The organism is Allomuricauda sp. R78024 (assembly GCF_044596045.1).
Lineage (GTDB): Bacteria > Bacteroidota > Bacteroidia > Flavobacteriales > Flavobacteriaceae > Flagellimonas.
In genome coordinates, this window is sequence record NZ_CP138995.1 from 3641200 (window position 1) to 3698870 (window position 57671).

At 36.9% G+C, this 57671-nt stretch carries 49 protein-coding genes and 2 riboswitches (2 of these 51 only partly in view); of the genes, 8 read left to right on the forward strand and 41 right to left on the reverse strand.

The features are described from left to right. The 4 genes from SJY44_RS16490 to rsgA all read right to left on the reverse strand — a co-directional run. Positions 1–123, reverse strand: partial view of a transglutaminase domain-containing protein gene (locus tag SJY44_RS16490; protein WP_396590545.1) — the start only. The gene continues 1890 nt to the left of window position 1, outside the view; only the first 123 of its 2013 coding nucleotides appear in the window; it begins with the start codon at positions 121–123; the stop codon falls past the left edge of the window. 2 nt (positions 124–125) lie between these two features. Next, positions 126–2021: a DUF3857 domain-containing transglutaminase family protein gene (locus SJY44_RS16495; RefSeq protein WP_396590546.1), complete on the reverse strand. Its 1896-nt coding sequence runs from the start codon at positions 2019–2021 to the stop codon at positions 126–128. Between the two features lie 80 nt (positions 2022–2101). Beyond that, entirely contained in the window at positions 2102–2554 is a 453-nt protein-coding gene (gene dtd, locus SJY44_RS16500; protein WP_396590547.1) for a D-aminoacyl-tRNA deacylase, read from the reverse strand. 6 nt (positions 2555–2560) lie between these two features. Next, positions 2561–3505: a ribosome small subunit-dependent GTPase A gene (gene rsgA, locus SJY44_RS16505; protein ID WP_298930369.1), complete on the reverse strand. Its 945-nt coding sequence runs from the start codon at positions 3503–3505 to the stop codon at positions 2561–2563. A 95-nt stretch (positions 3506–3600) separates the two neighbouring features. On the opposite strand from rsgA, the gene SJY44_RS16510 reads away from it, so the two are divergent. Continuing rightward, positions 3601–4041: a hypothetical protein gene (locus SJY44_RS16510; RefSeq protein ID WP_298930373.1), complete on the forward strand. Its 441-nt coding sequence runs from the start codon at positions 3601–3603 to the stop codon at positions 4039–4041. A 114-nt stretch (positions 4042–4155) separates the two neighbouring features. Next, positions 4156–4596 (forward strand): hypothetical protein, encoded by a 441-nt coding sequence (locus SJY44_RS16515; RefSeq protein WP_396590548.1) that lies wholly within the window; start codon positions 4156–4158, stop codon positions 4594–4596. 75 nt (positions 4597–4671) lie between these two features. Here SJY44_RS16515 and SJY44_RS16520 read toward each other — a convergent pair whose 3' ends face one another. The 5 genes from SJY44_RS16520 to SJY44_RS16540 all read right to left on the reverse strand — a co-directional run bounded on the left by SJY44_RS16520 (position 4672) and on the right by SJY44_RS16540 (position 9408). Next, positions 4672–5346: a head GIN domain-containing protein gene (locus tag SJY44_RS16520; RefSeq protein ID WP_396590549.1), complete on the reverse strand. Its 675-nt coding sequence runs from the start codon at positions 5344–5346 to the stop codon at positions 4672–4674. A gap of 137 nt (positions 5347–5483) precedes the next feature. Beyond that, positions 5484–6566, reverse strand: coding sequence for a chorismate mutase (locus tag SJY44_RS16525; protein WP_396590550.1), 1083 nt, complete (start codon positions 6564–6566; stop codon positions 5484–5486). Positions 6567–6574: 8 nt separating this feature from the next. Next, complete coding sequence (locus SJY44_RS16530; RefSeq protein ID WP_396590551.1) at positions 6575–7435, reverse strand: prephenate dehydrogenase; 861 nt, start codon at positions 7433–7435, stop codon at positions 6575–6577. A 3-nt stretch (positions 7436–7438) separates the two neighbouring features. Beyond that, positions 7439–8581, reverse strand: a complete 1143-nt coding sequence (locus tag SJY44_RS16535) for a pyridoxal phosphate-dependent aminotransferase (protein ID WP_396590552.1) — start codon at positions 8579–8581, stop codon at positions 7439–7441. Further along, positions 8578–9408: a prephenate dehydratase gene (locus SJY44_RS16540; protein WP_299169289.1), complete on the reverse strand. Its 831-nt coding sequence runs from the start codon at positions 9406–9408 to the stop codon at positions 8578–8580. Before SJY44_RS16540 ends, SJY44_RS16535 begins: the two co-directional genes overlap by 4 nt. Positions 9409–9802: 394 nt before the next feature. On the opposite strand from SJY44_RS16540, the gene gldA reads away from it, so the two are divergent. Continuing rightward, entirely contained in the window at positions 9803–10696 is an 894-nt protein-coding gene (gene gldA / locus SJY44_RS16545; protein ID WP_396590553.1) for a gliding motility-associated ABC transporter ATP-binding subunit GldA, read from the forward strand. 4 nt (positions 10697–10700) lie between these two features. On the opposite strand, the gene SJY44_RS16550 is transcribed toward gldA, so the two are convergent. Both SJY44_RS16550 and SJY44_RS16555 read right to left on the reverse strand, forming a co-directional pair. After that, positions 10701–13943, reverse strand: coding sequence for a DUF2723 domain-containing protein (locus SJY44_RS16550; RefSeq protein ID WP_396590554.1), 3243 nt, complete (start codon positions 13941–13943; stop codon positions 10701–10703). A 76-nt stretch (positions 13944–14019) separates the two neighbouring features. Further along, entirely contained in the window at positions 14020–15003 is a 984-nt protein-coding gene (locus SJY44_RS16555) for a response regulator transcription factor (protein ID WP_396590555.1), read from the reverse strand. A 171-nt stretch (positions 15004–15174) separates the two neighbouring features. Here SJY44_RS16555 and SJY44_RS16560 point away from each other — a divergent pair, with 171 nt between their 5' ends. Next, positions 15175–16605, forward strand: coding sequence for a pyridoxal phosphate-dependent decarboxylase family protein (locus SJY44_RS16560; protein ID WP_396590556.1), 1431 nt, complete (start codon positions 15175–15177; stop codon positions 16603–16605). Between the two features lie 9 nt (positions 16606–16614). Here SJY44_RS16560 and SJY44_RS16565 read toward each other — a convergent pair whose 3' ends face one another. The 8 genes from SJY44_RS16565 to SJY44_RS16600 all read right to left on the reverse strand — a co-directional run bounded on the left by SJY44_RS16565 (position 16615) and on the right by SJY44_RS16600 (position 21077). Then, positions 16615–17016, reverse strand: coding sequence for a group III truncated hemoglobin (locus tag SJY44_RS16565; RefSeq protein ID WP_396590557.1), 402 nt, complete (start codon positions 17014–17016; stop codon positions 16615–16617). Position 17017: 1 nt separating this feature from the next. Continuing rightward, positions 17018–17299 carry a hypothetical protein gene (locus tag SJY44_RS16570; RefSeq protein ID WP_396590558.1) on the reverse strand — a complete coding sequence of 94 codons (282 nt, stop codon included), beginning with the start codon at positions 17297–17299 and terminating at the stop codon, positions 17018–17020. A 99-nt stretch (positions 17300–17398) separates the two neighbouring features. Further along, complete coding sequence (locus SJY44_RS16575; RefSeq protein ID WP_396590559.1) at positions 17399–17995, reverse strand: Crp/Fnr family transcriptional regulator; 597 nt, start codon at positions 17993–17995, stop codon at positions 17399–17401. Next, on the reverse strand, positions 17992–18600 hold the full coding sequence (locus SJY44_RS16580) for a MarR family winged helix-turn-helix transcriptional regulator (RefSeq protein WP_396590560.1): 609 nt from the start codon (positions 18598–18600) through the stop codon (positions 17992–17994). Before SJY44_RS16580 ends, SJY44_RS16575 begins: the two co-directional genes overlap by 4 nt. A gap of 55 nt (positions 18601–18655) precedes the next feature. After that, positions 18656–18919 (reverse strand): DUF2024 family protein, encoded by a 264-nt coding sequence (locus SJY44_RS16585; protein ID WP_396590561.1) that lies wholly within the window; start codon positions 18917–18919, stop codon positions 18656–18658. A gap of 4 nt (positions 18920–18923) precedes the next feature. After that, positions 18924–19646 (reverse strand): hypothetical protein, encoded by a 723-nt coding sequence (locus tag SJY44_RS16590; protein WP_396590562.1) that lies wholly within the window; start codon positions 19644–19646, stop codon positions 18924–18926. A 54-nt stretch (positions 19647–19700) separates the two neighbouring features. Further along, a complete protein-coding gene (locus SJY44_RS16595) occupies positions 19701–19934 on the reverse strand; it encodes a thioredoxin family protein (protein ID WP_396590563.1) in 234 nt (77 codons plus the stop codon). 81 nt (positions 19935–20015) lie between these two features. After that, complete coding sequence (locus SJY44_RS16600) at positions 20016–21077, reverse strand: serine hydrolase domain-containing protein (RefSeq protein ID WP_396590564.1); 1062 nt, start codon at positions 21075–21077, stop codon at positions 20016–20018. 165 nt (positions 21078–21242) lie between these two features. On the opposite strand from SJY44_RS16600, the gene SJY44_RS16605 reads away from it, so the two are divergent. Further along, positions 21243–22106, forward strand: coding sequence for a GyrI-like domain-containing protein (locus SJY44_RS16605; RefSeq protein WP_396590565.1), 864 nt, complete (start codon positions 21243–21245; stop codon positions 22104–22106). A 14-nt stretch (positions 22107–22120) separates the two neighbouring features. On the opposite strand, the gene SJY44_RS16610 is transcribed toward SJY44_RS16605, so the two are convergent. The 19 genes from SJY44_RS16610 to metK form a co-directional block, all read right to left on the reverse strand. Next, the gene (locus SJY44_RS16610; RefSeq protein ID WP_396590566.1) at positions 22121–22873 is read right to left on the reverse strand and encodes a head GIN domain-containing protein; all 753 of its coding nucleotides are present in this window, start codon (positions 22871–22873) and stop codon (positions 22121–22123) included. Next, positions 22870–23970: an acyloxyacyl hydrolase gene (locus SJY44_RS16615; protein WP_396590567.1), complete on the reverse strand. Its 1101-nt coding sequence runs from the start codon at positions 23968–23970 to the stop codon at positions 22870–22872. The genes SJY44_RS16610 and SJY44_RS16615 overlap by 4 nt, the downstream gene beginning before the upstream one ends. Before the next feature lie 19 nt (positions 23971–23989). Next, the gene (gene metF / locus SJY44_RS16620; RefSeq protein WP_147740791.1) at positions 23990–24943 is read right to left on the reverse strand and encodes a methylenetetrahydrofolate reductase [NAD(P)H]; all 954 of its coding nucleotides are present in this window, start codon (positions 24941–24943) and stop codon (positions 23990–23992) included. A gap of 3 nt (positions 24944–24946) precedes the next feature. Continuing rightward, a complete protein-coding gene (metH, locus tag SJY44_RS16625; protein ID WP_396590568.1) occupies positions 24947–27667 on the reverse strand; it encodes a methionine synthase in 2721 nt (906 codons plus the stop codon). Between the two features lie 14 nt (positions 27668–27681). Continuing rightward, a complete protein-coding gene (locus tag SJY44_RS16630; RefSeq protein ID WP_298930444.1) occupies positions 27682–28683 on the reverse strand; it encodes a homocysteine S-methyltransferase family protein in 1002 nt (333 codons plus the stop codon). 76 nt (positions 28684–28759) lie between these two features. Beyond that, positions 28760–28876: riboswitch (SAM riboswitch) on the reverse strand. A gap of 142 nt (positions 28877–29018) precedes the next feature. Beyond that, on the reverse strand, positions 29019–30080 hold the full coding sequence (locus SJY44_RS16635) for an NAD(P)/FAD-dependent oxidoreductase (protein WP_396590569.1): 1062 nt from the start codon (positions 30078–30080) through the stop codon (positions 29019–29021). 1 nt (position 30081) lies between these two features. Next, positions 30082–30858 carry a uroporphyrinogen-III C-methyltransferase gene (gene cobA, locus SJY44_RS16640; protein ID WP_396590570.1) on the reverse strand — a complete coding sequence of 259 codons (777 nt, stop codon included), beginning with the start codon at positions 30856–30858 and terminating at the stop codon, positions 30082–30084. After that, the gene (locus tag SJY44_RS16645; RefSeq protein WP_396590571.1) at positions 30851–32941 is read right to left on the reverse strand and encodes a HEPN domain-containing protein; all 2091 of its coding nucleotides are present in this window, start codon (positions 32939–32941) and stop codon (positions 30851–30853) included. The genes cobA and SJY44_RS16645 overlap by 8 nt, the downstream gene beginning before the upstream one ends. A gap of 79 nt (positions 32942–33020) precedes the next feature. Next, the gene (locus SJY44_RS16650) at positions 33021–34268 is read right to left on the reverse strand and encodes a sulfate adenylyltransferase subunit 1 (RefSeq protein WP_396590572.1); all 1248 of its coding nucleotides are present in this window, start codon (positions 34266–34268) and stop codon (positions 33021–33023) included. Positions 34269–34287: 19 nt separating this feature from the next. Beyond that, complete coding sequence (gene cysD, locus SJY44_RS16655; protein ID WP_396592099.1) at positions 34288–35187, reverse strand: sulfate adenylyltransferase subunit CysD; 900 nt, start codon at positions 35185–35187, stop codon at positions 34288–34290. A 60-nt stretch (positions 35188–35247) separates the two neighbouring features. Beyond that, on the reverse strand, positions 35248–35871 hold the full coding sequence (locus tag SJY44_RS16660; RefSeq protein ID WP_396590573.1) for a phosphoadenosine phosphosulfate reductase family protein: 624 nt from the start codon (positions 35869–35871) through the stop codon (positions 35248–35250). Between the two features lie 12 nt (positions 35872–35883). Next, positions 35884–36147, reverse strand: coding sequence for a DUF2061 domain-containing protein (locus SJY44_RS16665; RefSeq protein WP_396590574.1), 264 nt, complete (start codon positions 36145–36147; stop codon positions 35884–35886). Between the two features lie 182 nt (positions 36148–36329). Next, positions 36330–36740, reverse strand: coding sequence for an Rrf2 family transcriptional regulator (locus tag SJY44_RS16670; protein WP_147740801.1), 411 nt, complete (start codon positions 36738–36740; stop codon positions 36330–36332). Between the two features lie 48 nt (positions 36741–36788). Further along, positions 36789–37958: a trans-sulfuration enzyme family protein gene (locus SJY44_RS16675; protein WP_396590575.1), complete on the reverse strand. Its 1170-nt coding sequence runs from the start codon at positions 37956–37958 to the stop codon at positions 36789–36791. Continuing rightward, a complete protein-coding gene (thrA, locus tag SJY44_RS16680; RefSeq protein WP_396590576.1) occupies positions 37958–41344 on the reverse strand; it encodes a bifunctional aspartate kinase/homoserine dehydrogenase I in 3387 nt (1128 codons plus the stop codon). Before thrA ends, SJY44_RS16675 begins: the two co-directional genes overlap by 1 nt. A gap of 13 nt (positions 41345–41357) precedes the next feature. Then, complete coding sequence (locus tag SJY44_RS16685) at positions 41358–42650, reverse strand: O-acetylhomoserine aminocarboxypropyltransferase/cysteine synthase family protein (RefSeq protein WP_396590577.1); 1293 nt, start codon at positions 42648–42650, stop codon at positions 41358–41360. 119 nt (positions 42651–42769) lie between these two features. Beyond that, positions 42770–42882: riboswitch (SAM riboswitch) on the reverse strand. 125 nt (positions 42883–43007) lie between these two features. Continuing rightward, a complete protein-coding gene (locus tag SJY44_RS16690) occupies positions 43008–43679 on the reverse strand; it encodes a class I SAM-dependent methyltransferase (protein WP_396590578.1) in 672 nt (223 codons plus the stop codon). Then, the gene (locus tag SJY44_RS16695) at positions 43676–45610 is read right to left on the reverse strand and encodes a CocE/NonD family hydrolase (protein WP_396590579.1); all 1935 of its coding nucleotides are present in this window, start codon (positions 45608–45610) and stop codon (positions 43676–43678) included. The genes SJY44_RS16690 and SJY44_RS16695 overlap by 4 nt, the downstream gene beginning before the upstream one ends. A gap of 103 nt (positions 45611–45713) precedes the next feature. After that, positions 45714–46967, reverse strand: a complete 1254-nt coding sequence (gene metK / locus SJY44_RS16700; RefSeq protein ID WP_396590580.1) for a methionine adenosyltransferase — start codon at positions 46965–46967, stop codon at positions 45714–45716. Between the two features lie 226 nt (positions 46968–47193). On the opposite strand from metK, the gene SJY44_RS16705 reads away from it, so the two are divergent. The 3 genes from SJY44_RS16705 (at position 47194) to SJY44_RS16715 (ending at position 52095) form a co-directional block, all read left to right on the forward strand. Beyond that, complete coding sequence (locus SJY44_RS16705) at positions 47194–50484, forward strand: amidohydrolase family protein (RefSeq protein ID WP_396590581.1); 3291 nt, start codon at positions 47194–47196, stop codon at positions 50482–50484. A gap of 127 nt (positions 50485–50611) precedes the next feature. Further along, positions 50612–51226 carry a deoxynucleoside kinase gene (locus SJY44_RS16710; protein WP_109664232.1) on the forward strand — a complete coding sequence of 205 codons (615 nt, stop codon included), beginning with the start codon at positions 50612–50614 and terminating at the stop codon, positions 51224–51226. A gap of 116 nt (positions 51227–51342) precedes the next feature. Next, positions 51343–52095, forward strand: coding sequence for an energy transducer TonB (locus SJY44_RS16715; RefSeq protein WP_396590582.1), 753 nt, complete (start codon positions 51343–51345; stop codon positions 52093–52095). 162 nt (positions 52096–52257) lie between these two features. Here the strand turns inward: SJY44_RS16715 and SJY44_RS16720 are convergent, their stop codons facing one another. The 3 genes from SJY44_RS16720 to SJY44_RS16730 form a co-directional block, all read right to left on the reverse strand. Beyond that, positions 52258–54645, reverse strand: coding sequence for a sodium-translocating pyrophosphatase (locus SJY44_RS16720; protein ID WP_396590583.1), 2388 nt, complete (start codon positions 54643–54645; stop codon positions 52258–52260). A 115-nt stretch (positions 54646–54760) separates the two neighbouring features. Beyond that, the gene (locus SJY44_RS16725; RefSeq protein WP_298930501.1) at positions 54761–55288 is read right to left on the reverse strand and encodes an inorganic diphosphatase; all 528 of its coding nucleotides are present in this window, start codon (positions 55286–55288) and stop codon (positions 54761–54763) included. A gap of 74 nt (positions 55289–55362) precedes the next feature. After that, positions 55363–57671 carry the 3' portion of a DUF5686 family protein gene (locus SJY44_RS16730; protein ID WP_396590584.1) on the reverse strand. Its footprint extends 187 nt past the window's final position, so the window shows 2309 of its 2496 coding nt (coding positions 188–2496); its start codon lies off the right edge, out of view — the gene reads right to left on this strand; its stop codon occupies positions 55363–55365.

The window sequence follows — 57671 nt, forward strand, 5'->3', positions numbered from 1 at the left end:
ATCAGACTCAGTTGGGTGTTGCTTTTCTGATAGTTCTTCTTTTGAAACTTTTCCAAATTTAAAATCATTGGCATGAACAAAATGAACACCAACTAATATGAGTAAAAAAAGCTTGATTTTCATAATTATATTTTGGTTAGGACAATTCTAGAGTTATCGTATCTGGCAATTTTTTTACGGAAGTTTCTGTATGACTCATAATCCTCCTTTGCATATCTTCCTGATTTAATTAATAGCTTTCTTTTATATTGAAGAACTCCAGGGGCTTTTTCCTTGAGTACAACTTGATAATCACCAAACTTCGTTTCTAAATTGATAGGTTTAATTAATGTTTCGGGTTTAAAGTTTTCTGGAAGGTGTATGGTAAATTCATCTTCATCCAAGTATCCACGAAATATTACAAGATCTCTTTTCCTATTTCTACATCTTTCAGGTATTGCCAAATTCCTATTGGAAATATTTGGCGCAAAAAGAAATTTTTCTTCAGTTCGAGACAAATAATTCTCTGCAGTAATCTCCAGTTCCTCTTCAAATACTATATTTTCTTTGTTATTTTTAAAGTCGATTCTACTTAAGGAAAGATTGTTTACATATCCCCAATATTCCTTATAATACTCTTCTTGTTCTACCTTAGATTTGCTTGGTTGTCTATACTTCTGATTGTATTGGATGCCTTTGGATAAAATACTTATTCTACCATTTATTGCACCGCCAATATCTGTAAAATACTCGGCTTTGGTTAGTTGATAGTTTTCTTCATCTAGATAAGCTTTAGTCTTCACAATTTCGCCTCCGGAAGGAGTTACTTTAAGCACGTTTCTATTATCTGTAAACGTTCCTAGGTGATTAACAGGGGTTATTTGGCTAGTGCACTCTAACCAAATATCATTTTCTTTTTCAAGAGGAATATTTAAAAACGCATGATTTCCTTGCATAATAGGAAAATCCGGATCAAAATCGCGCTTCTGAGAACCTGCATAAACTACAGTATAATAAGAATCAATCCCAACAGATTTTAATAATGCCATTGTATAATTAGTAAGTCCTTTACAATCCCCATATTTAACTCTATCCACCTCAGAAGCACTTATGGGCATCCAGCCACCTATTCCCAATTGCACACTTATATATCTGGTATTATCTTGAACAAAATTGTAAACCCTTTTTATTTTTTCCATAGGATCATCAACACCTTTTACCAAATTTTGCACTTGCTCTATAGTTTGTGGATTTAAAACATCCAGCCCTGTCAACAACTCGTCATAAATCCATTTACCAAATTCTTTCCAAGTTTTTGCAGTTCCATCGACTCCTTCCAAATGAAATTTGTCAAGAGCAATTTTAACAGTCGGTGAAAATTCATTAAAAGATGGAGATAATGGTTCCCTTTTCAATGCTCTTAAATTACTCCCTTCGTAATTTGCTCTGCTAGCAGTAGTATTTATTTCAACGGAATACAACTCTAAATTGGACTCTTTGCGTCTAAAAGCTATCCCTGATTGATTAATAAAAGTAAAAGAACTCTTCTCTACGCTTATTCTATATCCATCTATTATACTCCACGAGGGGACAAATGCCGTGTTGGGTGTAGTATATTCCTTGGTAAACTCAACTGTGTATGGATATTCCGTTGGAGTATATCTCATAAACAACATCCTAGAATCTGAGTAAAGTGTACCTCCACTAACAGCGCTTTGATCAAAAAAATCTTTCTTTTTGAATTTGTTTATTTCTTCACCTTGGTTATTATAAATCTTAGCGGTTAAAATAGAGATTTTGTCACTTTTATCATAAAACGCATAAGCATGAACATACCTATCACCTTTCTCATTTAAAACCGTTATAATTCTTTTAGAAGAAACTACCATCAAATCTCTGGCCTTAACTACAACAGACATTTGATCCAACCTTACAACAGCATTGGCATTTTTGAGAAGTTCTTCAGATATAGTGTTATAGCTGTAATTCTGTGAAGACAAAAAATGAAAACATAATAACAGAAAAAAAGTAAGAAAGCGCATTAAAGTTGGTCGGTTAAATTAGCTAATACTAAAATGCTATATTTCCTACAAAAACAAAAAACAATTTCGTTAAAAAACCATTATTCCCTGTGTTTTGTATCTATCAGTATCGTAACAGGGCCGTCATTCAATAAATCAACTTTCATATCTGCTCCAAAGACTCCTGTTCCTACCTTTTTTGCTAAGTCCCCTTCAATTTTTTGAACAAAGGCTTCATAAAGCGGTATCGCAATTTCCGGCTTTGATGCTTTAATGTATGAAGGTCGATTTCCTTTTTTGGTTAAGGCGTGAAGCGTAAACTGGCTTACCACAATGATATTTCCATCCACATCCAAAATAGATCGGTTCATAATACCTTCATCATCATTAAAAATACGAAGGTTTGTTATCTTTTTAGAAAGCCATTCTATATCTTCTTTGCCATCTGCATCTTCAATTCCAAGCAACACAAGAAGACCATTTTCAATAGCCGAAATCACATTGTTGCCCACCGTTATACTAGCTCTGGAAACCCTTTGTATGACTGCTCTCAATTATTTTTATTTATAAATATCAACTCTATAGTTCTCTTCCTCGTCCGTTATCATTTGTACATAACTGCGATATCTACTCCAAGAGATTTCGTTGTTCTCCAGAGCATTTTTAATGGCACATTTTGGTTCATCTAAATGTAAACAGTTATTGAACTTACATTCAGGTTTTAACTTAAAAAACTCAGGAAAATAATCTCCTATCTCACTTTGTTCCATATCAACAATACCAAATCCTTTGATGCCAGGTGTATCTATGATCCTTGCATTAAAAGAGAGGTCGTACATTTCTGCAAAAGTAGTGGTGTGTTGTCCTTGTAAATGTTGTTCGGAAATCTCAGCAGTTTTTAATTTTAATCCAGATTCCAATGCATTCACCAAAGTAGATTTCCCAACTCCGGAATGTCCAGAGAACATACTTGTCTTGCCTATCATCAGCTCTTTGACCTTATCTACATTCTTTCCTTCCTTGGCAGCAATATCTATACAACTGTACCCTATTTCCGTATAAAGCTTTATTAAATAGTCCACTTCTATCATTTGGTCCTCATCATAAACATCCATCTTATTGAACAATAACACAACCGGAATCTCATACGCCTCGGCTGTTACTAAAAATCGGTCAATAAAACTGGTAAACGTTGGTGGATTGTTTAAAGTAATCAATAAAAAGACCTGATCTAAATTGGCTGCAATGATATGTGTCTGCTTAGATAGATTTACGGATTTACGGATGATATAATTCTTCCTTTCTTTTATTTCATAAATTACAGCAACTGTTTCATCTCCAATCTCCTCTAATTCAAACACAACATTATCCCCAACAGCTACTGGATTAGTGCTCTTTATACCTTTTATACGGAACTTACCTTTTATACGGCATTCATAAAAACCACCTTCTTCCGATTTAACGGTATACCAACTTCCGGTAGATTTATAGACTGTTCCTTGCACTATTTGTTAATATTTTAATTGCAAAGAAACAATAATCCTCTAATTGAAGCGATATATCTATTGATAGTATCATAATCAAAATAATCAATTACAACATGAAAAAACTTTTATTTATCGCAATCATTGCATTAGCTGCAACTTTTGAAATGAATGCCCAACAGTTCAAAGTTATTACCAGTGTCGAATCTATCGTTCCAAATGGTTTAGGCCGTTCAAGAATTGTAAATGCCCTTGAAGAAAAGGATTACAGAGAGTACACTAGTGTGCAAACTGAAGATGACAATACAAGAAACAAGTCTAAACGTGGAGAAATCCGTGTAAAGAATTTTGAAGAAACTAAATTATTGAACTTTTACAATATTGGTGGAATCCGTTTCCAGAATATTGCTGCAAACGATGCCTTACTTTCATCAATGATCAATGATATGGTAGCTAATGGCTGGGAATTGGCCTTTGTGACCAGTGCAGTGGAAAGTGAAGGTGGAAAAGGTGATGGAAAAGGAATCTTTATTACAAGGTATATCTTTAAGAAGTAAATTACATATTTACCCAAATAAAAAAGCCCTTTGAAAAATCAAAGGGCTTTTTTATTTGCCCTAAATGCAACCCTTCAAAAAAAAAATTGTCTTTCCTATATAGAAAAACACATTATGAGAAAATTTTTATTGGTTGCTAGTTTGTTATTAACCACAAGTTTAAGTCTTAGTGCGCAAGAATTCAAGGTCATAACAAGTGTTGAGTCCATTGTTCCCAATGGGTTGGGCAGGTCTAGAATTATTAACGCCTTAGAGGACAAAGATTATCGAGAATACACCAGTGTTCAAACAGAAGATGATAATACAAGGAACAAATCTAAAAGAGGTAACATCAGGGTAAAGAATTTTGAGGAAACCAAATTGTTGAACTTTTACAACATTGGCGGAATCCGTTTTCAGAACATTGCTGCCAATGATGCTTTGTTGACTTCTATGATCAATGACATGGTTGCCAACGGCTGGGAACTGGCTTTTGTAACCAGCGCAGTGGAAAGCGATGGCGGGGAAGAAGATGGCCAAGGAATTTTTATTACAAGGTATATCTTCAAGAAGTAATTATTCTTTAAAAAAACACAAAAGCCTGGTGTGAACAAAATCGTACCGGGCTTTTTTTGCATAATTCTTATATTCTTAATCTACCATATAAACTCTTCCTCCTACGAAAGTATTTTTGTGAACTTTTTTAGGTCTTCCGTATACATGGACATCACCTCCAGCTTTTATGTTGATATCCACTTCTTCTGATGCAAAAATGTCTGCTTCACCTCCAGCAGATACCCTAATATCAGTAGTTGATGTTCTTAAATCCCTTCCATCAAAAATTCCTCCAGTATTTAAAACAATACTTTGATTTTGTGCTAGCCCGGTAGCTTGAACAATACCACCCGTGACTGCCCTTATTTCTGCATATTCGACATCCATGCCAATACGAATTTTTGCGCCTTCTTGTGCTCTCAGTTCAATTTTATCCTTCTTAACCAATTCGTTACAGGTGATTTTAGCTCCTTCATTCCCATCAATAACATCCAAATCGGTGTAGTACACTTCAATCAGGGTATATTCACCTAAGAATTTTTTATCTAATTGCATACGTAGTTTTAACACGCCATCCCTGTTCATCCAAATAATGTCATCCACATTTCTGCCCTTTATCATAATCCTGTTCTCATCTGATTGAATCAGATTTACTTCAATCAAATCAAAAACTTTGATTTTATCAAAATCCCCAACTTCCGTATCTATCATGCGTTGTGAAAAAATAGTTGTGGAAATTAAAAAGAGGCTAAGTGCAAAGAACTTTTTCATGATACTGTGTTTTATCTTTTTAAAAGATGAATAATTTAGAATACTGTTACACTTTTTAAAATAAAAATGTCATTTTGAACAAAATGATTTCTCACTAAGTCCAAAATGACATTGCCCCTACAAACCTTGAAAAAAGGTTAGGCGTTTATAATCTTCTCTTGATGATTAATAGATTCTTGGTGAATTGCCTTGAACATTCTTAGCACAAACTCCTCACTAAGTCCTTGGGATTCCCCTTCTAAAATCATTTTACCCAAAATAGCATTCCATCTATTGGTTTGTAATACCGCTACATTTTTTTGCTTTTTAAGCGTTCCAATACCTCCTGAGACTTTCATTCGCTTCCCAAGGATATCAATGATCTGATTGTCAATTACATCAATCTGCGCTCTTAAGTTGCTCAATTTGCTAGTATACTCCGCTTCTTCATCAGTCTCTTTTCTAATACGAAGGTCATCCATGATCTGCACCAATCGTTTAGGGGTTACTTGCTGAGCCGCATCACTCCAAGCATTATCTGGATCATGGTGGGTTTCAATCATCAATCCATCAAAATTTAAATCCAAAGCTGTTTGTGATACATCAAAAATCATATCACGTTTCCCAGTAATATGGCTAGGGTCATTGATTATGGGCAAATCCGGAAATTTTGATTGTAACTCAATTGCCATTTGCCATTCTGGAATATTTCTGTATTTGGTCTTTTCATATGTGGAAAAACCTCTGTGTATAACCCCCAAATTTTTAATATCAGCTGAATACAAGCGTTCTACAGCTCCCAACCACAAAGATAAGTCGGGGTTTACTGGATTCTTTATCAATACAATTTTATCCGTTCCTTCTAAGGCATCAGCAATTTCTTGAACAATAAAAGGGCTTACGGTTGAACGTGCACCAATCCACAATAAATCCACATCATGCTCCAAGGCTAAATCTACATGGGCTCTATTTGCAACTTCTGTGGCCGTTTTTAGGCCTGTCTCCTCTTTTACTTTCTGTAACCACTTTAATCCTATGGCACCAACACCTTCAAAATTACCTGGACGTGTTCTTGGCTTCCAGATGCCTGCACGGTAATAATTGACATCGGTATCTTTTAAATCATGAGCTATCTTTAATACTTGGTCTTCTGTCTCGGCGCTACAGGGTCCTGCTATAACCAATGGATGTGGCAAGTCCATATCATCCAACCATGTTCTCATTTCCTTCTTGTTTTCCATAATGAATTCTATTTTTTTGTAAGTGGTATTCCTTTTAGTATTTGTTTTATTTTATTGGTATTGTTCATTTCCTTATGCACATTCTCAAAGTCATTATTCAAAAGCAATTGTTTGAAGGTTTCCAAGTTTTGAATGTACTCCTCCAGCGTCTCTATTACGTTCTCTTTGTTTTGCTCAAAGATTGGTGTCCACATATCTGGTGAGCTTTTTGCCAAACGCACTGTGCTTTCAAATCCACTCCCTGCCATGTCAAAAATATCACGCTCATTTTTTTCTTTTTCAATTACTGTCTTTCCCAACATAAATGAACTTATATGTGATAAATGAGATACATAGGCTATATGTTTGTCATGAGCATCAGGGTTCATATAGCGAAGGCGCATTTTTAACTTCTGAAAAATTTCCAATGCTTTTTCTTGAAGTATGAAAGCTGTCTTTTCCACTTCACAAATAATATTGGTTTTTCCTTCGTACAAACCATTAATTGCCGCTGAGGGTCCAGAAAATTCTGTTCCGGCAATCGGGTGGCAAGCCATAAAATTTCTTCGCTTTGGGTGATCGGATATGGATTTACAAATTAACCTTTTCGTGGACCCAGCATCAATTACCACAGTGTCATCACCCACCGCATCCAATATTTTAGGCAACTCAAGAACAAGGGCATTTACCGGAATACTAATCAATACGATATCTGCAGAAGCTAAAGATTCATAATTGCCCTGTTCCTCAATTATTCCAAGTTCCAGAGCCTCCTTTACATGAAGTTCATTTGTATCAATCCCAAGAATATTGGCTTCAGGATATAGTAGTTTTACATCTTTAGCAAAAGAACCTCCAATTAACCCAATACCTATAATGACTACGTTCATATCCTAAAATCTAGCTATGGCCTCTCTAATTTTATCCTCTTCCACACAAAGTGAAAACCGTATGTACCCTTCGCCATTGCTTCCAAAAATAGTCCCAGGAGCTATAAAGATGTTTTTATCGTACAACACCTCATCTATAAAGGTTTCTGAAGACTTAGATCCTTTTGGCAACTTGGCCCAAACGAACATACCTGCCGTATTCGTATCGTAAGCAGCTCCAAGTTTATCCACCAGTTCAAACATAAGTTTCCTGCGTCTTTCATAAACTTCATCTAAATTCTTGAACCAATCCGAACCGCTTTGCAAAGCTGTTATTGCTCCTTTTTGGATTCCGTAAAACATACCTGAATCCATATTGCTCTTTATTTTTAAAACTGCTGTAATATGTTCTTGACTACCTAGCACCATCCCCACTCGCCAACCAGCCATATTAAAGGTTTTGCTCAACGAATTTAATTCCAAGGCAACCTCTTTTGCACCTTCAACTTGTAAAATACTGGTTGGATCATCATTCAGAACAAAACTGTATGGGTTGTCATTGACCACAAGTATATTATTGGCTTTTGCAAACGCAATAAGTTCTTTCATTTTAGCCATGCTTATCCTGGCACCAGTAGGCATGTTAGGGTAGCTTATCCACATCAATTTAACCTTTGATAGGTCTATTCGCTCCAATGCTTTTATATCTGGAAGCCAACCACTTTCTGCGGTCAAATCATACATAATGGGTTTTGCCCCCACTAAGTTTGTCACGGAAGTATATGTAGGGTAGCCAGGGTTTGGTATTAGCACCTCATCCCCAACATTCAAAAAAGCTAAGCTAATATGCATAATACCTTCTTTTGAACCCATAAGAGGCAAAAGTTCAGTATTGGCATTTACCCGCACGTCAAAACGTGACTCATAAAAGTTGGCCATAGCTTCGCGAAGTTCTGGCAAGCCCTGATAACTTTGGTACTGGTGTGCTTTGCTGTCTTCTAAAACATGTTGTAATGTGCTCACAGTTTCTTTTGAAGGAGGTAAATCAGGACTGCCAATGCCCATATTGATTATTGGCCTACCTTCATCAATAAGACTACGGACTTCCCTTAATTTTTTAGAAAAGTAATACTCTTGAACGCTATGTAATCTATCTGCTGTAATCATGACTGCAATGCATTTTTATATTCGCCCAACACTCTAAAATCCTCAGACATAATTTCCAATAATGATTTTGCTTTTATGAAGTAATCATATCTCTCAAAAGTCACATCCACAAAAAAGGCATATTTCCAGGGGGTTTCAATCACTGGTAAGGATTGGATTTTTGTCAAATTCAAATTACAATCGCTCATAACATTCAATACTGTTGCCAAACTTCCACGTTTATGGTCCGTAATAAATCTTAAGGAAGCTTTGTTTATCTCTTCCTCTGGCAGAACTTTGTTCTGTTTTTTTAAAATGATAAAACGCGTTGCATTATTTTTAATCGTCTGGATTTCAGAAGCAATAATATCCAAATTATACAACTCTGCGGCAACTTTGGGAGCAATGGCAGCAATATTGGTTAACTTACCTTCTTTGATGCGTTTAGCCGTCTCAGCAGTATCCACATCCTCAACTAATTTTATCTTTGGGTATTTCTTAAAAAACTCCTTGCATTGCAATAGGGCCATCGGGTGCGAGTGCACTTCTTCAATATCCGCAAATGAACTTCCTTTCAATACCATTAAATTGTGATGGATGCTCAAATAATGCTCCCCAATAATGTGCATATTATTATGGTAAATTAGATTGTAGTTGGGAATTATTGAACCAGCAATTGAATTCTCAATAGCCATAATTCCCTTATCTGCAGAACCATTTAACAAATGTGCTATAACGGCATCAAAAGAAAGGCACTCCAACAAATCTATATCATCACCAAAAAAATCCTTTGCCACTTGATGGTGGTTAGACCCCCTAATTCCCTGTATTGCAACTTTTAAATTCATTGTAAAAAAAAAGTCCCGATATGCATCGGGACCTTATGTGTTTCTTATACTTAGTGCATATTTAGAACAGTCCCGTACCTCTTTTAAAAAAGAAGTAGAAATAAAAACCGTTCCAGAAATACGTTTTTGTCATTTTGTTGTAATTCTTGGGCTAAGATAGGTATTCAATTGAAAAACAAAAGCTAAACCCAAAATTTTTTCGATTTTTAGCAAAATGCCCAGATTTGTTGAATATTACTTTGTAGAAATATCCTTTTTTTAAGAATTCATAATATTTCAGGATTTTTCAAATTCTATAGGAATGACACAATAGATTAGTTTACTATTTCAAAATGAGATAACCAGCGTAGATTGAGAAATCTAAAACCGTATTTTTGAATTCAAATAAATTTGAATGTCCATTACAGTAAAAAACGTCACCAAGACTTTTGGCAAGCAAAAAGCATTGAACAATGTTTCTTTTTCAATTAATAAAGGTGAGATCGTTGGTTTTTTGGGTCCAAATGGTGCTGGAAAATCCACTATGATGCGTGTTTTAACCACCTACTACAAGGCCAATTCTGGAGATGCGGAGGTAAATGGGTTTGATGTTTTAAAGTCTGAGCGTGAGGTTCAAAAAAGTATTGGCTATTTACCAGAGCATAATCCACTCTACTTAGAAATGTATGTAAAGGAATATCTAGCTTTTAACGCCGATGTATATAATGTTTCCAAAGAACGTATTGCAGAAGTGATCGAACAAACGGGGCTTGCGCCTGAGGCGCACAAGAAAATAAGCCAGCTGTCCAAAGGGTACCGCCAGCGTGTTGGGTTGGCAGCAGCCTTATTGCATGATCCAGATGTATTGATTTTAGATGAGCCCACGACTGGGCTTGACCCTAATCAATTGGTTGAAATAAGAAAACTGATTAAAGAGATCGGTAAAGAAAAAACGATACTCCTTTCCACGCACATTATGAAGGAGGTTGAGGCCGTCTGTGATCGTGTTATCATTATTAACAAGGGAGAATTGGTCGCTGATAAAAAATTGGAAGATCTCCGTGAAGCAAAAGAACAAATTATAGAAGTGGAGTTCGACTATAGGGTTGAAGAGGTGTTGTTAAACAAATTGCCCAACGTGTCTCATGTTAAGAACACTGGAGGTTTTATCTATGAAATCACCTTTGCCACTTCAAAAGATATGAGACCTGCCGTTTTTGATTTTGCTCATGATAACAAATTAAAAACGCTACAGCTGAGCAGAAAAAATAAGAACCTTGAGAGTTTATTCACTGAGTTGACGAGTTAAGGTTTTAGTCTGAAATAAAATGGCCAAACTTATCTATATATAAGTTAAACTCTTCTGATTCTTTTTTGGCAAATTCAGTATCCTTATTTTCTAAAAGGATGTCAATATTCCTTTTATAGGCTTGTATATCTGAAATAATATTTTCTATTTGAATATATTGATTTTCTATCGGAGTTGTTGAATGATAATGTAATCTTTCTTGATAAATAGTCCTTAATTCTAGAAACAAGATTCTTGCTTTTTCAGTTTCTCCTACTTTGTAATAGCCATCCAAAAACGGCTCAACAAATACATGATATCCATAATGTTCAAAAGGTATGTTACTCATTGCCATCTCAATTATTTCTTTGGCTTTCCCAACTTTACCTTCTGCTATTAATTTTTCCATCAATCTAGCCAAACTTAGCCTGAAAGTAACCCCAAATTGCTTTCTTGTTTGTGAATCGTGATAAATTTCATCACTACCGGAATTTCCCCAATCCCAGTTTTTTACGATTTCATAAGAAAGTTCAGCGTCCATTCTTCCCATTTCATAGCTCCCGTCGTACTTGGTCTTTATTGGAACCAATTTATACGCCAATCCATCTTGTTGTAGATATTCTTTCATCCATATGTATTCATTATCATCAAAACTACCACCTGAAAAATAAATTGGTCGTTCCCAATCATTATTCGCCATAATATCCAACATCAATACTCTATTCTTATATAATACTGAAGGTAGATCAACATCAATGTAATCCACAATCAACGCAGCATCTTTTTTAGCGACTAGACCATTTTTAAGTACCATATCCTTATTAACAGGGATTCTTATTTTATTGGTAGGATAAAAAACCGTGTTTAATTCGCTCTCGGAATATTCACTGACATCCATTCCATTCTTTTCCAATAGGCTTTTTCGTTTTGTTTGGGGATGATCACTACTTATCCAATTCATGAAATCTTTTATACTCCACCGTTTATCTGTTAAAGGCTGGTGATAAACATAATCTCTTGAACCATACCGGTACTGTTCATGTACCAATTGTGATGGAATAGGCTCGCTTTTGTATGATTTTCGCTTCATTTGATCGATATACCAATCAGTGGCAAAATAACTGGTAACTATGACTCTTACATCGGTTCGGTATTCTTCAATTTCCTGAAGATACCAAAGTGGAAAATTATCATTATCCCCAATAGTAAATAATATAGCTCCTGAATCTTTCTGTGTTGAATCCAAATAAGCTTTGGCCGAAGCTCTTGCTGTATACCTATTAGATCTGTCATGATCATCCCAATTTTGAAAAGCCATTAATAATGGCACAGTACATAAACACACAAAAAGGTATAGAACTGATGTTCGCTTTAGTCGTATATATTTTTTTAAAAAATCAAATAATCCATAAACTCCAATACCAATCCAAATGGAGAAGGCATAAAAAGACCCAACAAGGGAATAATCTCTTTCCCTAGGTTGAAATATAGGCGGATTAGTATAAAACTGAATCGCCAAGCCGGTAAACATAAAGAAAACAAACAGTACCCAAAACTGTTTTGGGTTACGTAAAAATTGAAATATAAATCCAATGACACCCAACAGTAATGGCAAGAAAAAGTAAGTATTCCTTCCCTTGTTGTTCTTTACTTCTTCCGGTAATTGTTTTTGACTTCCTAAACGCATGCCATCCAAAAAATCAATTCCGCTCAACCACTCTCCGTTGCCATCATATCTACCTTGAATATCATTTTTTTTACCCACAAAGTTCCACATCAGGTAACGGAAATACATGTAATGAAACTGATAATCAAATAAGTATTTGATGTTCTCTCTAATACTTGGCGGCTCAACCTCAATGTAATTTTCAAAATCTTGTAAAAATTGAATATACTGAGACATATCAACCTTGTCATTTTTATAATCTTCTTTAAACTTTACAACAAATTCTCTTAACTCTTTATTGGAAAGATGTTTAGGTTTAATATGAAACTTCAGGGCACCAAAGTATTTCATATAATTTTCAGCATGCTCACTGCTCCACATTCTAGGTAAAAAACCCGTGTGCTTTTCATTTGGGATATGTCTTGCATTCTTAAAGTCATTAATAATCTCATACTTACCTAAATCCTTATTTTGCTCATATTTTGGATTATCATCTTTATACCCTGAAGCTGGAGCAAATCTATCTGAATAATACGCACCATAAAACACGCCATCAGTGCTTGGGTATTGCTCTCTATTGTAATAGGCCAAAAGAGATCTGGCGTCAGAAGGATTATTCTCATTAATCCCAACATTTGCATTTGCTCTTATGGGTAGCATAAGCCAAGATGTAAAGCCCAAGAATAAAAATAAAACACAAAGGACCGTTGTATTCAATCTGATGAACTTCTTTTTATGGGTATATATTAAAACAAAATGAAAAAGTAAAATGAAAAAAAATATTCCAAATATTGATCCATAGTTAAATGGTAAGCCGAACTCATTCACAAAGAAAACCTCGACCCATCCGAACAGTTTTAAGACAAATGTCAAAGAGAATTTAAACACTAACATCAATATACCAACTGCAATCGCATTGAATAGAACAAATCTTTTGAGAGTGATTTTTTTGTATTGGTTAAAACAATAGAGTAACACTATGGATGGAATGGTCAAAAAGCCCATGAACTGAATACCAAATGTTAATCCAATAACAAAACAGATAAGCAATAACCATCTATTGGCTCTTGCATTGCCCAAATCATCAATCCACCGTAAACCAAGCCAAATTAAAAGGGACATAATCAAACTTGCCATTGCATATACCTCAGTTTCAACAGCATTGAACCAAAAGCTATCTGAATAAGTAAAAGTTAAAGCCCCAATTATACCGCTTCCCAAGATTATTAAATTCTGTTGACCATTAAATTCTTTGTCAATTGCAACCAACTTTTTCAATAAGTTGGTTATAGTCCAAAACAAAAAAAGGATGGTAAAGGCACTTGATATGCAGGAAACATAGTTTACCATTATCGCAACCTGCGTTACATCTGTAGCTAAGAAACTAAAAACTGCACCGACCATTTGAAAAAATGGGCCTCCAGGTGGATGGGCCACCTCTAGTTTGGCCGATGTGGCAATATATTCTCCTGAATCCCAGAAACTAACCGTAGGTTCAACGGTAAAAATGTAGGTGATAAGTGCATTTAGAAAAACACTCCAACCAAGCAAAATATTCCAATTGTTGAACTGTTTACTAGAAGGAGAGAAAAATGTATTCATTAATACCTGCAACGCTTAAATATTTTCGTGCAAGTAAAAACATCATAAATCTTATTAGGGAATTTTTAGGTCTGATTTAGGTACTAGTACCCGTACTCTTTTGTAGTAATTCTTGCCTGTTGGCAACATTTAATTTGCTGTAAATGCTGGTAATATGGGTCTTAACTGTGCTGAGGCTAATAAAAAGTTCATTTGCAATCTCCTTATTGCTTTTTCCCTGAAGAATAAGGCCACGAACAGTTCTCTCCTGCTTGCTCAATTCAGAAATTGCCAATCTGTGCTGTCTTCTCTTCATTTTAAGAGCCAATACACCTAATATAAAAACCATAAAAAATAACCCGAAATTTATCCATCTGCTTTGTTGCAATTCCCTTTCTAAGCCTATATTGGTTAAATAGGTCAATTTTCGTTCTAGAAATGCATAGGTTGATGGGTCTAAGTCGCTTGCATGTAATTCTGAGAGCAAGCTTAAGTAATATGTTTCATTTTGGGCAATATCCGTATCTAACAATTCTTTGCTATCCAATTGTTTAATACCAATCAATTTTACCATCAGTATCTGAAGTGAATCTTTCACAAAGCCCTTCCTAGGCTGCGTCATTTCTTCTGAAGACACATATTGCCGAACTAAATTTGATTCAAAGCTTTTGAACTTTTGCCATTCCAGTTGAGCTTGATTAGTGGTTTCAAAATTGGCAAACAGTTGTTTTCCTTTTTTAAATTTTATAAAGTCTTTATTAGAAAGAATAAAGTCCACTTCTTTTTTTACCGTGTCATTGATTACTTTTCTAATACGATTAATTGAAAGTCTGTACAATTCATTTGATTCCGATATATATTTTTTATTGAAAGCAAAAGAACCATCCTTTCTAATTTTGGCAATGGCCACTGGTTTTTGACCCCCCCCTTTTTCCAGATTATTTAGTGACAATTTACTTAGATGTACATCTGTTTCCCACTCCTCAGGGTTTTCTAAATCAACAAAACCCAAAATAGCGTCTTGAGCAGAAACCTGGAATCCGCAGATGAGAAAAACTATGATTAAAAAGAATCTATGCATCACTAATACTTACCGAATAAAATTAATGTATTTAGAGTATTGAAACAATCAAATTTCTCATTTTCCAGTTTCAATTGGGCTACAACTTTTTTCAATACTATTTTAAGTCAAACATCATGTTATTCAAATATCCAAATCGGTACTTTTGCAGTTCAGGGTTAATAGGATTTTATGAACAAAGACCGCGCTAGTTTAGAACTATCAAAAGAAGAAATGAAAACGTACGGCACTCATGTTGTAGATGCCATAGTGGAACATTACCATACCCAAAACAACAAACTTCCAGTAGCTAAGGAATCCCGAGAAGAAATGGATTCTTTGTTCTTAGAAGAAGCGCCAGAAAATGGGTCTAAACCCTTGGATGTACTCAATTTTGTTTTGAAAAAAGTGATGACAAATAGCACGGATATGTCTCATCCAAAATCGTATTCTTTTGTCCCGGGCCCAAGTAATTATATAAGTGTAATGGCAGATGCCCTTGCAACCGGTTTTAATATTTTTTCTGGTGGTTGGGTAGCATCTCCAGCTGCGGCAGAACTGGAAATCATAACTATACAGTGGTTGTTGAAAATATTTGGGTTTCCACAGAAAAAAGGAGGTGGTATTTTTACCAGCGGAGGTTCCATGGCAAATTTAACCGCATTGACCACAGCTAGAAGAATTAAATGTGGGGAAGATTTTTCAAAAGCGATAATATACCTTTCTGATCAGGCGCATTCATCAAACATTAAAGCAATCCGGGTTTTAGGGTTTAAAAAAGAGCAGATTAGAATAATACCAACAGATATTGAATTTAAATTTGCCATAAATAAGCTTAAAAACTGTATTGCAAAGGATAAACTGGAAGGACTTCACCCTTTTTGTCTTATTGCCACATCTGGCACTACAAATACCGGTACCATAGACCCAATTTCTGAGCTTGCCGCAATTTGTAAAAAGGAAGATATCTGGTTTCATATTGATGGAGCTTATGGTGCGGCAGCAATTTTATCTCCAAAGGGAAAACAGCTTTTAAAAGGTATTGAAAAAGCCGATTCGTTGACCGTAGACCCTCATAAATGGTTTTTTCAACCATATGAAATGGGTTGTCTTTTAATAAGAAACCACAAACATTTAAGCCATACTTTCACAGAAAAACCCGAGTATCTTAGGGATATTGAAGGAAATACTTCTGAAATCAATTTTTATGACCATGGCATTCAACTCACCAGAAGGTTTAGGGCACTCAAATTTTACATGTCCCTAAAAACATATGGACTAAAGGAATTTAGAAATGCCATTACCTATAATATAGATTTGGCGGAAGAAGTAGAAGCACTTTTAAGAGCGAGTAAATACTGGCAAGTTGTTTTTCCTGCTACCTTGGCAATAATTAATTTCAGGTTTAATCCTATTGAAAAAAAACATTCTAAAAAGGAACTCGATGCTATCAATCAATATATTTCTGAAAAGGTAGTATCCTCCAGAAAAGCGTTATTGGTCACTACCGTATTGCATGGAAAAACAGTTTTACGAATGTGTCTGATCAACCCAAGAACAACACTGGAAGATGTTAAAGAGACATTGGCACTTTGTGAAGAATTTGCGAGTGAGCGCGTCTAAAAAACTTCTCTAATTGGAAGACAAGCGTTTTCGGTGTTCAAAAATAGTCATGAACATTCGTACACTTATGTTTCGGGCTCTTTGCTTTGCTTTTTCTGCATTTTCACCCACAAAATTGGCATCTATAGTTTCAATCCAATGGCGTAACCAAATTCCAAAATGATAATTAGAAATTTCGTGGTTCATTTTTTCATCTAACTCTGCATGGACCATCAAAGGGTTTCCTTTATACTTCTGAACAAAAAATAAGTTAGTTTCCCAGAAATCTACCAATTTGTCCATATGTGCTGGCCAGTCATCTATGGTTTCATTAAAAAAATGTCCAATCTCAGCATCCTCTCTTACTTTTTCGTAAAACTGGGTCACCAATAATTGAACCTCCTTACGCGTTTCTATTTTCACTCTTGCCATATTACAGCAAATTTAATATTAATACCACGGCACTGAGAACAACACTAACAATAAAAAGATTAAACACAGTTTTTGGACTCTGTTGGGACAGCACCGCTGCGTTAAAACCCATACATGCTATGGTAACCAGAAACAACTGGAACATTTGAATGGCGGATGCCCCATTTATTAAAATATACATTGCTGCCACAGAACCTAAACAGCTTTGACCTATTATGAATATTGGAGAATATCCATTGATACTTCTTTTAAATTCTTGCAAACCTTTCGAATAAAGCTCCATAATATATGTCATTTGTCATATTATGAAACAAAATTATTCTAGATAGAACGTCCATTTTTATGACTTAAATCATAAAGGAGCTTGTCGTAGATAAAATTTCTACCGAACTATTTTATGAGACTTAAGTTGAAGTATGCTTTTCTTCTCTAAAGATTTAATGGCTCGGATAACTGTTTCCACCCTAAGGCCGGTAAGGTCGGCCATTTGTTGTCTAGATAACTCCACCAGGTACGGTTCTTCCTCAGGTATTTTATGGATATGAATTTTGAAGTAATCAATGAGTTTTAACAGTCGATGTTCTGGGCTTTCAGAAGAAATTTCGGCCACCATAGTAGCTTTATAGTGTAACCTACCCGCCAACACTTTAGTTAATGCCAAGTGCGTATCTGGGTTTTCTTTAAGTAATTGAAAAAAACTCTTCTTTTCAAGCTTCCATACCGTGCTATCCTCTACCGCTTCGGCATATGCCGGGTAAGCCAATTCTGCAAACAGGGGAGGTTCTCCAAAACTTGACCCTTCAGAAAATATACCTTGTATAAACTCCTTGCCATCCTCATTAAAGTTATTCATCTTTATTTTACCCGTGGTAACCTGAAAATAATATCGAGGCGCTGTATCAATTCCAAAAAGCACCTCTCTTTTTTTGAGTTGCACTTGCTCTGCTCCGTATTTTTTCAATAGCGCTTCCGAAATCATGAATTTTCTTCAAACTCAACACAATCAAGCCGAATATCTGAATGCTTTAATTGTTTCTCCAACAAATGACAATAGTGATTAGCTGCTGTTTTCTGATAAAACTTGCACCCAAAGCATGTGCGTTGCACCGTTAAAACACCTGTTTGATTCATTTGATAAATTAACTTGCTCAATGTCTTGAACAAGTTTTCCTTTTCTGCAACCTTTACAGCATCCAACTGGTCTACCAATGGATTTGCAAAATGTTCTGTTTTTGAAACAATCTCTTTTCCCAAACTTGAAAGTAAGATAGAATAGCTTCGATTATCGGCTGATGAATAATCTTTGATAATAAATCCTTTTTTATCCAATACCCTTATGGCATCGCTGATAGTGGGTTTGGTTATGTTAAATTCATGCGCCAAAAAGCTCACATTGTTGAATTCACTTTTATGATAAGCAACAAAAATCAAAATTTGAATCTGAATAGGACTCAGACCCAGTTGCTTTGCCTTTTCCCACAAAAGCGCTTTAAAAGCTTGTGATATACGTTCCAAGCCAGTAATTATTTTACTGGAAAGGTCATCTTGCTGTCGTTCTGGATTAAAAACACTCTTCTTATTCATAAAAAACAAAGCCTGCCAATTATCTGACAGGCTAAAGTTAGTTATCCTAATTAAATTAGGAACAGTTTTCCATTTCAATAATATAATATCCGTCTTTCTCTATGTTTTCAACCACCGCTAAAGGTGCTTCTTGCATATGACAAAACTTGCATTCATTAACAGATAACTCACCCGTCATGAAAGTTTTAGAAGACAAATAATGCTTACCAAAAGCAAAAATAACATCTGTATCCGTCAACGTACTAGGGACTAAAATGTCAAAATGCATGACCTTCCCATCTTGTCGTGGAACATACGTATCCCAAACTGAAACCTCCATACTTCTATTTTATCGTATATGGTAAAGACAAGTCGCCACTGGCAACGCTAAAAACTTCATACACTCCTAACATGGGCATATCGTCAATACTAGTATTTACTTTCATAAAAGCAGTAACTCCATCATATTTAAAATCTGTTCTGTTATTGATACGATAATCTGGCACAACAACTTTTATAACTTTATTTTTGGCAAGTACTGGGTATCCAGGAGAGTCCATATACATTGGCATCCCAGGGTTTGTTGGTGGAAGTACCACCGTTTCATCAGCCTTTTTAAATTGCTTTACGGAAAGTCCGCCGGCTACCCGTTTATCTTCTATTAGTACTACCCAATGCGGATGCCAAACCACACCATCATTGTCAAAAACGGCATCGTTGTTTTCATCCCACAGTGGGGTATCATCAAAATCGGGATGAGATGTTAAGGCTAAAGCCACAATACCGTCAGTTTCATTAAAACCTACATCTGTAGGTTGTAAGCTAGTTGGAAAAACATATCCCAATACCGGAGCTCCGTCCAATTGACCAACTGCAGTAGGCACTGTGGCACCGGCAGTACCATTTACGGCTAATTCCCAAACCGTTACGCCTAAATCGGTATCGTGCGTAATTTGTACTGCCTTAATCTCAAAATCTGCATTATTATAAGGGCTTTTTTGGGCACAAGAGGTGAATAAACCACCTCCAAACAATATGCCTATCATTAATAAATTCTGTGTTTTCATAAATAGAGTTTTAAATTAATAAGGATTCCTAACTTTAAAGGTTAAGAAAATAGACTAACCCTTCACTTCTTCAATGGATGCTCCATAATTAATATGTAAAACGTTTCCATTGGGAGTTACCAAAGCTGGTACAGATTTTACACCTAGATCCTCTGCTTCCAAGATTCTACCTCTATTTTCACCAATATTAACTATGGATACGTTTTCAGTGCCTATTAAGGTCACAACATCTTGCTCTGCACTGACGCATACTGGACAGCCTGCATGATAAAAAACTGATTTACTCATTTGTAATGTTTTAGGTTTTGCATTATTGCAATACAAATATAGTAAGGATTCCTAACTTATTATGATTTGATTTACTTTTTCTTACCATAGACTTTGAAAGCCTTCTAAACTCTCCTGTACTTTAGGGTCTGTACAATTTATCAAAATGGAAACTATCATTTTTTCAGTAGGGTAAACAAAAAAATTGGAATATGCCCCAACACTATTGCCTATATGACCTACAAAGTCACGGCCCGTATTATCTTGACTAACCTGAAAACCCAATCCGTAATAAGTAGGTTTGCCATTTACGGTTTGTGAAGTGACTATTTCTTTTAGTATTTCTGGTTTTACCAATTTCCCTTCTAAAATAGCTTGCCCCAGCTTAGAAATATCATTGCTAGTGGACAGGTAGCCTCCACCAGCCAGCTTGTAATAATTATTGACAGGTAAGGCGTTTTGAAAACCTATTCTGGTCTTAGTGTAGTTTTCCGTAAAGTTTTCAATTTCTTCTTGGGTAAGTTTAGGAGGGAAGGTAGTTGTCATTCCCAAAGGGTCAAGTACTTTTTCCTTTACATACTTTTCAAAGGGAACTCCACTGGCTTCTTGCATTGCAAGAGACAGTAAGACAAAGTCAAAACTATTATATAAATACCCATTACCTGGTTCAAAAACCAAAGGGTCATCCTTAAAAACCTCAATACCATCTTTAATTGAATAAGGCTTATTTATAGCATATTCTTTACCTCTATACCCTCTGATACCTGCCGTATGACCGGCCAACTGCCTTAAGGTGAAATCATTTTTCTTTTTTGGGTAGTACGGCACATAATTATAAAATGAAGTATCCAAATCCACTATCCCCTCCTCTACCATTTTTGCCAATGCCATACCTGTGATACATTTTGAGATACTTGCAATTCGGAATACGGTTTTCTTGGGATTTACTTTAATCTTTTCTTCTAGACTTGCATATCCATATCCTTTTTCCAGTACAATTTGACCATCTTTTAAAATGGTAACTGCCATTCCTGGCACTTTCTTCTCAGCCACTAGATTATGTAGGATAGCATCATACTTTCTAAATCCTTGGAGGTTATCAAGTGATTTAGTTTTAGGTCTTGAATTAAACAAATTATTGAAGAAGGTTTGTATTGTTCCCAAGATTAGATTTTTGTCATTTCGAACATAGTGAGAAATCCCTCAATTGAAAAATAAGATTCTTCATTTAATTTAGAATAATGTCGAAAATCAAAAATTAAAGTCAGCAAGATTGAAAAAGTGAGTACTTCAATTTCCCTATACATTTGTCTCAACAATACAAAAGAAATGGCACAATCTGAAAATAACAAGGCGTACTACCATCAAAAACTAAATCGTATTGTGGAATACATTCATAATCATTTAGATGAAAAAATCGATATTAAGACCCTAGCAGAAATTTCACACTTTTCACCTTTTCATTTTCATCGAATCACAAGAGCATTATTAGGTGAGCCCATTGGAGCCTACATTACAAGGGCACGAATAGAAACCGCCGCCAAAATGATTCGGTATACATCCTTGCCTATTGAGGAGGTGAGTTATCAAGTGGGCTATGAAACGCCTTCTTCATTAACAAAGGCTTTTAAGCAACACTTTAACACAACTCCTTCGGAGTATCGGAAAAATAAAACATTCAATTTTAAAATGACAAACAGTATGGAAACAAAATCATTAAACATTAAAAAAGCAAAATTCATCACTTTAGAAGATAAAAATTGCATTTACCTCACTCTTAAAGGTGCTTATGACAAAATGGATTATCCTTCTGCATGGGCGACCTTATGGCAAAAAGTAAAGGAGCAAAAATTGTTTACCGCTGGGATTGAACATTTTGGACAACCCTTTGATGACCCAAACGTAACAGAAGAAAGTAACATTCGCTATGACGCTTGCTTAATTATTCATAAAGAAGCTAAAGCTTCAGGAAAAGTGGGTACAAAAACATTAAAAGGTGGAAAGTTTGCCGTTTTTCTTTATGAAGGTAGTTATACCAATTTTAGATATGTCTATGACTATATTTTCAACACCTGGCTACTTGAAAGTGACTATGAATTAAGGGATGAGCCTGTTCGTGAAAAATATTTGAATAATGCCGAAAAGACTGAAGAAGAGAAACTAAGAACTGAGATTTACATCCCAATTAAGTAATAGATTTCAACATTTTAATCATTAAAAATCAACCGTCCGTTAAAAAGTTCCTCCACCTCAACTTCTGGCGGACGGTTGTTGCTTATAACATCCCCGGTGCCTCTTAAAACACCGGTTATTCTTTGTTGTGGATTCACAAGCACATCATTAGAACCTCTATGATTGATTCTAATATTCTGCGCAACAAGGTTTTCAGCTTCTATTCTGGAGTCCCCTGCGGCTATAGTAATGTTTAAATTAGAAGTTGTTCCGCTAAGCTGAAAAAAAGCAATACCATTAACCACAATGCTAATGCTTTCTGATGCAACATTCAAATCAAAAGAACCATCTGTGGTTTCTGCTTCTGGCTCTGCAAAGCTTTCGGAGACTAAGGAGAGATTCGGGTAATTCAATACCCCGTCGCTGGAAATTAATAGCCCAGTGCTACTGCGTATTTGCTCAATATTTGGTGATGTAACGTAAACCGTGGTCAAACCGTAATCCCGAAAAAAATTGCAGCCATTCTCATTTCTAAGAATGAGGCGGTTATCTTCTACTTGAGCCGAGACCTCTTTCCGAAGGAATTCTCCTGTTTCGATTTCCACTATTTGCTCAGTCCCTTGTCTTATTACTAGGTTGATGTTTTCAAAGACCGTGATATTGGTAAATTGATTAACCTCTACAGTTTCTCTAACCAAATCACCAGCGTTTTGAAAGCAGTCCGGCACATTGTCACCGTTACAGGCAACCAAAAGCAGGGTAAAATGTATGAGAATCAACTTTTTCATAAACGAACTCCTATTCCAAATTCTACAGTTTCTGCTTTTGCTCCATGAGATTTTAAGGTAACAGCCCCAAAAACTTTATCTCCAAAATAACGTTTTAGGCCTATCCTATTATATGTTTTTCCTTCAAAATCAAAAGGATAATATACATAGTATCCCAATTGGGCAATCACGCTCATTTTATTTACGAAAAGTTCATGGCCTACAAAAAGCCCAACGCGCTTGTAATCTGTATCGGATGCTACATTAAGCTCTGGGAATGAAATAGACTGAAATCGAATCAATTCCTTTAAAAAATTGGAGAAAAAGATATCTGTCCCAAATTGTATTGCGCTCTTTCTGCCAAGTCTTTTGTCGGCATACGCCGATAAAATTAAAAATCCGTAACGCCCAGAATCAATAATATCACTCTCATTTGCCCCGCTTCTTAAAACAAAATTATATCGAATGGGCTCGGTAATCTTTTCTATAGTTTCAGGTTGAATAAATTCGTATGATTTTTCAGCATCCAAATCATACGTAAGCCCCAAGTTAAAAGCCATAGTATTGGTAGAGGTATTTGGAGCTTTAAAATTAGCGTTGGAGTAATGTAACAACGAGATTCCCGCTTTTAGTCCTAACCCAGCAAAAAGGTTCTCCTTATGGTAATTGAACATGACCAAGGTAGAAGCCAATATATGAGAACCATATGCATTGTTTCTAAAATTTTCGGTTTTGTCATACGGATTTGTGTTGTACGCTAAACCTTGTCCAATGCGGAGCTGGAGATTTCGTTTCAGAAAGTAGAAGTTGTAATGGGCATACAGTCCAAAATGATCTCCTAAAGTTGAATTATTTGTGTTTTGATACACGAATGAAAAACCGGTATCTGGGTATCCATAAAGCGATTCCCATTCTTCATTACCAAATCTTTTCTTGCTTAATCCTAGAATAATTCCTCCAGGATGATCCGTTATCAAATGTGAAATATCTGGGTTATGCAATACAATGGAGCCATAGAATTGATTTGCATCAATTACAAACTTTTTTGGAATTTCCTCTTTTTGGGAAAATCCATAGCTACTGCATACTAGAATACATAAACAAAGTAGGCGCTTCATGTGGCGCTAAAATAGCAAATTAAAATACCTCGCTCGCTATTGCTCGAATATTATCTGACTTGCCCATGGAATAGTAATGTAAAACGGGCGCGCCTGCTTCTTTCAACTCTTTTGATTGTTGAATGCACCACTCGACCCCTACTTGACGGACCTCTTTATTGGTTTTGCAGGCTTCCACCGCATCTACCAAATCTTGTGGAATATCCACTCGAAATACCTGTGGCAGCAATTGTAAATGACGTTTAACGGCTATTGGCTTTATCCCGGGGATTATGGGGACGTTAATTCCCATTTTTCTGGCTTCCTCTACAAACTCAAAGTATTTCTGGTTATCAAAAAACATTTGTGTAACCACATAATCTGCACCCAAATCCACTTTCTCTTTTAATCGCTTTAAATCAGATTTTAAAGAGGGGGATTCCATGTGTTTCTCCGGATAACCAGCCACACCAACGCAAAAATCAGAACAATTGTCCGTTTCAATCACCTCATGTAAGTAATTTCCACAGTTCAATTCTTGAATTTGTTTGACCAAACTGGATGCATAGGGGTGACCTCCTTTAGTAGGCTCAAAGTATTTTTCTTCTCTCATCGCATCCCCACGCAATGCCATTACATTGTCTATCCCCAAATAGTGACAATCCACCAATAAATATTCTGTTTCTTCTTTGGTAAATCCTCCGCATAGCACATGAGGGACTGTATCCACATTGTATTTGTGGGTAATAGAAGCACAAATCCCTAAAGTTCCGGGACGCATGCGGGTTAATTTTTTATCCAAAAGACCATCACGGTCTATGTACACAAATTCTTCTCTTGAAGTAGTAACATCTATAAAAGGAGGATTGAATTCCATTAAAGGGTCAATATTATTATAGAGTTCCTGAATACTTTTTCCTTTTACGGGCGGTATAATTTCAAAACTGAAAAGCGTTTCCCCTTTTGCTTTTTTAATATGGTCTGTTACTTTCATTGATTATTCTTCAACAATATTCGGAGCAAGCCACTTTTGTGCTTCTTCCAGTTTAATTTCTTTCCTTTTTGCAAAATCCTCAACTTGATCTTGCTTTATCTTTCCCAAACCAAAATATTTGGCTTCACGGTGTCCAAAGTAATATCCGCTTACACTTGCTGCGGGCCACATCGCCAAACTTTCTGTAAGTTGAACGCTTATCTTTTCTTCGACGCCCAACAATTCCCAAATGGTCAACTTTTCCAAATGATCGGGGCAAGCAGGGTAACCTGGTGCGGGACGAATTCCCCTGTACGATTCTTTAATTAAATCGTCGTTGGTCAAATCTTCATGAGTAGCATAACCCCAATGTTTGATACGAACTTCTTTATGAAGATATTCTGCAAAGGCCTCTGCCAAACGATCAGCCAGTGCTTTAATCATAATGGAACTGTAATCATCAAGATTTTTTTCATATTCTGCTGCCAGTTCTGCCGTTCCAAATCCGGTACTCACACAAAAACAACCTATATAGTCTTGAATACCTGTCTCTTTTGGAGCGATAAAATCGGCCAATGCATAGTCGGGAACGCCTTCTTTTCGCTGTAATTGCTGGCGAAGGGTTCTAAAAACATATTTGGTTTCTTTGTTCTCGATTGTGTTCGAATTGACAGGAGAGGCAGTGACTTCAATGTCGTCGTCATTGATGGTGTTTGCAGGAAATAAACCAAAAACCGCTTTAGCTTTCAACAATTTCTCATCTAAAACCTGCTTTAACATAACCTGTGCATCTTCAAAAAGTTCTGTAGCTTGTTTTCCAACTACATTGTCCTTTAAAATGCTTGGATACTTCCCGTGCAGCTCCCAACTTCTAAAAAATGGTGTCCAATCAATAAAAGGCAGTAATTTATCCAGTTCCAAATCTTCAATAATCTGGATTCCCAATTGATTGGGTTTAATAATCTCTGATTTATTCCAATCCGTTTGAAATTTATTCTTTCGGGCGGCCTCAATTGTTTTGTATTCTTTTTGAACGGAGCGTTTTAGAAACTTATCTCTAAACACATCATAATCATCCTTAATTGATTGTTTATATGTATGCTGTGTTTCTTTCTGTAGTAAATCCCCAACCACGGTGACAGCCCTAGATGCATCGTTTACATGCACCACAGCTTGACTATATTGCGGGTCTATTTTGACAGCGGTATGGGCCTTACTTGTAGTTGCTCCACCAATTAACAAAGGAACTTTGAAGTTCTTGCGTTCCATTTCTTTGGCCAAATGCACCATCTCATCCAACGACGGTGTTATCAACCCACTTAAACCAATGATATCTACATTATGGGTAATCGCTTCTGCAATTATTTTTTCCGGTGGTACCATTACCCCTAAATCCACTATCTCATAGTTGTTGCAGGCCAATACCACACTAACTATATTTTTTCCAATGTCGTGCACATCACCCTTAACGGTAGCCATAAGAATTTTTCCGTTGCCATCTGAATCTCCTTCTTGTGGATTTAATAGTTTTTCTTCTTCTATGTAAGGCAGTAAGTAAGCAACCGCTTTTTTCATTACCCGTGCCGACTTTACAACCTGAGGCAAGAACATTTTTCCACCACCAAACAAATCCCCAACCACATTCATGCCTGTCATCAAATGTCCTTCGATTACTTCAATAGGTTTTGCCGAAGCCATCCGAGCTTCTTCTACATCTTCAACTATAAATTGGTCAATTCCTTTAACCAAAGCCCTAGTAATTCGAGCTTGTAGGGGTTCCTCTCTCCAAGACAAATCAACTTTACTTTCCTTTGCTTTACCTACAACAGTCTCAGCAAATTCTAATAATCGCTCTGTTGAATCATCTCTTCGATTAAGGATTACATCCTCCACATGTTCTAACAGGTCCTTTGGAATATCATCATAAATTTCTAACATGGCAGGGTTAACAATACCTATGTTCATTCCCGCTTTTATAGCATGATATAAAAACACGGAATGCATTGCTTCACGGACAGGGTTATTTCCTCTAAACGAAAACGAAACATTACTAACTCCACCACTCACGCTGCAGTAAGGAAGATTTTCCCTAACCCATTTTGTGGCTTGAATAAAATCGACTGCATTCAGTTTGTGTTCATCCATTCCTGTTGCCACAGGAAAAATATTGAGGTCAAATATGATGTCTTCCGCAGGGAACTTGACCTGATCCACTAAAATTCGATAAGATCGTTCTGCAATTTCTTTGCGTCGTTCATAATTATCAGCTTGCCCCACTTCATCAAAAGCCATAACTATAACCGCAGCACCGTAACGTTTTATAAGCGTAGCCTGATGTATAAACTGAGCTTCTCCCTCTTTTAAGCTGATAGAGTTTACTACGCACTTTCCTTGAACTACTTGAAGGCCAGCTTCAATAATTTCCCATTTGGAGCTATCTAACATTATGGGAACTCTTGCAATATCCGGTTCGGCCACAATTAAGTTTAAAAACTTGACCATAGCTTCTTTTCCATCAATAAGACCATCGTCCATATTGATATCTATGACCTGAGCTCCACCTTCTACCTGATGTCTGGCTACGTCCAATGCCTCATCAAATTTTTCTTCTTTGATTAACCGAAGAAACTTTTTAGATCCTGCTACATTGGTTCGTTCCCCAACGTTTATGAAGTTGCTATCTGGGGTAACGACCAATGGCTCTAGTCCGCTTAGTTTTAAATATTTTGGTTTAGTACTTTCCATAAATGGTTTTCCAGCTATGCAGGAACGACTGATTTTCGTGGTTCATATTCTTTTACCAAATCTGCAATAGCCCTAATATGATCTGGAGTGGTTCCGCAACAACCTCCTACAATATTCACAAGACCTTTTTCCATGTATTCTTTAATTTGACCAGCCATTTGCTCAGGAGTTTCGTCATATTCTCCAAAGGCATTTGGCAATCCTGCATTTGGATGGGCAGAAACTCCATAATCGGTTTTTGCTGACAATACTTCTAAATGAGGTACAAGTTGTGCTGCTCCCAAGGCACAATTAAATCCAACAGATATTATAGGAATATGCGAGATAGAAATCAGAAAAGCTTCTGCTGTTTGACCAGATAAGGTGCGTCCAGAAGCATCGGTAATGGTCCCGCTAACCATTACAGGCACTTTAATGTTTCTTTCTTCTTTGACTTCTTCAATAGCAAACAATGCCGCTTTGGCGTTTAAGGTATCGAAAATGGTTTCTACCAATAAGATATCTGCTCCTCCATCCAACAGTGCTTCCACTTGTTCTTTATATGCAATACGTAATTCATCAAAAGAGACTGCTCTATATCCAGGGTCATTAACATCTGGCGACATGCTGGCTGTTTTATTGGTGGGGCCAATACTACCTGCCACAAATCTTGGCTTATGAGGTTCTTTTGCCGTGAATTCCTCAGCAACTTTTTTGGCAATTTTGGCAGATTCATAATTGAGCTCATAGACCAAATCTTCCATGTGGTAATCTGCCATGGCAATTGTTGTCCCCGAAAACGTATTGGTCTCAACAATATCCGCCCCAGCTTCAAAATACTTTTTGTGTACTTCTGCAATGGCATGTGGTTGGGTCAATGACAAAAGGTCATTATTGCCTTGTAGAGGGTGCTCCCAATCTTTAAATCGCTCACCTCTAAAATCCTCTTCCACAAATTTATAGCGCTGCAACATAGTACCCATTGCACCATCCAGCACTAAAATACGCTCCTGTAAAATAGCCTCAATATTTTTCATAACACAATTACCCTTTATAAGGGTTTATAGTATTGCATCAAGAAAAGTGTAGAAAATACGGTAAAAAGTATTCTTTACGTTATCCTTCCTAAAACCAAAAAATTGATTTAAGGTAGAATTTAGCACCTTCTTTAAGAGTAAAGGGTTGCTAAGGTTTCATAGGGTCTAATCCCTCCACCTTTCTTGATAACAATTTCAATTTTTAAATGAACTGAAGACAAAATAACCACTCTTTGTCCTTAAAAACAACTTAAATCTGCTTTTTGTAACGTTAAAACCTTCCTAAGCGGGCACAAAGGAAGGTTTTTGACTAACTCAAATAACCTAAAAAAACTTTAGACTATGCTTTGCACCACTTCTTTTTTGGCTTCTTTTTTAGTACCATCAAAACCTTCAACTCCACCAACTGTGGTATATTTCATAACAAATCGCTTATCCGGATTTATAATTTGATAGGCAAACTGACACATTACCGCCGCTTCATGAAATCCAGATAGGATCAATTTCAATTTTCCTGGATAAGTGTTCACATCTCCAATGGCAAACACCCCCGGTATATTGGTTTGGTAATCTTTAGCATTGTTTACTTTAATAGCATTTTTTTCAATCTCCAAGCCCCAACCACCTATAGGTCCAAGCTTTGGTGAAAGTCCAAAAAGTGGGATAAAATGGTCTGTTTCCACATAGGTTTGTCCTTTAGTTTCATCATTGTGTTTTATAACTACTGCTTGTAGCTCATTCTCGCCATGAACTTCTTTCACTTCGGCTTCTGTATACAACTGGATTTTACCCAACTTGGCCAATTCTGATGCTTTTTCAACTGAATCCAAAGCTCCCCTAAACTCATTTCTTCTGTGTACCAAAGCTACCTCGGAGGCAACATTCGTTAAATAAATAGCCCAATCCAAGGCTGAATCTCCACCTCCGGAAATAACCACCTTTTTATTTCTGTATACTTCTGGGTCTTTTATAATGTATGAAACTCCCTTTTCCTCATAATTCGCAATATTGGGAATAAGTGGCTTTCTAGGTTCAAAAGAGCCTAGACCTCCTGCGATAACAACCACAGGAGCGTGATGCTTGGTTCCTTTATTTGTGGTCACAACAAAAGAACCATCTTCTTGTTTTTCTAAAGTTTCGGCTCGCTCACCTAACGTAAAGCCTGGTTCAAAGGGTTTTATCTGCTCCATTAATCTATCCACTAAATCTCCTGCTAAAATCTCTGGATAAGCAGGAATGTCATAAATGGGTTTCTTTGGATAAATTTCTGAACACTGACCTCCTGGCTGGGGCAATGCATCTATCAAATGAGTCTTTAGTTTTAGTAAACCTGCTTCAAACACCGTGAACAAACCTGTTGGGCCTGCACCAATTATAAGTATATCTGTTTTAATCATCTTATTCTTTTTCTAGTAACACTTCTTCTTTCTGGTCGTATTTTCTTTGAATCTCCAATATATTCTGTCTATGATTGACCACTTCACCTATAACTATAATTGCAGGATTGGATAACTGCTGCTCCCTTGCCTTGTACTCAATAGAAGCAACAGTACCAATACCTATTTTTTCATTACTCTTAGTACCATTTTGTATTATGGCCACTGGGATGTCCAATTTTCCTTCTTTTTTAAACAGTTCCATAATCTCCTCCAGCTTTGACATTCCCATCAAAATCAATACTGTTGCATTTGATTTGGCTGCCAGAGCAACATCTTTAGACAGTTTATGTTCCTTGGTTGTTCCTGTTATTACCCAAAAACTCTCAGCTGCTCCTCTTTTGGTAACTGGAATATTTTGAAATGCTGGTACGGATACCGAAGAGGAAATTCCTGGAACTACAGCCACTTCAACACCTTGCTCGGCTGCATATTCCATTTCTTCTGCTCCCCTGCCAAAAACAAAAGGGTCTCCACCTTTTAGTCGTACCACATGCTTATGCAAAGCTGCACGGCTAACGATAAGCTCATTAATTTGCTCCTGTTGATAGGCATAACATCCCTTACGCTTGCCTACAAAAATTTGTTCAGCATTTGGAGCATAATCCAATAAATCCGTATCCACCAAAGCGTCATATAAAACAACATCAGAGCTCTGTAATGCTTTAATACCTTTTAGGGTAATTAAATCGACATCTCCCGGGCCTGCTCCCACTACTGTTAATTTTCCTTTATGCATGTGCCAATTCTAATTTTCTATATGCTTCCAACTGCTCCAATACTGCTTTTGCATCTTCTAAAAAGCTTTGGGCAAACTCTTGGGACGGTCTATTTTTGTTCAATTGAAGTGCTAAATCTTCAAAATTTATAGCTAAATCTATCTTGCCGTTCTCCACATATAATCGGTCAAAATCCTTAATTATACTGGCATGGTTGTTCGTCTTTACTTTTTCTGAAGTCAAAAGTGCTTTGGCTGAATTCACAATGGATTGATAGGAATAATAAATACTTGCAGCCCACTTTTCTTGTGAAAGTGATTCTTCTGCATTTTCAATTTTCTCTTGACTTTCAAAGAATAAGGTTGCGACCAAATCGACTATTACTCCTGCACACTCGCCTACGCCAATCTCTTTCTTATATTTCTCTGCATTGCCCCAATCGATGAAATCATCTTGGGCAAGGTTTTCTATGTCAGATAGTGGTTTTAAGAAATCATAGAAATAATGTTCTCCTTTTTCCCAATAATAATCGGCAAAAGAAGCTCCATTACCATTTGCATTAAAATCATCTAAAATCAACCTTAAGGCTTGAGGTCCTCTTTTACTTGGGATTTTTACAACTTTATCGGCAAACCTACCTTTTCCGTTTCCAAAATTTCCGCCTCCTAACAAAACCTGTAAGGCTGGTGCCACCAATTTATCCTTGGTACGGATAGACATTCCTTGAAAACCAATATTGGCCATATTATGTTGCCCGCAAGCATTCATACAGCCACTTATTTTAATGACTACATCTGGGTTGCTTATATATTGTGGGTATTCAGCCTTGATAACTCGTTCCAGTTCCTCGGCAATTCCGGTACTGCTTGCAATACCCAAGTTACAGGTGTCCGTGCCAGGGCAAGCTGTAATATCCAATGCTTTGTTATAACCAGCATCTACAAATCCTAATTTTTCAAGTTCTGAATAGAAAAAAGGAATCAATTCTTCTTTTACATATGGAATTAGAATATTCTGTCTGAGTGATAATCTTAACTCTCCTGCAGCGTAGTCTTTGACCAATCTTGCCAATTTCCTTGCGTTATCTGTATAGAAATCACCCAACAAAACTTTGATGCCTATTGCAACAAAGCCCTTTTGCTTTTGAAGCACTATATTAGTTGATTTCCACTTTTCAAAAGCCTCCGTATCTTTAATTTCAACCAAAGGAGTCTCTGCAATTGCCACTTGTGATTTTGGATAGTTTTCAAAATCGATTGGGTATGTTTGATGTGGAATTGCCAATTGTTCTTCTTCCAATAGGGCTTTAAATCCATCCAGACCAATGTCCTTCAATAAGAATTTCATTCGAGCTTTTGCCCTACTCTTTCGTTCTCCATATCGGTCAAAAACACGGATTACACCTTCCATTAAAGGGATTATTTTATCAGATGGCAAAAAGCTATAGAGTTCATCGGCATGACGGGGTTGTGAACCCAATCCACCTGCCAACATTACTTTAAAGCCTCTTTCTCCATTTTGGATTTTAGCGATAAAGCCTAAATCGTGCATATAGGAAAGTCCCGTATCTGCATCACTTGCAGAAAACGAAACCTTGAACTTTCTTCCCATTTCTTGCCCAATAGGGTTTCTTAGAAAATATTGAAAAACGGCATGCGCATAGGGTGAAACATCAAACGGTTCGTTTATATCAATACCAGCTGTCTCACTTGCTGTAACGTTACGCACAGTATTTCCACAAGCTTCGCGCAAGGTGACATCATCTTTTTCCAATTGCGCCCAAAGTTCAGGGGTACGATCTAAATCCACGTAGTGAATCTGAATGTCTTGACGTGTGGTTATATGGAGTCTTCCTCTAGAATATTCATCAGAAACATCACAAATACGAAGCAGTTGGTTTGATGTTACTTTACCATAAGGCAGTTTAATACGTATCATCTGAACCCCTTCTTGCCGTTGTCCATAAACTCCTCTGGCTAAACGAAGGCTTCGGAATTTTTCCTCATCTATTTTACCTCCTCTAAACTGACGAATTTTATTCTCCAATTCAATAATATCTTTTTGTACTATTGGATTTTCGATTTCTGTTCTAAAGCTTTGCATAATTTTCTATTTTTCCTATCTATTTACTAGGTTTTAATTCTGTCTATATTCGCGAATACTTATTGCAGTTAAAATGGACTTAATTTATAAATCCTACTCCTGCAGTATTGTTTGTTCTGCTATCTAAAATGATAAAGGAACCGTTTGTACGATGATCTTTGAAACGATCGTAGAAAATAGGTTTGTTCAATTTTAATCGGACTTTGGCAATATCGTTCATCTGTAAGCTCGATACATTCTCTTCAATACCAGAATAATCGGGATGTATCTTGTGCTCAATGGCATCAACTTTAGCCAATACCTTATTCACTCCATGTTGAACCACATATTTTCCTCCAGTTCTCAAATTATCCGAATCCATCCAAGATATGGTTGCTGTAAGCTGTTTATCTATGGTAGGCAGATCTCCTGTTTTCACCAGCATATCTCCCCTACTTACATTCACCTCATCTTCCAAGGTAATGGTTACGGATGAACGCCTTGGAGCTGTTTGGTACTCTTGGTCATGAAAATAGATGTTCTTAATTCGACTGCGAGTCATGGAAGGCAACACCACTACGTCATCTCCAACATTCAATTCTCCGCCATATACTTTTCCGGCAAATCCGCGAAAATCATGATGCTCTTCCGTTTTTGGTCGAATTACATATTGTACCGGAAAACGTGGAGTACCCATATTAGATACTGCAGCCAAATCCAAACCTTCTAAATGCTCCAATAAGGTTTCGCCATTGTACCATGGTGTATTCTGAGATTTATCGACCACATTATCGCCCTTTAAGGCACTTACCGGGATAAAGGTGATTTTTTGGTCTGCATAATCACGCTTACTCATTAATTGCTCAAAATCAGCTTTGATAGCGTTATATTTTTCCTCTGAAAAATCTACCAAATCCATTTTATTTACAGCAACAATTACTTCCTTAACACGAAGCAGGTTATTGATAAAAAAATGTCTATTTGTCTGCTCTATCACTCCTTTTCTGGCATCTATTAAAATAATGGCCGCTTGAGATGTGGATGCCCCAGTCACCATGTTTCTAGTATATTCCACATGCCCCGGGGTGTCGGCAATAATGTAACTTTTTGATGCTGTTGAAAAGTAGATATGTGCTACATCTATAGTAATACCCTGCTCCCTTTCAGCAACTAAACCATCAGTAGCCAAGGAGAAATCGAGGTAGTCATATCCCTTTTGCTTACTTGTTTTTTCAATGGCCTCTAATTTATCATCTGTCAACGATTTGGTATCATAAAGTAATCTTCCAATCAAGGTACTTTTACCATCGTCCACACTGCCTGCTGTTGCTATTTTTAAAACTTCCATTTTTTATTTTTGATGGTTTTTAGAAATATCCTTGTTGTTTGCGTTTCTCCATTGCAGCTTCTGACCGCTTGTCATCAATCCTAGCTCCGCGTTCGGATATTTTGGATTCTCGAATTTCTGAAACCACCTTTTCAATGGTATCTGCATGGGATTCTACCGCTGCTGTACAAGACATATCTCCCACGGTCCTGAACCTTACCATACGTTCTTCCACTTTCTCATCTTCAGCTCTAAAGACAACAGCATCTTCGGCGGACCAAATCAATCCGTCTCTTAAAAAGATATTTCTTGGATGAGCGAAATAGATGGAAGGTATTTCAATATTTTCTTTTTGGATGTAGCTCCATACATCCAATTCTGTCCAGTTACTTATTGGAAAGACTCTTACGTTCTGACCTATTTCAATTTCACCGTTTAACATATCGAACAACTCTGGTCGTTGATTTTTTTCATCCCATTGACCGAAATCGTCACGAACGGAAAAAATGCGCTCTTTGGCTCTTGCCTTTTCTTCATCCCTTCTTGCTCCACCAATACAAGCATCAAATTTGAATTCTTCAATAGCATCTAACAAAGTTGTGGTTTGCAGCATATTTCTGCTGGCATATTTGCCCGTTTCTTCAATAACTTTGCCTTCATCTATGGAGTCTTGTACATTGCGCACAATTAACTCTACACCGAGTTCCTCTACCAATTTATCTCTAAATTCTATGGTTTCCGGAAAGTTATGCCCTGTATCAATATGCATCAAAGGGAAAGGAATCTTAGCTGGCCAAAATGCTTTTTGTGCCAAGCGTACCAAGGTTATCGAATCTTTTCCTCCCGAAAACAACAATACTGGCTTCTCGAATTGTGCGGCTACTTCACGAATAATATAAATGGCTTCATGCTCTAGAGCATTGGCATTTGGTCTGTTCAACGAGCCAAGTGTATTAGGGATTTGTACTTCTTCTAATAGTGTGTCCAAAAGTCTATTGATTTAGGTGTGTAATCCACATTCACGGTTCTCCAAAACCTTGGTGGGATCAAAATATTTGTGTTCGTTGGGTAATTGTCGATCTCTCAAATAGGCATCCAATTGGGTATCATTCCAGTAATAAAACGGGCTTACTTTAAGTACGCCGTCCTTACTTAAGCTCAAAACGTCCAATGAATCCCTATGTGCCGTCTGTCCTTTGCGCAGGTTGGTAAACCAAACATCTGGCTGGTGTTCCTCCATTGCTCTTCTAAACGGTTCCAGTTTTACTTGTTCTGTAAAAGTTGCATGCTGTGGGTTATCAATTTGAGGAATCCCCATTACGGAATCGCGATGTGCCGATGTCTGTTTTGGAACATATAATTTGATATTCAACCCTAAACGGGAAATCAAATCTTCTGCATGTATGTATGTATTGGGGGTATTGTACCCAGTATCACACCAAAGAATGGGAATCTCTGTAGAGACGTCGGTGACCGCATGAAGAATGGCAACCTCGTACGGTCTAAAATTGGTGGTGACCACCGGTCGCTTGCTATTGTTTAAAGCCCAAGAAATAATCTCCTGTGGAGCTATACCTCTAAATTGACGGTTTAAACTTTCTATTTCCTCTTTTAAGAATGCCATATTTTCAATTGTTTATTTACCCCAGTTAATACTGTTCCAAATTCTTTCATGAAAAAAATACAGCACCATTTTTGTAACCAATTCAACCATACCTATTGAAAATGCCAAGGACAAAGTTCCTGTAACCGCCCAAGAAATAAGAATGGTATCCAAGGTCCCAATTATTCTCCAACTAACTGATTTTGCAACACTACGTTTGGGTTTCTCAGAAGTTTTGTCCTTTGTGAAAGTATCTCTGTTTCCCCTATTGCCAATTATTAACTGATCTGCTATCATTCCTAATTATTATATTCCTATAGATTTAATAGGATAATCAAAAATAGAATTATTTATCAAAGTAAATCGTTAAAAGGATAATAAAATTACATTTACCCTATGGTTTTTATAGATTATAATAAATGCAATATGATTTATTATAAATATTTCGACCAAAACTCAAAAAAAATGAAGAATCTTAATTAGGAAATCAAATCTGCCAAGGTATTGTTTCTATATACTTCAAGAGCACTGTCCCTTACTTGGAGCATTAACTTATTGACTGAGCATTTATTTTCATCAGGGCAGTCATCACACTTTTCATAGAAATTAAGACTAACGCAAGGCACCATGGCAATAGGTCCTTCCAATACCCGCATTACTGAGGTCATTAAAATATCCTTGGGTTCCTTGATTAGATAGTATCCCCCACCCTTTCCTTTTTTAGAGCCTAGAAATCCATTTCGTCTGAGGGTGAGCAAAATGCTTTCCAAAAACTTCTGGGAAATGTTTTCATGTTTGGCTATTTCAGCAATTTGAACGGGCTCCTTACTATCTATTGAAGCGAGATACGTAAGGGCTTTTAAGCCATATTTTGTCTTCTTGGAGAGCATCTTACGAATATAGGGAAAATTAACAATTGACCTCCCTATTATAGTGCTTTACCCCAGCGCTTGTTCAATATCTGCTATAATATCATCAATATGTTCCAAACCAACCGAAACCCGCACCATACCATCAGAAATTCCAACAGACTTTCGTTCTTCTTTGGTCAATTTGCTATGGGTAGTTGATGCTGGGTGCGTTACAATACTCCTAGAATCACCTAAATTGGCGGAAAGGGACAATAACTTAATGGCATCAAAGAATTTTTTACCGGCCTCCAGCCCCCCTTTTACCTCAAAAGCTACTACGCATCCACCAGCTTTCATTTGTTTTTTTGCAATCTCATACTTAGGGTGCGACTTAAGAAATGGATATTTTACCCAATCTATTTTCTTATGACTTTCTAAGTATGTTGCCAATTGCAATGCATTGGAGCAATGTCTATCAACTCTAAGTGCCAAAGTTTCCAAACTTTTGGACAACACCCATGCATTAAATGGAGAAAGCGAAGGTCCTGTAATACGTGAAAATCTGTAGATTTTATCAATAAGCTCATTGCTCCCAACCGTAATTCCAGCCAAAACCCTTCCTTGGCCATCCATCAGTTTTGTCCCAGAATGAATTACCAAATCCGCTCCAAAATTTATGGGTTGCTGTAAATAGGGAGATGCAAAACAATTATCAATAATAAATATGAGATTATGTTTTTTGGCAATATTTCCTAAAATCTCCAAATCCAAAACATCAACACCTGGATTTGTAGGTGATTCAGCATATACAATTTTTGTGTTAGGAGTAATTAGTTCCTCAACAGCCTCTAAATTATTGATATCAAAGTAACTTGTGCCAATATTCCATTTGGGGAAAAATTGAGTGAAAAGTGTATGTGTAGAACCAAAAATACTTTTGGCCGAGACAATATGATCCCCACTCTCCAATAAAGCAGCAAATGTTGAAAAAACGGCTGCCATGCCCGAAGCAAATGCAAAGCCATTTTCTGCGCCTTCCATTTTACATACCTTATCTATAAACTCTGAAGAGTTTGGATTGGAATACCTTGAATAAATATTGCGTTCTTTCTCCTCTGCAAAAGAAGCTCTCATATCCTCTGCGTTCTCAAATACAAAACTGGATGTCAGATACAGTGGAGTGGAATGCTCTAAAAATTGTGTGCGCTCCAACTGTGTTCTTATCGCCTCTGTTTCAAATTTCCTCTCGTTCTTCATTATATTTTTTCTGCTATTCTTAAAATATCTCCAAAAACTCCTCTGGCGGTTACCGCAGCACCCGCTCCTGCACCTTGAATCACTAAGGGGTTTTCGCCATATGATTCTGTATAAATTTCAATTATGGAGTCCGAACCTTTAACCTGACCTAAAGCGCTTTCTTTTGGAACAGACACCAATTTTGCTTCCAATATTCCTTTATCCTGTTGCAAATCACCATATAGGTCACCAATATACCGTAATACAAACCCGTCTTTTTGATCTTGCTTAATCTTGCTGAACCTTTCATCCATTTCTGAAATGTTATCCATGAACTCATCAAAACTGATTGATTGTAATGGTTTAGGGATTAGATTGTCAATCTCAATATCTGAAAATTCATTTTGCAAGTCCAATTCGCGAGCTAAAATCAATAACTTCCTGCCTACATCATTGCCGGAAAGGTCTTCTCTTGGATCGGGCTCAGTATACCCTTTGTCCATTGCTTCTTTTACAATGGTAGAAAATGATGCTTCCTTTTCTGAAAAAGTATTGAAAATATAACTTAACGAGCCTGAGAAAACACCTTTTATACGGGTAATATTCTCTCCAGAAAGATGTAACAGTTTTATAGTATCTATAAGTGGTAACCCAGCCCCAACATTGGTTTCATAGAGATACTGCTTTTGATTTTTTTCGAGATGACTTCTAATTGATTTATAATAATCAAAACCTAAAGTATTGGCAATTTTATTGGATGAAACCAAATCAAACCCATGCGTAATGAAAAGTTCGTAGTTGGAAACAAACGCTTCACTTGCAGTGTTATCTACAGCTATTAAATTCTCCAAATGATTCTCTTTAGCAAAAGCTACAATGTCTTCTATTTGATATGGTTTCCCTCCTGTATCCAAATCCTTTTTCCAACTTTTTGCTATTCCATTTGCATTGAGCAATACTTTTCTCGAATTTGACACAGCAAAGACTCTAAGGTCTATTCCTTTTCGTTCTTCAATATTTTTTTCAGAATCCAAAATCTGATCTATCAAGGTTGCTCCCACGTTACCATGCCCAAAAATGGCCAGATTGATTTTCTTTGCAATTCCAAAGATTTGACCGTGAACTACATTGATGGCCTTGTGTAAGTCAGATTTTTTAACCACCAAACTCACATTCTTTCCCGAAACCGTATTATTGAAAAGTAAAGGGACAATTTGATTTTTCACCAAAGCATTAAATGGTTTATGAAAGGTGCTTAAATCCATCCCAACAATTGAGATCACGGAAACGTCTTCCATCACCGTAATCTGATTGATGTCGTAAGAACTATAATCCGTTTCAAACTCCAAATCCAATACTTTTTTTGCCCTTTGGGCCTTTTTGGATTCCACGACCAAACCAATCCCTCTTTCGGAAGAGCCTTGAGAGATTATCCCAACATTTATATTGTTTTGTCCTAAAGCTTTAAAAATACGGGCGTCTATCCCTACTTTGCCCAAAAGACCTCTCCCTTCTAAGTTAACCAACGCAACATCTTCTATTACAGACAAAGACTTTATACCTCCATTTTCAGTTTTGGGGCCTACAAGAGTTCCTTTATTATCATTATTGAACGTATTAAGAATACGCAAGGGAATGTTCTTTTCAATAAGCGGAATAATGGTTTTGGCATGTAGAATGTTAGCTCCAAAATTTGCAAGTTCGTTAGCCTCAGCATAAGAAATAACATCAATCAACTTGGCATCGCTAACTAAATCCGGATTGGCCGTAAAAATACCATCTACATGGGTATAGTTCACCAGTTCTTCGGCATCTAAGAAATTGGCCAACAGCGCTGCTGAATAGTTACTTCCATTTCTTCCTAAAGTTGTAGTCTCCCCTTCTCTATTAGATGCTATAAAACCTGTAATAATGGGTACAACATCTGAGTCCAATTCCTTAAAACAAAGAATTACATTTTCTTTTGAAATTGCTTCGTCAACCTCAGCATTATTAAACGTATCGTCTGTTTTAATCAACGCCCTAGAATCAATAAGCTGCGCTTTGATTCCTGATTCTATCAATAAGCCGGTTACAACTTTTCCGGAAAGCAATTCCCCGTAGGAAAGTAATTCATCCTTGGTTTTTAAACTATAGTCCCCTGTAAGTGAAACCCCTTTTAACAGCTTTTCTATATGCTGAAGTTCTTCCTTTATATCGGTTTTGGAATAAACGCTTTTTTGGTAGTTTGAAAAAAGATTTAAATCTTCTCTGAAATCCTTTCCTTTTGCAGCTTTTTTAAGCATGGATTCCAACTGATCCGTTGCCTTATCTCTAGCAGAAAGTACCACCGCAAAATTTTCCCTTTCTTTTGCTCTTTTTGAAATGATATTCAGCACATTTTCAATCCCTTCCCCATTGGCCAAAGATTTACCGCCAAACTTTAGGATCTTTATACGGTCTGTTTTTCCATTTTTCTGAAAGACAGGTTCCAAAAGATTTTCCAGTTGTTTAAACTCAATCAAAAAGGCATCATGCCCATGTAGAGACTGTACCTCACCATATGTCACGTTTGCATTTGCCTGAGCCAAATGCCTAAATGTTTCTTTGTTTTCTTCAGCAGTAAAAAACAAATCTGAATTAACACCAATTATATGAATCTTCGTTTCGCTTTGCTGAATCAAGTTAAAAGCATCATCTCCATTTCTAGTAATATCGATGGTCTTCAACAGTTGGTTCATCAATTTATATGCTGACAGCTGAAATCGTTCCTGTAGTTTTTCACCATGATGCATCAACCAACTTTCTACGTTGAAAACCTGAAGTTCTTCATTGGTGCTTCGCTTAAAACGTTCTTTAAAAGATTCCGGAGTTCTATAACATAGCATAGCGTGCATCCGTGCATCGTGAACTGGTTGTTTAGAATTTACCAAAAACTGTTCTTGGATTTGGCAATTTGCTATCAACCAATCTGTAGACTTCCAATCAGAAGCTACAGGGATTAAATGTTCAGTAATCTTTGGATTCAGTGCAGTCATCTCCCATGCAATGCCTCCGCCCAATGAACCACCAATAATTGCATACAACCGTTCAATTTTAAGTTGCTCCAATCCCGAAAGAAAAATCCGTGCAATATCACCAGCAACAAAATCCTTATAATTATCAATAACAAAACCATCATATCCGTTTCCTGGAATATTGAAAGCCAAAATGGTATAGGTATCTGTATTAATACATCTGTCCTTACCAATTAAATCTGACCACCACCCTTCTTCTCCCGTAACATTGGAGTTTCCTGTAAGCGCATGATTCACCAAAACAATAGGCGCAGTGTGCAATTTCTCCCCAAAAACCTGATAGGATAATTGTAAATCTTCAACAACGCCATTTAAGGTGGTATAGTTTTGTATGGTAATATGCTTTAGCATAAAATATTATTTATTAAGCCAAAATCGACTTATCAATTGTTGAAAACGCATGTTCTAAATCAGCTTTCAAATCAGATAAATCTTCTAGCCCAACTGATAATCTAATCAAGTCTTGAGATACTCCGGCATCTGCTTGTTGCTCTTCGTTCAATTGCTGATGCGTTGTACTTGCTGGATGAATAATTAAAGATTTGGTATCGCCAATATTTGCCAACAATGAGAATATCTTGGTAGCATCAGTCAATTTTTTTGCAGCTTCAAAACCACCTTTTACCCCAAAAGTTACCAAACCACTTTGCCCTTTTGGCAAGTATTCTTGAGCCAGCTTATAGTATTTATTCCCTTTTAACCCAGGGTAGTTTACCCAAGCTACTTCATCTCTATCCTGCAACCATTCTGCCAAAGCCAAAGCATTTTCACTATGCTGCTTGATTCTTACTGGCAAAGTTTCTAGGCCTTGAATAATTTGAAACGCATTAAATGGACTTAAAGCACCACCAAAATCACGCAAGCCTTCCAAAATCAATTTAAAAGTAAATGCAGCAGCACCTAAGGCCTCACTATAAACCAAACCATGATATCCCGCAGATGGTTCTGTAAATTCAGGAAATTTACCATTGGTCCAATCAAAGGTGCCAGCATCAATAATAGCACCACCTAAAGAGTTACCTTGCCCCCCAATGTATTTGGTCAATGAATGAATTACAAGGTTTGCACCATGCTCTATCGGATTTAACAATCCAGGAGTTGCCACGGTATTATCAACAATGAATGGCACTTTAGCTGTTTTCGCCTCTTTGGAAATAGCTTTTAAATCCAGCACATCCAGTTTAGGATTGCCCAAAGACTCCACAAAGAACGCTCTAGTATTTTCTTGTACCGCATCTTTAAATTTTGAAGGGTCGGATGCATCCACAAAGGTGGTAGTAATGCCCAATCGAGGTAATGTTACATTTAACAAGTTAAATGTACCTCCATACAAACTACTAGATGCTACTATGTGGTCACCAGCTTTTAACAGCGTTAACAATCCAGTAGAAATGGCGGCTGTGCCTGACGCAAAAACAGCAGCTCCCACTCCACCTTCAATAGCAGCAAGCCTATCTTGAAGTATTTGATTGGTAGGATTATTTAAACGTGTGTAAATAAACCCAAGTTCTGCTAACGAAAATAGATTAGCAGCATGTTCCGTGTCGTTAAAAACGTAAGATGTTGTTTGATAAATAGGTACTGCCCTAGTGCCACCAGTTTGGGTGGTGTCGTGTCCTGCATGCAAGGCATTGGTTGAAAATTTTTGATCACTCATGATTTCAGTTTTTTAAATTATTAGAATCGATAAAATAAAAAGCCAAACCCTATTCAATCCATAGGTTGATAGGATAAATCAAAAAGTTATAAGAAAGTGAAATCGATATAAATCGATGACTGTTATCTATTCCTAAATTACTTAGGATAGAATTTAGCACCTTCTTGACGTTGGAAGTCAAGGGTTGCTAAGGCTTCATAGGGTCTATTCCCTCCACCTTTCTTGATAACTATTCAATACGTGTTTGAACTTATTAGGACAAATATAAAGGTAGAATCTTTTAATATCCTAATGATTTTTGGAAATTTTGCGAATTCCAGTGATTTTTCAAGGATATGACCGATAGATTTCTCACACTCAGAACATTTTAAACAAGGTCGTTACCAAACACCCATCATTATTTGGAGAATCAAGAGACAATAACTGTTTCGTTTCCTTTACTTTTAAATAGAATGGGGCTTTACATAAATCCACGCCACTTTGTTTTTTCAATCGAGTTCCCTGACCGGAAATGATATCAGTATTGGCATAAAAATCGCCATGGGGCAAATGCTCCGTTAAAACAATATATTTAAAGTTATAGAGTTTGTCCACAATATTTCTGATTTCCGAATTGGATAAATGTTGCAATACTTGCCTTAGAATAGCGCAATCTGCTGATGGCAGGTTATCTTTTGCTATATCCAAACAATGGAATTCCAAATTTGGACTTTGAAATTTCTTCGTGTTAAAGTTGATCAGTTCTTCAACGATATCCACCGCAATGTATTTTTTGGTGTCCCCAGCCAATGCTGCACCAATATTGAAATCTCCACAACCTAAATCACAAACTGTTAATGGATTTTCAAAAGATTTTAAAAACGATTGCAAGACATCGACATACGGGTTGACCAATTCAGGAAGATGCGATCCATGGCCTGAATAAAAATCAGAACCATTGTCTCCCCAAAGTTTAGCCTCATAAATTTGTTCCATAACCGCTTTGGTAGGCCATGGTTGCTTAATTTTCTTAGCTGAAGCTATTTTCATTTTAAAATCGAAAACTCAATATTTGAATCAGTAAAAACAGTATGAGTCTGTGTTTTAAAATCAGTTTCATCTGCTTTGAATATATTTTCAACATAGGTCTGCGGATTCAAATCTATTAATGGAAACCAAGTACTTTGTACCTGTACCTGGAGTTTATGACCCTTCTTAATGGTATGGAAAACATCTTGCAATTTAATGGTTACATCAGTTTTCTTATTTGGAGTGAATGGTTCTGGATTTGAAAAACTATTTCTAAATCGTCCTCTTAGTACTTCACTTCGAATCATTAAATGATAATTGCTCATTTTAAGGTGATCCTGCATCTCCTCATTGGTTTCCGTATTGGCTGGATGTACATCGATAACCTTTACAACCCAATCTGATGCAGTTCCTGTAGTAGCCACCTTCAGTTTGGCTAAAATGTCACCAGCCAAGGTGAAATCTTCTTCCATGACATCAGTTTCAAAAACAAGCACATCTGAACGGCGCGCTGCAAAACGTTGGTCATCTGTCATGTATTTTCTGGGGGTAAGTACGGTTTTAACATCCTCAGAATACGGGACTGGTTTTTTGATATCACTAACAAATTTAATACCCGAAACTTCTTTCAACTCTGAAGTCAATTCTTGATTTTCGGAAAGGAACATGGTTTGCTTTTCAACGCCCTTAGGTGGCCAAGAATCGTATTCTTTCCATTCTTTTCTACCTGAATCGAAAACATAAGCTTCAGGAAGTCCACTATTTTTGTCACCTTCTCCTTTTAGAAAATGATTGAAAAATTTCGTTTCAATCTTTTCTTGATAAAATTCTGATATGGAATCTCCAAAATAATAATTACCCACTAAACTGCGACCATTTTGTCTTGCCCAGCGACCATGATCCCATGGCCCAAAAACCATCGTATTATAACTTTCTTTATTTTTTTCGATATTCTTATAGGTTTCCAACGGGCCGTAGAGGTCCTCAGCATCAAACCAACCACCAACAATCATGGTGGCTACGTGTGACTTGGATTTATCTAAATGTTGAATCAAACCGCGACTCTGCCATAACTCGTCATAGTTTGGATGTTCTTTAAGTTCATTCCAAAAATAATCGTCAGTTACTCCTTCTGGTCGCATGGTGGGCGTATCAACAGTTTCGTATTCAAAAAATGAGTTAAGGTTTTTCAAAGGACCTGCATCTAAAAAGAATTGATATTGGTCTTCTGTCTGTAAATCAGGAAATGTGTACCAAGCGGTGTCTATGGGTTGATCATTGTTTGGCCTTGGTGTACCAAAAAGGGATGTTACTCTAAAATAACTCAATAAATATGCCCCGTTATGGTGAAAATCATCAAAAAAGAAATCGCCAATGCAAGCTTGTGGAGAAGATGCTTTTAGAGCAGGATGTGCGTCAATAGTGGCATATGTTGCGTAGTAACCTGGATAAGAAATTCCCCAGACACCCACTTTACCATTATTATTTTCCACATTGTTCACCAACCATTCAATAGTGTCATACGTATCCGAACTTTCATCCACTTGATCATCGGAAGTTTTATTTGGAATATAGGCACGCATATTTTCATAGTGGCCTTCGCTCAACCATCTGCCCCTTACATCTTGATATACTACAATATTCCCCTCTTTCATTAAATGAATATTAGGTCCTATTTGCTTTCTAAAGTTTCCCTCTCCATATGGTCTTGAGCTGTAGGGAGTGCGTTGCATCAATATGGGGTATTCTTTTGAAACATCCTTGGGAGCATATATGGTAGTGTGTAATGTAACGCCATCACGCATTTCAATAGCTACTTCTTGCTTAGTGTAATTATCGGCCACATAAGTGTCCTCTTTTTCAACAGTATCTTGTTTGATGGTTTTTTTGCAGCTTACAGCCATTAACAAAAGACAAATACCAAGGAATATAAATCGAGTAGAACTTTTCATTCGGATAATTTTATTTCCTAAAACTACTAAAGTTCATAAGAGTATCCCAATAAAAAAGGGAGCCAATATTGGCTCCCTTTTTTATTTTGAAATAAATTTTGAATTATAAACCAAATGCAGTTTTTACTGCTTCGACCATATCTAGTTTTTCCCATGTAAACAGTTCTACTTCTTTTTCAATCTTTCCGTTGTATGGGGATTCAAAAACTTTGGTCAGTATTTGGGGTTGTTTTCCCATGTGACCATATGCGGCTGTTTCCAAATAGATTGGGTTTCTAAGTTTTAAGCGTTCTTCTATGGCAAATGGTCGCATATCGAACAACTCGGAAGCCTTTTCAGCTATTTCACCATCAGACAAATGAATATTGGATGTACCATAAGTATCTACAAAAATTGAAGTGGGCTCTACCACACCTATTGCATAGCTCACCTGTACAAGAATTTCATCAGCAACACCAGCTGCAACCAAATTCTTTGCAACATGTCTTGCCGCATATGCTGCGCTTCTATCTACTTTACTTGGGTCTTTTCCGCTAAAAGCACCACCTCCATGTGCTCCTTTTCCTCCATAGGTGTCCACAATTATTTTACGACCTGTAAGGCCTGTATCTCCATGTGGGCCGCCAATCACAAATTTTCCTGTTGGATTTATGTGATATTTGATTTGATCGTCAAAAAGAGCATGAATGTTTTTTGGTAATCTGTCCACAACTTTTGGAATCAGAATGGAGATGATATCTTCTTTGATTTTTGACAGCATTTGATCATCAGAATCGAAATCATCATGTTGCGTGGAAACCACAATAGTATCTATACGTTGAGGAACGTTATCATCAGAATACTCAATGGTTACTTGCGCTTTAGCATCTGGTCTTAAATAACCTATTTGGCTGCCCTCTCGTCTAAGTTCTGCTAAGATTTGAAGGATTTTGTGGGAAATGTCAAGAGCCAAAGGCATATAGTTTTCAGTCTCCTTTGTAGCGTAACCGAACATCATACCCTGGTCTCCTGCACCTTGGTCTTCTTTTTTTCCTCTATCAACTCCTTGATTTATATCTTGTGACTGCTCATGAATTAAAGAAATAACCCCACAAGAATCTCCACTAAATTGATATTCTCCTTTGGTATATCCTATATCATTGATAACCCTTCGGGCAATATTTTGAACATCTAAATAAGTGTGGCTTTTTACCTCGCCAGCCAACACCACTTGCCCAGTAGTGACCAAAGTTTCGCAAGCTACCTTGCTTTCAGGGTCAAAAGCTAAAAAATTGTCTAATAGCGCATCACTAATTTGATCCGCTATTTTGTCTGGGTGTCCTTCACTTACAGATTCTGATGTAAACAGATATGGCATGTATATAAAATTTACTGGAGGAAATTTGACGGCAAAGCCCAAAGAAGTTTACACCACTTTTTAGCATTTTTTTAGGGAGGTTGCAATCAGTCAAATCTTTCCTCAATAATTGTGTGCAAAAATATAAAAATGTTTTGGTCTTGAAAACCAAATAAAATTTTAAAATTCCTTTTCATGATAATACCCTCTTTATGCGTATTTTGTTCATTGACTAAAACTCTTTAAAATGAAAAACAAAATAGCACTCTCCACCCTTCTTGTCCTATTTACATTCTGCTCTTTTGGCCAAGAAAAAAAAGATGACAAAAAATGGGATGTCTCTAATCCTTACACGGATTGGAAAATCAATGATATTGCTTTGGAAACCGACGAAGGGACTTGGATGAACCTTGACATTAGCCCTGATGGCAGTCAAATTACATTTGACATGTTAGGAGACATTTATGTTATGCCAATAACTGGGGGAACTCCAAAAGTGTTGCGTTCTGGACTACCGTTTGAGGTGCAACCACGTTTTAGTCCAGATGGTAAAAAAATATCTTTTACTTCCGATGCCGGTGGTGGTGATAATATTTGGATTATGGGCACCGATGGAAAGAATCCAAAGCAAGTCACCAAGGAGAAATTTAGGTTACTGAATAATGCTGTTTGGACTGCAGATGGAAATCACATCATCGCCAGAAAACATTTTACCTCTCAACGTTCATTAGGGGCGGGAGAATTATGGCAATACCATATTACAGGTGGATCTGGCCTGCAGCTGACCAAAAGAAAAAATGACCAGCAAGATGTAAATGAACCTTCTATTTCCAGGGATGGAAAACACCTCTATTATTGTGAAGATATGTATTCAGGTGGTTTTTTCCAATATAACAAAAACCCAAACTCACAGATTTATGTTGTTAAACGTTATGATTTTGAAACTGGAAAAACTACTACAACCACAGGTGGACCTGGCAGTGCATCTAGGCCAACCGTATCTCCTGATAATAAAAAACTAGCTTTTATTAAGCGTGTGCGTACCAAAACTGTTTTGTTCATTCATGATTTAGATACTGGTGAAGAATGGCCTATATATGATGCGTTGAACAAAGATCAAATGGAAGCTTGGGCTCTTTTTGGTACCTATCCAAATTTTAGTTGGACACCCAATAACAAGGAAATTGTCTTTTGGTCGGGTGGAAAAATTCATAAAGTCAATATTGAAACCTTAAAAGTAGACCCTATCCCTTTCAAAATAAATACAACACTAAAAATAGCGGAAACCCATCGTGCTAAACATCAGGTAGATTCAGAAGAGTTTACAGCCAAGGTTATTCGTCATGTAAAGACTTCACCAGATGGAAAGAAGATTATATTCAGTGCTCTTGGATACTTATGGACTAAAACATTACCTAATGGTAGACCTAAACGATTAACCAATAGTGATGATCTTGAGTTTGAACCTTCATTTTCACCTGATGGAAAAGAAATCGTTTATGTTTCTTGGGATGATGAACAATTTGGTGCCATTCATAAAATAGCCTCAAATGGTGGTTCACCCACAAAAATGACTTCTACAAAAGGAATTTACCGTTTTCCTTCTTTCTCCAATGATGGAAAACACATTGTATACGGCAAGCAAAGCGGCAATAATGACCAAGGTCGAACCTTCACGAAAGAACCTGGAATTTATGTAATGTCTGCCAATGGAGGTAATTCAAAAAAACTAACCGATAATGGCTTAACTCCTACTTTCAGTGAGGATGACAAACGGATTTTCTTTCAAACAGGGGGGCAATTCTTTGGAGCACTTACAAAAGAGCTAAAAAGTGTGAATCTTAATGGCAAGGATGAACGGGTTCACTTTAAATCTAAATATGCAAATCATATTGTACCGTCACCAGATAATAAATGGCTACTATTCTCCAATCTGCACAAAGCATATATAGCACCAATGACAATTACAGGTCAAACCATTGAATTTGACCCAAAAAGCAAGGCTTTTCCAATTACACAAGTAGCCAAAGATGCTGGCTATAACTTGCATTGGTCCAACAACAGCAAAAAATTACATTGGACTTTAGGTAGTCAATATTTCTCAAATGATGTAAACCAACGCTTTACTTTTCTTCAAAATTCCCCAGACAGCATTCCACCAATGGTTGAAAAAGGAATTGATGTTGGTTTAATTACCAAAACGGATAGGCCCAAAGGCAGCATTGCTTTTACCAATGCTAGGATTATCACTATGGAAAACGATGTGGTTTTGGAAAATGCCACTATCATAATTAAGGATAATAAAATTGAAGCTATTGGTGTTTCATCAGAAGTTTCCGTACCCTCAAGCACAAAGGTATTTGATATGAAAGGCAAGACCATTATGCCCGGTATTGTAGATGCACATGCCCATATTGGTGCTTTTAGAGCAGGGCTGAACACTAAAAAGCACTGGCAATTATATGCAAATCTTGCCTATGGCGTAACGACTGCCCATGATCCATCCGCAAATAGCGAAACCGTCTTTGGCTTGTCGGAGCTTGTAAAAAGTGGAGAAATGGTGGGTCCTCGGATTTACTCTACTGGATTTATTCTTTATGGGGCGGATGGGGATTTTAAAGCGGTTATCAATAATTTAGAAGATGCCCGTTCTGCTATCCGAAGAACAAAAGCATTTGGTGCCACCTCTGTAAAAAGTTACAATCAGCCACGTAGAGAACAGAGACAACAAGTAATGCAGGCAGCCAAAGAACTAGGAGTCAATGTTGTACCCGAAGGCGGTTCAACGTTTTTTACCAATATGACCATGATTATGGACGGCCATACAGGTGTTGAACACAACATTCCCGTGGCACCTGTATATAAAGACATTGTTACCTTATGGAGCAATAGCAACAGTGGTTATACACCTACACTCATTGTAAATTATGGAGGAATGAATGGCGAATATTTCTACTATGAACGAGATAATGTCTGGGAAAACGAAAAGTTGCTCAAATATACTCCAAGACACATTGTAGATTCAAGAAGTCGTCATAGAACCAAAGTACCACAGGAGGAGTATAAAAACGGTCATATTTTAGTTTCCGAAACAGTAACAAAGCTTTCAAATGCCGGGGTAAAAGCAAATCTAGGTGCCCATGGTCAATTGCAAGGTCTTGGTGCACATTGGGAACTTTGGATGCTAAAGGCTGGAGGCATGACCAATATGGAAGCGTTAAAAGCGGCAACTATAAATGGCGCTCAATATATTGGTATGGGAGAGGAAATAGGTTCTTTAAAGGTTGGGAAACTGGCAGACTTAATTGTTTTAGACGAAAATCCATTGGAAAACATTGAAAACACAAATTCAGTGCGCTACACCATGATCAATGGCCGATTGTACGATATAGAGAACATGAATGAAATTGGCAATGAACCAAAAGAACGTGGCGTGTTCTATTGGGAAAACAACAAATACAACCAAGCTTTTCCTTGGCATGAACAAACTCAAAGTTTCAGTATTCCTGGATGTAGTTGTCACGCCCTAAAACATTGATAACGGTTATTTCGTCGAAAGGTTGATAAAAGGTGCAAAGTTGGTTTTACCTTAAACAAGATTCGTTGTATATTGTATCCCTTTCTATTAAACACAACAGTATAATAACCATTCAACAAAAAGACCCATGCACATTGCGGTAGCAGGAAACATTGGAGCAGGAAAAACTACATTAACTAATTTATTGGCAAAGCATTATAAATGGGAAGCCCATTTTGAAGATGTAGTGGACAATCCGTATTTAGATGATTTCTATACACAAATGGAGCGTTGGAGTTTTAACCTTCAGATTTACTTTTTGAATAGTCGTTACCGACAGATTTTGAAAATTCGTGAGGGAGGCAAAAAGGTCATCCAAGATCGGACGATTTATGAAGACGCCCATATTTTTGCTCCCAATCTTCACGCAATGGGGTTAATGACCAATCGCGATTTTGAGAATTACTCCAGTCTTTTTGATTTAATGGAAAGTTTGGTTCAACCACCAGATTTGCTCATCTATTTGCGCAGCTCCATTCCCAATTTGGTAAATCAAATCCACAAACGTGGACGGGATTATGAAAACAGCATCTCCATAGATTATTTAAGTAGATTAAATGAGCGTTATGAAGCTTGGGTAAACACCTATGAAAAAGGCAAGCTGTTGATCATTGATGTTGATGACATTAATTTTGTTGACGAACCTGAAGATTTAGGTACCGTGATTAATAAGATTGATGCAGAAATTCATGGATTGTTTTAATATCCACCACTAATAAATAGAAAAGTCAGAATTTCACTCGATCAAAAAGGTCGTTCACTCATTATGGCTTTCCTTCGGATGGTTTTCAAAGTAGTTTAGATTGAGTTTAAAACTCAATGGTATTAACTACACCTTTCATTATGAGAGGCAAAAATTTGAAAATTATGAGACCGAAAAAAAATCAAGAATTAGAATTAAAAAAGAACAGTGTACTCTATTTCTCTATTGGGATGGCAGCAGTTATGTTGCTTGCCTATGTCGCTTTGGAATGGAAAACATTTTATGAAACTCCTGAATTTGCGCAAAATTCAGAGAAATTAAACGATATAGATGAAGTACTCCCACCCATAACCATCAACTTACCTCCTCCACCGCCACCAAAAATTCAGACACCACCTGTAATTGAAATTGTCCCTGATGATGAAAAAATTATCGAAACTATAATTGAATCTACTGAAACTGATCAGGACAAAGAAATAATAGATATCAAAGATATCGTTGTGATTAAAGACCATGTTGATGAAGTGATTCCCTTTGCCGTCATTGAAAATGTACCTGTTTTTCCTGGCTGCGAAGATGCAGATGACAAACGAGCTTGTTTTCAGGAAATGATGCAAAAGCATGTGAGAAAAAATTTCCGTTATCCTGAGATTGCACAAGAAATGGGATTACAAGGAAGGGTAAGTTTAATGTTCACCATTCAAAAAGATGGGAGCATTGATGAGTTAAAAATGCGAGGACCTCATAAAGTTTTAGAAACAGAGGCGGCTAGAATTATCTCGAAATTACCTAAAATGACTCCAGGAAAACAAAGAGGAAATCCTGTTAAAGTGCCTTTTTCCATACCGATTACTTTTAAATTACAATAGATAGATCATACTGTCACAACATCGAGCGCAGTCGAGATGCTTAACTTGAATAGCTTTAGACTGCTCCTTCGACAGGCTTAGGATGACAAACAGAACTAACACAAAATAAAAAACCACGCTTAATGCGTGGTTTTTTAATATTTAAAAGTTATTTGAAAACTACTACTCTTTGGATGCTACTTTATAAGCATCTACCAATTTTTGAACTTCCTCTTTGGTAGCTCCAGTAAATTCTTTTGTTTCTTCTTTTGCTTCTCCAGCAACTTCGTAAGTTGATGTTACTACTGCCTTATATAAACCTTCAGCAGTATTGCTCATTTCAACACGAACTTGTTTTTCAACAGGTACGCTCTCTTTCATTCCATCCGTAGTGATAGAGATTTTAGTACTGTCTTCTTTTAGCATGCTAACCTCATCAGCTGGAGCAAGACTCACCAAACTTGGCGCAATAACCAAAGCCACAACGGACATCAACTTTAACAAGATGTTCAATGAAGGTCCAGAAGTATCTTTAAATGGATCTCCGACCGTATCGCCAACAACGGCAGCTTTATGTGCATCAGAGCCTTTGCGTCCGTCAGATTCAATCATTTTCTTAGCGTTATCCCAAGCACCACCTGCGTTTGATTGGAAAATAGCCATTAAAACACCACAAGTGGTTACACCTGCCAAAAGACCACCTAACATCTCAGCACCACCAATAAAACCAACAGCAACCGGAACGACAATAGCCAATAAACCTGGTAGTACCATTTCTTTAATAGAAGCCTTAGTAGAAATATCTACACATTTATCGTATTCTGCATATCCATCAGCTGCATCAAAAGTGGCACGCTGTTCAGTTGTCGCTTTAGACATATCTGAGTCAACAGCTCTCATTACTTCTAATGCCGCTTTTAATTGTGGAATATCTCTAAATTGACGACGAACCTCTTCGATCATTGCCATGGCAGCACGACCTACAGCATTCATAGACAAGGCAGAGAATACAAAAGGAAGCATTCCACCTACTAAAAGACCTGCCATAATTTTTGGTTGGGACACATCAATAGACGAAACATTTGCAACTTTCATAAATGCAGAGAATAAAGCCAAGGCTGTTAAGGCAGCAGAAGCAATTGCAAAACCTTTACCAATAGCGGCCGTTGTATTACCAACTGCATCCAGTTTATCTGTACGCTCACGAACTTCAGGATCTAGTTCTGCCATTTCAGCAATTCCTCCAGCATTATCAGAAATTGGTCCGTACGCATCAACAGCTAATTGAATACCTGTATTTGCCAACATACCTACTGCTGCAATTGCAATTCCGTAAAGGCCAGCAAAATGATGCGACACTAATATAGCAGCAGCAATCAATAAAATAGGAACCATAGTAGACATCATACCTACACCCAAACCTGCAATAATATTTGTTGCTGCACCTGTTTCAGACTGACGCACAATTGAGTTTACAGGTTTTGTACCTGTACCTGTATAATATTCTGTAATTTTCCCAACACCCAGACCTGCAACAAGACCAGCTAAGGTAGCCCAGAAGATTCCCATTGCTCCGAACGGTAAACCTTCAACGTTTTCAGGAATTAAAGCATGAATAATGAAGTAAGAAGCAACAACCATTAGGCCGGCGGAACCGAATTCACCAATATTTAATGCAGTTTGAGGATTACCACCATCTTTAACTCTTACAAAGAAGGTTCCAATAATAGACATGACAATACCTACCGCTGCTAATACCAATGGAAGATACACAGCACCTAAACCTGCAAAATCAGGAGTGATAATAAATGCACCCAATACCATGGTACCTATAATAGAGCCTACATAGGATTCAAATAAATCAGCACCCATACCAGCAACATCACCAACGTTATCACCAACATTATCCGCAATTGTAGCAGGATTCAAAGGGTGATCTTCAGGAATACCTGCCTCTACCTTACCTACTAAATCTGCGCCTACATCCGCTGCTTTAGTATAAATACCACCACCTACACGTGCAAAAAGCGCAATAGATGAAGCTCCCAATGAGAATCCAGAAAGTACATTTAATACCAAGCCCAAGTTTTCAGCACCAGGCCAAATGGATTGGTAAACTATGAACAAGCCACTAAGTCCTAATACCCCAAGACCAACAACTCCCAAGCCCATAACAGCACCACCAGCAAAAGCAACTTCTAAAGCTTTCCCCAAAGAAGTTTTAGCAGCTTGAGTGGTTCTAACGTTTGCTTTTGTAGCAACTTTCATTCCTATAAAACCTGCTAAAGCTGAACAAATAGCACCTACTACAAATGATAAGGCCACCATTCCATTTGATCCAACTTCATTATTTCCTTTGAAAAACAATAGGATAGCGACAGCAACTACGAAGATGCTTAATATTTTATATTCTGCTTTAAGGAAAGACATTGCTCCATCAGCAATATTTTTGGCAATCCTTGACATTTTAGCATCTCCTTCATCCTGCTTTCCAACCCACATATTCTTTATGAATACAAAGATCAGTGCCACAATACCAAATGCAGGCAGAAATTTTACGATTAATTCCATAGTGTTATAGTTATTTTAAGAGTTTTTTAGTGGCAGCAAAAGTAGTAAAATACAGACTAATAAAAAAAATGCACTTTTGGAGACCAAAAGTGCATAAATCTGTGCTCAATTTTATTTAAATTGTAAAGGTGCGCTTCTTTTTATGTTCGCTTTCTTCATAACGTTTAACGCATTGATGGTAAATATCTATTGCTTCATTAACATCACCCCAGCCCCCTGTATCTACCTTCTTTTCTTCCAAATCTTTATACACTTGAAAAAAATGTTCGATTTCTTTTAATCTATGCGGATTTAAATCGCTGATATCATCTCTTTTGCTCCAAATAGGGTCAGAAACAGGAACGCAAATAATTTTTTCATCTGGTCCTTTTTCATCGGTCATATGGAAAACCCCAATAGGTTTAACTTCCATTACCACCATTGGATAGGTAGGTTCTGTACCCAAAACCAAAACATCCAAAGGATCTTTATCCAATGCTAAAGTTTCTGGGACAAAACCATAGTCACCCGGGTACATCATCGATGAGAAAAGGGTTCGGTCAAAACGGATTTTATGCAAGGTGAAATCGTATTCGTATTTGTTTCTGCTGCCCTTTGGAATTTCTATAAGTACATCAAAGGTGACTTCTTCTTTTTTAGACATTTTGAGGTTTTTACTTTTGCAAAAATAGCTAGTATTGAAGGAATAAGATAAAGAAATTACTTTCTTAATATTAATTAAAAATTAAATCCGAAAGTTCCAGTAATACCAAATCGCCGTGCATCTGGATTATCTAAATAATTTCCTCTAAAGTTAAAGTCAATCCTAAGAATCTTAAAGATGTTCCCTATTCCAAATGAATACTCCCAATAAATTTGATCATTAGGCGCTATCAACGGAATGTTGGATGGAGCACTCAACGCGATATTTTCATCTGAAAGTTGGCCCCATGCTCCTCGTATTCCCACAATTTCCCTAAGGTTTAACTTTCTTAACACAGGGATTCTTGAAAAGAACCTTCCATTAAAATTATGCTCTAAATGTAATGTGGCATAGGTATCGGTCACAAATTCATAAAAATCCAAATTAGGAAAGGTATTGTACAAGGTAAAAAGCGTCTGGTTTCCAGGAACTACGCTTAATAAACTCAACGGTACCTCGCCAAAAGTCTTACCAAGTTCTACACTGCTAGTTAATCTACCAAAACCACCTATTTGCCATGGTTGCCTATACGAAAATTGAACCTTCTCGTAATCAAAATCGCTTTCCAAGAATCCACGTACACCTTTGGTATAATTAAGAAGAAGTGTGCTGTGATCATCGTTTATGCTTACACGTTCTACCCCATAACCTATAGTTCTTTTCCCGGGGGTATATATTAAGGTGGTATTTAGGTCAAATTGTTTTACCTCTGAAGAAATACCTGTTGGGGAATCTGGATCAATATAGTCCAGACCAAACGCATCTGGCAAAGCTGAATTTAACGTTCTGAAAGACCCTCCAAACCTAACTCTAAAATTCTTTGCGGGCTCTACCTCAAAATTCAGGGTTGATAAATTTATATTGGTCAGGCGATCATTGGCGCCAACCGTTACCAATGATGATGAAGCAATACTCCTTCCCAACACATCATTTGTGCTTGTAAGACTTAGTCCCAGCTGTTCAATGTCCCTCCGGTTTCCTCCTGAGAGAATCAATCTTGATTTTCTATCCAATAAAAACTTAGCAGAAAAACCGTGTTTTGCTTTTTTATCTGTAAATCCGTAGGCCATATACCCTTCCAATCGCCAGGTATCATTCTGCCCAAAATAGGTTCTAGCTCCAAGTCTAACACGCGTTCCCTCCGCATCATTAAATCCAAGGACGCTGTAGATATTACCAACATCAATATTCCACTTATCAATTTCTATATAACCGGAACCAAGAATGCTAACAATATCATAGTAGGTCCTAAACTTAGGAACCGTTTTCAATGTATCCAACAATTTAAATATACCCGACTCATCTTCATTAAGTGTTTCAAGTCTGGCATTTTTCCAGAATGTACTATCCCTTGCAAATACACGTGGATCATAGGGATCAGATTCTGCTTTGTAGAATTCTTCAGGACGATCCGTATCAAACTTGTAATTATCAAAGACTGTTGTTCGCTTACCATATACACCTCGCGACTTTTCCTTTTTAGAAAAACTAAAATCACTCAACATATAATCTCTTTTGAGCAAAAAGACCGAATCGTTTACAACATCAAACTCTTGTTCTATATAAATTTCCTTAACCCAGTTGATGTTAGCACTTTTAGTGACCTGAAGATTTATTTTTTTAATAGCGTAGGTAGTATCACTTACCCAAAAATCTCCTTTGAAGGTGAGTTCGTTTGTTCGTCTGGGGTAGTAAATAATATTGTAGCACCACTTATTGTCTATAAATGTACTGTCTGACAATACATAATTATAGGTATCTACTCCGGTTTTAGAGAGGGGACTGGTAAAACTCTTGTCAAAAAACTTCAGGTAATTATTATAAATGTCATAATCAGAATACAAATCCTCCACAAAAGCTGTTATGGATTGGTTTCCACTAAAACCTGAATTTTTATTACCCAACACATCTTCTTTTTCCTCATCCAAAATATTGTCTCCGTAAATCTTGGAAAAGCTTTCATTTAGGAAAATTGGCAGATAGGTCTTACCTGTAATTCTAGACGTATCCAAATCTTCAAACATGAATTCCAATCCTTTAAAGAGTTTACTCTTTATCAAGGCGCTATCTATGGTATTGAGGTCAAATTCTACTTTTTCATACTTATCGTATTGATATTGTTTGAATTTTCGAACCCCATTTTCCCGTTTCTTAGCCCATATCTTCTTTAAAATATCAATGGCAGGGTTATTTTTTTTGGATTGCTTGCCAGTGTATACGATAACTTCTTTAAGTTGTTCCGCAGATTCTTGCAAAGCAATCTCCATATTATAGTTTACCTTCTTATCCAGTAAAATTTCTTTAGTCTCATATCCAATAAAAGAAACAAGAATGGTACTATAGG

Excerpts from the sequence above, each read along its gene's own strand:
- SJY44_RS16495 (WP_396590546.1), bottom strand. The coding sequence starts at position 2,021 with ATGCGCTTTCTTACTTTTTTTCTGTTATTATGTTTTCATTTTTTGTCT.
- SJY44_RS16510 (WP_298930373.1), top strand. The coding sequence starts at position 3,601 with ATGAAAAAACTTTTATTTATCGCAATCATTGCATTAGCTGCAACTTTT.
- SJY44_RS16515 (WP_396590548.1), top strand. The coding sequence starts at position 4,156 with ATGAGAAAATTTTTATTGGTTGCTAGTTTGTTATTAACCACAAGTTTA.
- SJY44_RS16520 (WP_396590549.1), bottom strand. The coding sequence starts at position 5,346 with ATGAAAAAGTTCTTTGCACTTAGCCTCTTTTTAATTTCCACAACTATT.
- SJY44_RS16525 (WP_396590550.1), bottom strand. The coding sequence starts at position 6,566 with ATGGAAAACAAGAAGGAAATGAGAACATGGTTGGATGATATGGACTTG.
- SJY44_RS16530 (WP_396590551.1), bottom strand. The coding sequence starts at position 7,435 with ATGAACGTAGTCATTATAGGTATTGGGTTAATTGGAGGTTCTTTTGCT.
- SJY44_RS16535 (WP_396590552.1), bottom strand. The coding sequence starts at position 8,581 with ATGATTACAGCAGATAGATTACATAGCGTTCAAGAGTATTACTTTTCT.
- SJY44_RS16540 (WP_299169289.1), bottom strand. The coding sequence starts at position 9,408 with ATGAATTTAAAAGTTGCAATACAGGGAATTAGGGGGTCTAACCACCAT.
- gldA (WP_396590553.1), top strand. The coding sequence starts at position 9,803 with ATGTCCATTACAGTAAAAAACGTCACCAAGACTTTTGGCAAGCAAAAA.
- SJY44_RS16550 (WP_396590554.1), bottom strand. The coding sequence starts at position 13,943 with ATGAATACATTTTTCTCTCCTTCTAGTAAACAGTTCAACAATTGGAAT.
- SJY44_RS16555 (WP_396590555.1), bottom strand. The coding sequence starts at position 15,003 with ATGCATAGATTCTTTTTAATCATAGTTTTTCTCATCTGCGGATTCCAG.
- SJY44_RS16560 (WP_396590556.1), top strand. The coding sequence starts at position 15,175 with ATGAACAAAGACCGCGCTAGTTTAGAACTATCAAAAGAAGAAATGAAA.
- SJY44_RS16565 (WP_396590557.1), bottom strand. The coding sequence starts at position 17,016 with ATGGCAAGAGTGAAAATAGAAACGCGTAAGGAGGTTCAATTATTGGTG.
- SJY44_RS16570 (WP_396590558.1), bottom strand. The coding sequence starts at position 17,299 with ATGGAGCTTTATTCGAAAGGTTTGCAAGAATTTAAAAGAAGTATCAAT.
- SJY44_RS16575 (WP_396590559.1), bottom strand. The coding sequence starts at position 17,995 with ATGATTTCGGAAGCGCTATTGAAAAAATACGGAGCAGAGCAAGTGCAA.
- SJY44_RS16580 (WP_396590560.1), bottom strand. The coding sequence starts at position 18,600 with ATGAATAAGAAGAGTGTTTTTAATCCAGAACGACAGCAAGATGACCTT.
- SJY44_RS16585 (WP_396590561.1), bottom strand. The coding sequence starts at position 18,919 with ATGGAGGTTTCAGTTTGGGATACGTATGTTCCACGACAAGATGGGAAG.
- SJY44_RS16590 (WP_396590562.1), bottom strand. The coding sequence starts at position 19,646 with ATGAAAACACAGAATTTATTAATGATAGGCATATTGTTTGGAGGTGGT.
- SJY44_RS16595 (WP_396590563.1), bottom strand. The coding sequence starts at position 19,934 with ATGAGTAAATCAGTTTTTTATCATGCAGGCTGTCCAGTATGCGTCAGT.
- SJY44_RS16605 (WP_396590565.1), top strand. The coding sequence starts at position 21,243 with ATGGCACAATCTGAAAATAACAAGGCGTACTACCATCAAAAACTAAAT.
- SJY44_RS16610 (WP_396590566.1), bottom strand. The coding sequence starts at position 22,873 with ATGAAAAAGTTGATTCTCATACATTTTACCCTGCTTTTGGTTGCCTGT.
- SJY44_RS16615 (WP_396590567.1), bottom strand. The coding sequence starts at position 23,970 with ATGAAGCGCCTACTTTGTTTATGTATTCTAGTATGCAGTAGCTATGGA.
- metF (WP_147740791.1), bottom strand. The coding sequence starts at position 24,943 with ATGAAAGTAACAGACCATATTAAAAAAGCAAAAGGGGAAACGCTTTTC.
- metH (WP_396590568.1), bottom strand. The coding sequence starts at position 27,667 with ATGGAAAGTACTAAACCAAAATATTTAAAACTAAGCGGACTAGAGCCA.
- SJY44_RS16630 (WP_298930444.1), bottom strand. The coding sequence starts at position 28,683 with ATGAAAAATATTGAGGCTATTTTACAGGAGCGTATTTTAGTGCTGGAT.
- SJY44_RS16635 (WP_396590569.1), bottom strand. The coding sequence starts at position 30,080 with ATGATTAAAACAGATATACTTATAATTGGTGCAGGCCCAACAGGTTTG.
- cobA (WP_396590570.1), bottom strand. The coding sequence starts at position 30,858 with ATGCATAAAGGAAAATTAACAGTAGTGGGAGCAGGCCCGGGAGATGTC.
- SJY44_RS16645 (WP_396590571.1), bottom strand. The coding sequence starts at position 32,941 with ATGCAAAGCTTTAGAACAGAAATCGAAAATCCAATAGTACAAAAAGAT.
- SJY44_RS16650 (WP_396590572.1), bottom strand. The coding sequence starts at position 34,268 with ATGGAAGTTTTAAAAATAGCAACAGCAGGCAGTGTGGACGATGGTAAA.
- SJY44_RS16660 (WP_396590573.1), bottom strand. The coding sequence starts at position 35,871 with ATGGCATTCTTAAAAGAGGAAATAGAAAGTTTAAACCGTCAATTTAGA.
- SJY44_RS16665 (WP_396590574.1), bottom strand. The coding sequence starts at position 36,147 with ATGATAGCAGATCAGTTAATAATTGGCAATAGGGGAAACAGAGATACT.
- SJY44_RS16670 (WP_147740801.1), bottom strand. The coding sequence starts at position 36,740 with ATGCTCTCCAAGAAGACAAAATATGGCTTAAAAGCCCTTACGTATCTC.
- SJY44_RS16675 (WP_396590575.1), bottom strand. The coding sequence starts at position 37,958 with ATGAAGAACGAGAGGAAATTTGAAACAGAGGCGATAAGAACACAGTTG.
- thrA (WP_396590576.1), bottom strand. The coding sequence starts at position 41,344 with ATGCTAAAGCATATTACCATACAAAACTATACCACCTTAAATGGCGTT.
- SJY44_RS16685 (WP_396590577.1), bottom strand. The coding sequence starts at position 42,650 with ATGAGTGATCAAAAATTTTCAACCAATGCCTTGCATGCAGGACACGAC.
- SJY44_RS16690 (WP_396590578.1), bottom strand. The coding sequence starts at position 43,679 with ATGAAAATAGCTTCAGCTAAGAAAATTAAGCAACCATGGCCTACCAAA.
- SJY44_RS16695 (WP_396590579.1), bottom strand. The coding sequence starts at position 45,610 with ATGAAAAGTTCTACTCGATTTATATTCCTTGGTATTTGTCTTTTGTTA.
- metK (WP_396590580.1), bottom strand. The coding sequence starts at position 46,967 with ATGCCATATCTGTTTACATCAGAATCTGTAAGTGAAGGACACCCAGAC.
- SJY44_RS16705 (WP_396590581.1), top strand. The coding sequence starts at position 47,194 with ATGAAAAACAAAATAGCACTCTCCACCCTTCTTGTCCTATTTACATTC.
- SJY44_RS16710 (WP_109664232.1), top strand. The coding sequence starts at position 50,612 with ATGCACATTGCGGTAGCAGGAAACATTGGAGCAGGAAAAACTACATTA.
- SJY44_RS16715 (WP_396590582.1), top strand. The coding sequence starts at position 51,343 with ATGGTATTAACTACACCTTTCATTATGAGAGGCAAAAATTTGAAAATT.
- SJY44_RS16720 (WP_396590583.1), bottom strand. The coding sequence starts at position 54,645 with ATGGAATTAATCGTAAAATTTCTGCCTGCATTTGGTATTGTGGCACTG.
- SJY44_RS16725 (WP_298930501.1), bottom strand. The coding sequence starts at position 55,288 with ATGTCTAAAAAAGAAGAAGTCACCTTTGATGTACTTATAGAAATTCCA.